Source organism: Terriglobia bacterium (assembly GCA_032252755.1).
Lineage (GTDB): Bacteria > Acidobacteriota > Terriglobia > Terriglobales > Acidobacteriaceae > JAVUPY01.
Genome location: JAVUPY010000086.1, coordinates 1 through 57,671 on the forward strand (window position 1 = coordinate 1; position 57,671 = coordinate 57,671).

Here is a 57,671-nt window from a genome sequence, read left to right on the forward strand (position 1 = left end):
AAATAGAAATCCCGGGGTTTTGTTGTCCCTTTCACCTCAGCCAGCGGCTCGCGTATGACCCTTGTCAGACCTGCGTTCCGGGTGTTTTGCTTGCGCAAATCGCTCGGCGCGATCTATCGACTCGGGCTCCGGGCTTACCACCAACCGGGCAAACTGAACCACGCCCCGGGATCCCAATTTTGCCTTCGACGTCTCTTGTTCTCCTCGACCAGCAGCTCGCTTATAGACCCTCGCTGCCCCTCCTCGCCTCACGTCTGTGGTGTCGCCGTCAGATGCTCGAGCATTTCGCCTTGCGGCTTGTGCTGAGCGCCGGGCTTAGAGACTGCCGTCTCCTGCCCAATGGCGGTTGCCGTCGCTACCGTCAGTTTCGCGGGAACTTCATTTTCGTGTCCGATACAACCGTCGCTGCATCGTTCACAAAAACCGTCATTCCCGTGACCTGTTGAACTTTCGTCCCTCAGGTTGTGCCAGGCGCCGTCGCCCCTGGCTTGTGTCGGCCTAAGTCATCGCGTGCCCGCGCTAACCTATTTTGTGGCCGACCACTGGCGGCTTCCACCTCGGTGTGGGCTGGGTGAGCTCGCTTGAGCCCCGGACTCACCAACCAACCGGGAAAACTTCAGAAACTGTCAAAGAACGAGTGTGTTTCTACGCTTCTATAAAAATTTGTCAATGATTTCGTGCGAAAGAATAAGTGCCGTGTTTTCAATCGAGTGCAGCTCGTCCACAAGGGGGTGCTTCAAGAATGGTGCAGAGGTCTGTGACGGGGGATCACACGGAAAGCCGCATGGATAGGCTTTTTGCGGGTTCGAGGGTGATTTGAAGCCGCATGAATGTTGATCGAAGCGAATATTGAAATGTGTAAATTTGGGGAGAAACCGTGCTGGGAGCGGGAATCGAGGAGGTGCAAGGTTCAAGGTACAAGGTGCAAGGTACAAGGCGCAAGAAAACACCGAACCGCTGATCAAGCGGAGTCACTTTTACAGTTCCAGCGCGAGGAAGCCGGGCAAAGGCACTCCGCTATTCCACGGTAAGTTTAGAAAGCTTTATCGTAGTTGCATTCGCCCGATGATACAGGTGACTCCGCGAAGTCCATGGCGTCGTTCTTGCACCTTGTACCTTGTGCCTTGCACCTCATCAGATTTTCATCGCCACCGCCACTCCATCCCGCAGCGGCAACAGGGTCGTGAAGAACTCCTTCGACTCGTATAACGCCTGATTGAATTCCTTGATTGCCTTAGTCGTTTCCATGTCGGCTTCTTTCGAACCTTCCGCGGCGATCACGCGGCCGTGCCAGAGGGTGTTGTCGGCGACGAAGAGGCCGCCTTTGCGGACGCGCCGGGAGGCCAGACGCAGGGCACGCGGGTAGTCATCCTTGTCGATGTCGCAGAAGATGATGTCGAACTGGCCTTTCTCTTCGGAAAGGAGTTCGAGGGCGTCGCCAGTGCGGATGTCGATGCGATCGGCGACGCCGGCGCGCTGGAAGTATCCGCGAGCCTCGTCGGCGTTCTTGCGGTCGCCATCGGTGTAGATGACGCGTCCGCCTTCGCCGACCGCGCGCGCCCACCAGATGGTCGAATAACCGACGGCGGATCCCATCTCGAAAACGGACTCGGCCTGGGTCATCTGCACGAGCTGGTAGAAAAGGCGGCCCACGGCAGGACCGACGATCGGGATATTGCGCTGGCGCGCCTGCTCCTCGATCTCGGTGAGGACTTCGTCGCGCGCGGGAAGCAGGCTGTGGATGTACTCGTCGATGCCGTCGATAAAGATTTCGCCCAAGGGAAGCTCCTTGTTAAGAGAGAAAAGCAGATTCCTCGCCGACTAAAGTCGCCTCGGAATGACAAAAACAAATCAGAAAACGAACAACTCGCAATGGCACGGCTAAAGCCGTACCCCTTCAAATCATTTCACAACAGCCGAGCCCTTATGAATCATTTCACGATCGCCGGTTCGAGTATCTTCAGTTCCCTGCTGTCGCCGGGTTTCATCTCCCAGACTTCGATGCCGAGGTCGCGCGAGACTTTTTCCAACTGCTTGGGGCGGCCGGTTAGTGGCGGGAAGGTGCCAAAGTGCATGGGGATGACGACCTTCGGGTGCAGCAGGTGGCATGCGTAGGCGGCTTCGACGGGGCCCATGGTGAAGAGGTCGCCGATGGGTAGCATGGCGTAATCGGGCGCATAGAGTTCGCGGATGATGGCCATGTCGCCAAACACATTGGTGTCGCCGGCGTGGTAGAGCGTGGGGCCGTGGGGAAACTTGATCACGTAGCCGGCGGGCTCGCCGCCATAAATGATCGAGCCATCGTCGTCCTGTATGCCGCAGGAGTGATCGGCGTGAACCATGGTTATTTTGATTCCCTCAAACTCCTGGCTGCCACCCTTGTTCATTGGGCTGATGTTCTGGGCGCCGTGCTTGCCGAGCCACTGGCAAAGCTCGAAGATGCCGATGACCTTCGGTTGATGTTCGCGAATGAGCGGGACGGCGTCGCCAATATGGTCGAAATGCCCATGGGTGCAGATCATCAGATCGAGCTTCTTGAACTTCTTTTGGGAGTCCGGGCAAGCGGGATTTCCGCTGACCCATGGGTCGATCAGGATGATTCGTCCGGCGTATTCAATCTTGAAAGTGGAATGTCCCAGCCAGGTGATTGTCGGGCGTGTTGTCGTCATAAGGTCCTCACGAATGCTAGATGCGCGAGACATGGAGAATTGTAGTTTCACTGACTTGGCTCCGCAATCGGCGGTGGAAAAGCGCTGCGACGGCGGATGATAAAATCAGGGTTGGACCTCACTCATTAGCTGTTCTTTTTAGGGTGACCCGAGCCGAGGCGGCCGGGGCTACTGAGGCAAAATCGTTTCCCGGGCGAGGTGGCCGGGGACTACCAGGACAGGCATCATTTGGGGATGAGTACGACGGCACAATCTACATCACCGGCACGTACGGATTCGCTGCTACTGGAGGTGGCCGACGTCGTCAACGCGACGCTCGACCTCGACACCCTTCTGCGCCGCGTGTCGGAACTTATCCGCCGCGTTATGAATTACGAGATCTTCGCCATCCTGCTGCTGAATGAGAAAACGCAGGAGATGAAGATTCGGTTCCAGGTGGGCCATCCGCCGGAGCTGGCGGAACGGATGCGCGTGAAGGTTGGCGAGGGAGTGACCGGGCTGGCGGCGGCGAAGCGTGAAGCGGTACTGGTGAACGATGTTCGCGAGATGCCGAACTTCATTGAAGGCGCCAAAGGCGTGCGCTCCGAGCTGGCGATCCCGCTGATCATAAAGAACCGTGTTATCGGCGTCATCGATATCGAAGCATCAGTCCCGAACTACTTCACGGAAGAACACCGCGACCTCCTGGCGCTGGTCGGATCACGAATTGCCATCGGGATCGAGAACGCGCGGCTTTACACGCGGGTTTCGAAGCAGGCCAAAACGCTGATCCTGCTGAACGAGATCAGCCGTGAAGTTACGTCGATACTCGATCTCGATCAATTGCTGAAGCGCATCGGCGAACTGCTCACCCGTCTCATCGATTACCAGATGTTCAGCATCCTGCTCGTCGACGACAGCGGAAAGAAACTGCAGCACCGCTTCTCATTGCGCTTCAACGAAAGCATCCACCTGAAGCACGATATTGCACTCGGAAACGGACTCGTAGGCGCAGCGGCCAGACTCGGACAGCCGGTGCTGGTTCCGGACGTGAGCAGGGATCCACGGTATATCGCCGTGAACCCGGAGACGCGCTCAGAGCTGTGCGTTCCGCTCATCTATAAAGAGAAGGTCATCGGCGTTCTCGACCTCGAACACACGCGGCGAGCGTACTTCACGGAAGACCACATGCGTACGATGGTGACGCTGGCGGCGCAGATTGCCATCGCCATTGAAAATGCCCGGCTTTATGAGCAGATCAAGCGTCAGGAGAAGCGGCTCGAACAGGACCTGTTGCTGGCGCGCGAGTTGCAATATCGGCTGCTGCCGCATACGACGCCCACGTTAGGCACTGCGGAAGTAGCGGCAAAATTCACTCCTGCTCGTACCATCGGCGGCGATATGTACGATTTTCTGAGCTACGCCGGGAACCAGACCGCCATCGCGATCGGCGACGTCAGCGGGAAGGGCGCTCCGGCGGCGATCTACGCTGCGCTGGTCAGCGGGATTCTGCGGTCGCACGCTGCGGAAGAACCGGGCGCCGCGCAGATGCTCGAGGCGATCAATCTCTCTCTCGCGGAGCGTCCGATCGAAGCGCAGTATGTTTCGATCATTTACGCCGTGTGGGACGATACGGAACGCGTGCTGCAAATCGCCAACAGCGGACTTCCCCGCCCGATCTATTGCCACCAGGGAAAGGTCGAGCGTATCGAAGCCACAGGTTTGCCGCTGGGTTTGTTCCCGAGCGCGGAGTACGATGAGTTCACATTCCGCTCGGCGCCGGGCGACGTTTTCGTGTTCTTCAGCGACGGCATTCTCGACGCGCGCAATGCTCACGGAAATACGTTCGGGCGCGAACGCGCGGAAGAAATCGTCGCGCGTAATTGCTACAAGTCGGCCGACGAAATCGTCTCGCTGATCTTTCACGCGGTGACTGACTTCGTGGGCGATACGGAACAGTTCGACGATCAAAGCGTGGTGGCTCTCAAAGTACGAAATCCTAATGCGAAGCCATCGCCGAAAAGAAAGTGACCCGACCACCTAAAATCACCGCTCGACCGCCAGCTTTCCTGTACCGCAACCGTGACCTCCATTGCGAATCCGTACCGATGTCGCGCCTCGCTGCGCAACACGGGACTCCCCTCTACGTATATTCCGCGACGACGATTCGCGAACGATTCGAGACATTCGACGCCGCCTTCGGTAGGTATCCGCACACTGTCTGCTATTCGGTGAAGGCTAATTCGAACCTGACAATCTTGAAGATGCTGGCGAAGATGGGCGCTGGGTTCGACGTCGTTTCCGGCGGAGAACTGGAGCGCGTCCTGCGGGCGGACAAGACAGCAGCGAAGCGAGTAGTCTTCTCCGGCGTCGGGAAGACCGCAGCAGAAATGGACATGGCGCTGCGGGCGGGAATACTGCTCTTTAACCTCGAGAGCGAAGCAGAGTTGCACGTATTGGCTGAGCGGGCGGCGCGTTTGCAGAAGACTGCGCGGATTGCATTTCGCGTGAATCCCCATGTCCATGCTACGACGCACCCGTACATCACTACCGGGCTGCGGGAACACAAGTTCGGCGTCAACATCGACGACGCTCCGCGGTTCTATGCTGAAGCCGCGCAGATGGACTGGTTGGAGCCCGTCGGGGTCAGCGTGCACATTGGATCGCAGATCACGGATGTCGAACCCTTCCGCGAAACCATGGAACGCATTACCAGGCTTGCACACCAGTTAATGCGTTTCGGGCTGAATATTTCGCTGGTGGATGCCGGCGGCGGACTTGGAATCAACTATGAGGGCGGAACTTCAGGCGATTTTGCCAAGGCCGCTCGCGCTTATGCGAAGGCACTTCTCAGTTCGCTGCGCAAAGAACAGTTCCATCTCCTGCTCGAACCCGGACGGTCGATCGCCGCGCCTGCCGGGGCGCTGCTTACGCGCGTTCTGTACGTAAAAGAGAACTCGGGCAAGCAGTTCCTCATTGTTGACGCCGGTATGAACGACCTGATCCGGCCATCGCTCTACAACGCGTATCACGAAATTGTTCCCGTCGAGTTCGAGCGCGGCGAATCGATTACGGCTGACGTGGTTGGACCAGTATGTGAGACCGGCGATTTCTTTGCGCGCGGCCGCACACTGCCGCCCCTCAAGGCCGGCGACCTCGTCGCCATCCTCGACACCGGCGCCTACGGAATGTCGATCACATCCAACTACAACTCGCGCCCAAGGCCCGCGGAAGTGCTGGTGGAAGGATCAAAGTCGCGGGTGATTCTACGGCGGGAGACATTCGAGGACCTGATAAGGACGGAGTCGTAGAACTCGGAGATGATCCGAGGGAATCCACGAACCGGCGTCTATATCCCCCGATAAGAAATTATCGGCCTACCGCTGGTGAGAGAGTCTCTGGCATTTCCGTATCTGGTGGACAATTACGTTTACGAAGGCACTGATTTCGCTGTGGTGCAATTGCACCCGTTTGAATTCCTGGGCATTCTGCCGGGAGCGGGTCCAACATCCTTTGCGTCGTGTGCCATTGAAAACCGAAACGGACGCGTAGTGGCTCTCATTTTTCAGCAAGATCACTGGATTCCGGCCGAATTGAAGGGTTCGCACAGTCCTAACTTCAAATCACTTTTCTGAATCAAGATTTTGTGCACCCTTTTGGTCATTACCCTAAGCAATTCCCTGTATAGCTTTGTGACTGCGAATCGACCTATGCTTTGGCTGTCCAATGCAGTCGTCGCGCTACGAGTCCGGTGGAAACGTTTCGATTTGCGTCTGGTGCGAGAGCAAGTTCTCGTCGGCGAATAGCCGGGCGCGCGAAAACAATATCTTCTGCTCGAAAAAATGCGAGATCGAAGCCAGGTTCTGGCTCCTCGATCGGCTGAAAGAACAGCCTGCACCGGATGCTCCTGACGCAGGGGACAGCGCGGGAATTTAGCAACCCGAGTCACCACAGAGACACACAGAGGGACAGGTCTCGAAACCTTATCGTTCAGGTCTGTAGCTACTCTGAGAGCGGAAAATCGCCCACCCGGTGGGAAAGAGGACCCAGAGGTCAAGAATCAGCCTCGCTCAAGTCTGCTTCGAGTGGACGCTGAATCCCGTCGGCAAAAAAAAAGGACCGAGTGGTTTTCACTCAGCCCCGTTAAGCTTTATGGCTCTTATTTACGTTTCCGCTGCACCAGTTGAAGCTTTGGCTCTTCGGAAAATGTGTTTATGTTTACAGCGCGCTCAGCCTCGGAAGGCTGAAAACACATGCAGTCCGGTCCACATGCATGCTCGCTCGGCGGGGGGAGTTCAACTTCAAAGACGACCCAGCGAATCACGAATGACTACCTCCGGCAAAACAACTCAAATACTACTTGGGGATGCTGTTGTATTTGGAAGCACGTCGGGGGCCATTTAGCAGTGCATGACATAACAACCACATACAGGAGAACATCTACTCTCAATTGTGCAGTTTTGGACCAAACAGCGGAAGTTTTTCGCAGAGTGAACACCTCAGAAACTCCACTAAATTCCCATTACGGGAAATTAAAGCAAGAACATTGAGGCGCTCCTCGCCCATCGCGTTTTCACGATTGGCCTGATCGGAAATCCAACGCAGATCTCTCCCTGCGGCCACCGCTCCGTTTGCGATGAAAAGCCTGGGTCAATTACTGAAGCGCGGATCGTAAGTCGACGGGCCCTGCCCGTACCAGAGAACAAGAAGATCGGAGCGTCGCTGGACTTTGAACTTGCTTAAAAGATTGGAGACATGAAATTTTACGGTTCGCTCCGAGATGTTCAGTTCGTTCGCAATCTCTTTGTTGGTCAGGTTTTTGAGAAGCGCGCTGGCAATCTGCCGTTCACGCTGGCTCATGCGCACTTCCGGCAGATGTGCCGTGTCGTGTGTGCGAGAGGCTCCAACGAGGCTGTCGACGAATTTCGAAAGCATCCTGCGCCAAACCCACAGGCCACCGGACGAAATGGTCTCCAGCGCGCGCGGCAACTGCTGATCCATGCTTTCGTGTGTCACCAGGCCTTTTACTCCGAGGTTCAACAGTTCAAATGCCACCGACTCCTCAAACTGCTCTCCCAGGACCAGCACGTTGGCATCGGGTTCCTGCTGGAGTAGTTGGGCGACTCGTGTCGCTGGGCCTTCCGGACAACTGGAGGCGTCGAGGATGTAGATGGTGGCTTTGGGTAGCTGTACACTCTCCGAGTTCACGACGGAGAGCCGCTGTTCGTCGACATAGAGGGGCGCAGCGTTCAGGATGCGCTGCAACTGCGTGAGCACCATCGGATGAGCGGCGATGACACACACAGAAACCCGTCTTCTTCTCGGCGACTGGATCATTACCCTACTAGATTACCGGACCGGCTACGCTTCCACACCGTCCAAAAGTGTTAAGCAATTCCCTTTTGGAACAGATTTTTCACTGTTCCTTCATGGGATAAACCACCTTGCCCCCCACCATGGTCATTTGCACGGTTACGTCTTTGATGGCGTCGGGCTTAATAGCAAAGATATCATCACTCAGCATCACCATATCCGCAAGTTTTCCCGGCGTGATGGAGCCTTTTTCCTTGTCTTGGAATTCCGCGTAAGCCGAACCCATGGTATACGCCTCGACGGCCTCGCTCACTTTCAACTTCTGCTCGGGATACCATCCGTCCGGATTCTTGCCGTCGAGCGTTTCGCGCGTTACGGCGGCGTAGATGGTCAGCAGCGGGTTGAGCGGCGCAACCGGCCAATCGGTGCCGAAGGCGAGCCGGACTTTGTTGTCCAGGAAAGTGCGGAAGGCATACGTTGCCTTCGCGCGCTCCGCGCCAATTCTCTTCTCCGCCCAGCGGCCGTCATCAATCGCATGGTACGGCTGCACTGAAGCGATCACATCCAACTGGCGAAAGCGATCGAAATCCTTGGGGGCCATATGCTGCGCGTGCTCGATGCGGAAGCGCCGATCCTTCGGGCCGTTCTTGTTGACAACGTCCTGGTAAAGATCGAGCACGTCGGAGATCGCCTCATCGCCGATGGCGTGAATGCACGACTGCAAACCGGCGGCATCGAGCCCGATCAAACGGTCGCGCATCTTGGACAGCGGGATCATATCCTCCGCTAGCAGACCGCGATTCTTCGGATCATCTGCATAGGGCTTGAAGAAGTACGCGGTGCTCGAGCCGAGCGAGCCGTCCGCAAAACCTTTGAGTGCGCCCATCCGGAGATACGACGTTCCGAAGGCGTGCCGTATGCCGATCTTCGCCTGGTCCTGCCAGTTCGCAATCAGCGGCGCGACGTATATCCGCGTGGTCAACTCGTTCTTCTCGGCGAGTTCCGAGAAGACCGAGACATCCTCGTACGGCACAGCCATGTCCTGCACGCTGGTGAGGCCGAGGCGCGACGCGTGCGCCATGGCGCGACGAATGATCCTGGTGAGTTCGGCGCGAGTCGGCGGCGGAATCTTCGAGTACACCAGGTCCATCGCCGCATCTTTCAGGACGCCGGTGGGCTCGCCGTTCGCATCCCTTACGATCTCGCCACCCGGAGGCGCTTTCGTCGTTTTCGTAATATCCGCGATCTTTAGCGCCACGCTGTTAGCCAGCGCCATGTGCCCGTCATAGCGACTGACGAAGACGGGCGTGTTCGGCGTGACCGAATCGATGAGTTGCCTGGTCGGCAGCTTCGCCGGAGTCCACTTCTGGTCGTCCCAGTTGCCGCCGGTCATCCACTCCTTCGGGAAATGCTGGGCGCGCTCTGCGATTCTCTTCTTGAACTCTTGTTGCGACGTCGCATCGCGCAGATCGACGCTATCTAGTTGGTGACCGCCGTCGGAGAAATGAACGTGTGCGTCGTTGAAGCCTGGCAGCACGAGTTTGCCGCCCCCGTCGATGATTTTCGTGGCGGAGCCTCGCCAGCGATCAATCTCGGCGGCGGAGCCGACGGCGACAATGCGGTCGCCGATGATCGCCACGGCTTCGGCTCTCGGACGCTCCGGATCGACCGTCCAGATTTTTGCGTTGGTCAGGATGACGTCGGCGGCAGGCCGCTGTTGGGCCACGAGGCGGAAACCGAACGTGAGAAGAATTATGAGAGCGATGCGTTGAAGATTGCGAATCATGGGGCTCCTCGCAGTTGCGAAATGAGGTCGTTATCCGTGGCCCCATCTGCCGTAATCAGCAGACGTGGGTGTTTTACCGCTGCCCCCACTTCAACTTGTTACGTAGTACATCAAAGAAAGTGCGTCTCATACGGAAAAGCGAGACGGAGTGCGTCGATTTACGGCAATGAACATGATCGCCGCTGAGGACGGGAATGCCGACCTGGCCGTCGATGGTGAGAAAGGCCTGCTCGCCGTCGGTATTGATGACGAGTTGAACGTCCACGGTGTCTCGCACGACCAGCGGCCGATGCGTGAGCGCATGCGGACACACCGGGGTAATCACGAAAGCATCCACGCTCGGCATGAGCACAGGCCCGCCCGCTGCAAGCGAATACGCGGTGGAACCCGTTGGCGTCGAGGTGATCACTCCATCCGCCTTGTACTGAACGACAAAAGCGTCGTCGATGAACAGATCGAAAGCCACGAGCCGCGCGATTGCGCTCTTGTTCACCACAACGTCGTTCAGCGCGTAATACGTTTCCAGGCAGTTTCCGTCGCGCACCAGACGACATTCAAGTACCGAGCGCGATTCGACCGGGCAGCGGCAGGCGTCAATCTGCGCCAGCGTTTCATAAAGTTCGCTGAGCGGAACTTCGGTCAGGAATCCGAGCGAGCCGAGATTGACGCCGAGGATGGGTATGCCCTGCGGAGAAACGGCGCGCGCGGCGGAAAGCAGCGTCCCGTCACCACCGAGCACCAACGCGAAATCGGGTCTCAACTCGCCGATTTTGTCGCGAGGGACGACGCGATCGTGCGCGGCGTAGGTGGCGGTCTCCAGGTCAATGGTTACCTGGTAGTCGTGGTCGGCGAACCATCGCAGAACTTCGGGGACAATCTGGTGCAACTCCTGCTTCGACGGCTTGGAAATGATAGCGGCAGTTTTCATTCTTCGCTCGAGACCCCAAATACCGCGTGCAGAAGAAACTCCCTGTTCCCTTCCGTGCCGAGAATCGGCGAATCGATGACTTCAATTTCGGCGCCGCCCAACTGCTCGACGGCGGCACGAACTTTTGCGACGGCGTCCTGCTGCGCAACTTCGTCGCGAACAATACCGCCCTTGCCGACCCGCTCGCGCCCAACCTCGAACTGCGGCTTCACGAGCACGACCAGGTCTCGACGGTGGAGCGGCTTGACACTGGGTACCCCATCCTTTGCGCCCACTGTTGGCGCAAAGGGTGGGTCGGCTCCTGCCGCGCGCAGAACCGCCGGAAGGACGAGTGTAGCAGAGATAAAAGACACGTCCATGGCAATGATGTCGGCGTCTTCGGGGAGAGACTCTGGCTCCAGATAGCGGGCGTTGGTTCGCTCCAGCAGTCGAAGACGTGGATCATTGCGCAACCGCGCGTCGATCTGGCCGTAGCCGGTGTCAATGGCAATGACTCGCGCTGCACCGTGCTGTAACAAACAATCCGTGAAACCCCCGGTCGAGGTACCGATATCGAGTGCAGTCTTCCCTTCGCAGTCGATTCGCCAGTGCTCGAGTGCGCGCTCTAGTTTCAACCCGCCGCGACTGACGTACGGCATGTCGTCGCCGAGCAATCGGATCGCCGCTGACTCCTCCACCTGCGCTCCAGCCTTCGTGACCTTCTGCTCGTTGATGAGCACGCGCCCGGCAAGAATCATGGCCTGCGCACGCTCACGCGAGGAGGCGAGGCCGCGGTCGGTCAGGAGTTTGTCGAGGCGGAGTTTCATCGCAGTTATTGTAGAGGAGAGGGCGGGCGAGGCGATCGGATCGGAATGGGTAGTCGAGGATAGATTATGGTAGGGCCCGTTCTCATCAATCCATCTTGTCTGCAGCGATGGATGTTAGATGAAGTTGGTATCGTTTAGTTCTTCACCATGGCGCAGAATCATAGCATTGCGCTCTGTCTGTGGTTGATAAGGATGAATCGGAGTCAGGAAGAAGAATCGGTATGGCGGGCCCGGAGCGATTCGAACGCCCGACCCCTTCGTTCGTAGCGAAGTGCTCTATCCAGCTGAGCTACGGGCCCGTGCTTCGAGTATAACAACGACCTTTCGGAGCGGCAAGAGAGGGGTGTCCTGTCGAGGAAGAAATGCAGGTCCCTCGACTCCGCCGTGCAAAAAGCGCGCGGCTGCACTCCGAATGACGATTCGTTATTTGTGGCAGAGCGTTTACGCTCTCGGTCGCTCTTCCGGTGGTGGGATGTTTTCGATCATCTCGAAGGAATCGAGGTGCATGAATTCGCGGACGATGTCGACCTCGGAATTCTTCATCTCAGCGGGCGGGCCGTCGAAGACCTTTTTGCCTTCGTGGAGGAAGATGACGCGGTCGGCGACCTTCTGGGCGAGCGCCATGTCGTGGGTCACGACAATCGAGGTCAGCTTCAACTGATACTTTAGCTTTTTAATGAGATCGCCCAGCAGTTGCGCCATTAGCGGGTCGACCATGGTTGTCGGCTCGTCGTACAGGATGCACTCGGGTTGCGCAGCCAGCGCGCGCGCAATCGCCACCGAACGTTTCATTCCGGTCGAAAGATCCGAGGGAAGCTGGTCGCGATACTGCTTGACGCCGACCATCTCCAGCAGGCCATCGACGATCTGGTAGATCTGCTCTTCGGTCAGGTCTCCGCGCTCGCGCAGTGGGAATGCGACGTTCTCGCCGCAGGTGATCGAGTCGAAGAGTGCACCGTTCTGAAAGACCATCGTAACTTTCTTGCGGATGCGTTCGAGTTCGCGCTCGGGGTAGTCGGTGATGTCCTCGTGGGCGACCCAGACGCGGCCGGAATCCGGCTTGAGGAATCCCATGATGTGGTGGAGCGACACGGACTTGCCCACGCCCGAGCGCCCCAGGATAGCGACGGTCTCGCCCGGGTAGACGACGAAGCTGACGTCATCGAGCACGACCTTGTCGCCGAATGCCTTGCAGACGTGCTGGAAGTCGATATAGGGCTGGCGGTCAGTCATAAGGGGTGCCGGGTACCGGGGTTCAAGGTACAAGGTTCAAGGGGCAAGATGCAAGGAAGGTGCGAGGTACGGGGTAGGAGGTGCGAGGTACCAGGAAAGCTGAGCCGATTTTGCTCGCATCTCGAAGTTCGTAGATGGCACCTCGTACCTCATTCACTTCTCTGCCGCGAGTTTTTCGAACTCCTCCGGCGTATTCACGTTCGCGAACATCTCCGGGGAGAAGCCCGCTGCTCGCACCTCTTCTTCCGTTAGGATGCGCAGGGAGGCGCGATCGAAGCTGGCGTCGACTTTATTGTGGCCGTCCTTGAGGGCCCTTTCGGCGCGCTCGCGGAAGCCCCGGCGATAGACGCCGCAGAGGGGCTGCAGGCCACCGACGACGGATGCCACGGTGACTTGCGAACCCGCCTCTCGCGCCATCTTCAGAATCCAACCGAGTAGCGCCGCAGTGACTCCGGGGAGATCGACGGCGAGAATGATGTTCCACTCCGTGGTTGTCGTCGAGAGCGCAGCGTGAATGCCGCCGAGAGGGCCTCGGTCGCGAAAGACGTCTTCCACGATCTCACCCGCCCAGGCATATCCAGCATATTTCTCGCGCGAACCCACAATTCCGACCTGTCCGGCCACGGCTCCGGCGACCGCGAGAGCGTTCTCCAGCAGCGTTCGACCGGAGGGCAGACTCAGCGACGCTTTATCCTGCCCCATGCGCTCGCTCCTGCCGCCGGTAAGAATGAAGGCGGTGACATCGCTCTGAGCTTTGTGCCCAACATTTGCGGTTTCTATGTCGGCAGACATTTCGATCTCCAAGCGTACGACCAGTCCATCGTGAAAGGTATAAAGGTCATCACTGCCGGCAAGACGCCCGTGCCCGGAATCTCAGTTGATCTGGTTCGCCGTGCCCGGCTGCCACTGGATTTCCATGCCGACGATGCGGCCGGCGCGATCAAGGTCCAGTTTGGCGGGAGCCTTGAGCACGGCATCGCCGCTGAAGCCTGGCACGGCGATCAGGACCTTCGGCTCGATGTAGTCGGCCATGGCGTCACTCCGGATGAACTGCATGGCCAGATCGTTCCGGCAAGGCTTCGGAATCTCGAACGAAAGGTCGGCGAGTTCGCCAGTTTCGGAGACCGAGATCGCCGCCTCTACCGGCATGCGAGTCTTGATTTCCTCGGCCGAGACCTGCAGGTGCGGCTTGAACGAGACGTAGTAGAGGAAGCCGTCCTCGGGATCGAATTCAGAACGTTCAACTTTGAATGGCATATCAAGAAAAGAAGCCTAGTTCTACTAACTATTAACTATAAGAGCGGTTGTTTGTATCACAAAAGAGAGCACCGGGAAAGTAAATGAAAGGGAACGGAGAAGAGCGTAGATTGTGAATCGTGAATAGTCGATCGAATGGACTTTGGAGAACTAAGGTCGACCCACCAGTCACGATTCTCAATTGCCCCTGTGAGCCTGTTTTTGCACAACAAATTGGCCCTTCCAGGGTTCTAGAACCTTGGAGACTACTCGCAATTAGAAGTGCGGTTGGGCTATTCTGGCGCGGAGAATTTCCGAATCCAGGTGGTCCGGGTGCAGCAACTCTGCATCTAACGCAACAAGCGTACCGCGACAGAGGAGAGTTCCAGTATGAAGATGAAGGCAGCGCTGTACCCTGTCATGATCGCTGTGCTGGCGATGTTGATCGGCACAGCGTGCAACAAGACCGCAGCCACGCGGAGCGACGCACAGGTCGCCGGCGATGTGCAATCCAAGATATTCTCCGACCCGAACGTTCAAAGCCGGCAGATCAGCGTGCAGTCGGCCAACGGTATCGTCACGCTCTCCGGAACCGTGAATTCGGATGCGGAACGCGCCGCCGCGGCACAGGATGCTGCCGCCATCGACGGCGTCAAGACCGTCGTCAACAACCTGACGACGCAGGCTGCCCAGGCGCAGCCACCGGCCGAGCAGCAGCCGGAAGCAACCCAGGCGGCAACCGAAACCAAGCCCGAACGGCGCGCAGCCCCGCGCCGCCCGAGTCCGCGTCGCGAGCGAAGCTACTCGGACAACTCGCAGTCGGCAAGCAATTCCTCGAATATGAACTCGATGCCTGCGACGACCTCGGCCGGTAACGCCGCTGTAGCGGACAACACGCCGCCGCCACCACCGCAGCCGAAGAAGATCACGGTGCCATCGGGAACGCAGCTCTCGATTCGCCTGATCGATACACTCGACTCGGAGAAGAACCAGGTGGGAGACCAGTTCCGTGCGACATTGAATGCCCCCGTGGTGATTGACGACGAAGTCGTCATCCCGCAGGATGCCGATGTGCAGGGCCGTGTGGTGGACGTGAAGAGTGCGGGTCGCTATGCCGGCGCAGCCGATATGGTACTGGAACTCACGACGTTGAGTTTCAATGGCAAGACCTATAACCTGAGCACGAACCAGTGGTCTCGCCAGACCAAGGGTCGTGGCAAGAGCACAGCCGGAAAAGTCGGTGGGGGCGCCGTCCTCGGAGCCATCATCGGCGGGATCGCCGGTGGCGGTAAGGGCGCGGCGATCGGAACCATAGCCGGAGCCGGTGCGGGCGGCGGAGTAGCTACTATGGGCAAGGGCCAGCAGATTCACCTCGGGTCGGAAGCTCTGCTCAGCTTCGATCTCCAGAACCCGATCGTAGTCACGACGCAGCCAGGTGGAAACCAGATGAACCGGCGCTCGATGGATCAATAGTTTCCTTGCGTAGTAAGCAGGCGGTCCGAAAGGGCCGCCTTTGTTTTTGCGACACAAAGGCCGTGGCACGCACCCCAGAAGGGCGATTTTTCGCTGGCAACTGTCCTTCGGTTCGTCGCAACTATCTTGAGATGCCGAAGTTTACGGCCCTTATCTTCGCCCGGCTGGAAGACTCTGCCTATCTGGACCGGGCTCTGGAGTCCCTGAAGGTCGCCAACGATCGACTCCTGATCGACGCTGACCGGAACCCGGAGATTAAAAAAATCGCGCGTCGGCATCATGCCCGGCACAAGAATGGCATCCCCGGCGTTACTCCTGGCGCGTACCTCATGGATGCCTTTCATCACTGGATCCTGGTGTTGCGCCCGTTTGAAGCGCTCAGCAATGACCTCATCCGCGCCCTGGAAGAATGGAAGAAGCGAAAGAAGGACGAGTCTCCCGGGTACGGGTTTCCGATACTCAGGCAGGAGGGCCACAGGTGGTGCGCCGATGACCCTGAACTGAGACTCGTAAATAGGCGGCTGATTAACTGGATGGGGGAGTTGCCGGATAACCAAAGGGCGCCAATCCTCCCGGGGCCGCTTCTGCAATACGAGACAGAAGAGCAGGAACAGAGGATGGCTTCTTAGAGTTTTTCAGCCAAGAACCTGAGCCCTATGAACGTTTACCCTCTTGGGCACCTGCGAACCAGAACCCTGCCTGCGCCGGATATAATCTCCACTCAGACCAGCAGCCACGGAAAATACTTTGGACCCCAACACTGTTTTCACGGCGGTCGCGTTCATTTTCGGCCTCGTATTCGGAAGTTTCCTGAACGTCTGCATCTACCGGATGCCACGCGGGCTTTCGGTAGTGGCGCCGCGGTCCGCATGCCCAAGTTGCAAAAAACCCATCGCTGGTTATGACAACATCCCCGTTGTGAGTTGGCTGGTTTTGCGAGGCCGCTGCCGAAACTGCGGCGCACGCATTGCCGCCAGGTATATCGGCGTCGAGTTGCTCACCGGCATTCTGTTCGCCGCCTGCTTCTGGGAATTCGGACCGAGTCTCGCGGCGGTGAAGTACACAACGTTCTCGTTCCTGCTATTAGGGCTCATCTTTACCGATTGCGAGAACCGTCTGTTGCCCGACCTGCTCACGCTGCCGGGCTTTTTCATTGGGCTGGCTTTCAGCCTGGTGGTGCCGCTCAACGGACTCTTCGAGTTTCTCTATGCCGGCGATTTCAACTGGCGCGCTCTTTCATTGGCGGATGCCCTTCTCGCAGCCTTCATCGGCGGCGGCTTTATATGGGCTGCCGGAGAACTCTACTTTCGAATGCGCGGCATGCCTGGAATGGGATTCGGCGACGTGAAATTGCTGCTGATGATTGGCGCGTTCCTCGGTGTTCGGCTGACGGTGCTGACGGTTTTCGCGGCTTCGGTTGGGGCAGCGGTGATCGGGATCGCGATGTTCCCGGCCGTTTATCGCAGGCGACAGAAAGCCGTATCGTTGAAAAGACGCTTTCCTGACGAGAAAGAACGCCGGCAGGAGGCGTACGATTCTGCCATGCGTTGCATGCGGCTGCCCTTCGGTTCGTTCCTGGGCGGCGCCGCGCTGTTCGTCACGTTCTTCGGGGAACGTGTCGCGAACTGGTACCTGGGACTTTATCGTTGAAGGACCTGCTGACCAACCCGGTCGTGATGCGCGCCATCCTGACATTTGTACTGGCGCTGGCAATGCTAGTTCTCGGCGTCATGTTCATCCGACGCATGCGGCGGTCGATGGTGGAAGAGCCAAGCCCTCGCCGTTCGACAGGAGACGATTCCGGCTTCGCACTAGAGGCCTATCACGGAGTTATTCAGCGGCTGAAAGAGCAGGAACAGGAGTTGGTTCGGCTTCGAGCCGAGGCCTCCGCCCGTGCTTCCGCCAGCGAAAACATGAGCGCCGTGGTGCTGACGAATCTCACCTCCGGCGTGCTCCTGTTCAACAACATGGGAATCGTGCAGCAGGCGAACCAGGCGGCGCGAGGAATTCTCGGATACGCTTCGCCGCTGGGCCTGCACGCGCGCGACATCTTCCGCACCGTTACCGCTCTGCGATTGGAGAACGGTGAGCACCATTCGACGGGTATCGCGCTGATGCAGGCCGTACAGATCGCCATCGGCCAGGGAACTCCTTTTCGGCGAATGGAAGCCGACTATCGAACTCCCGGCGGCGAAGATCGCGTGCTCGGCATCACTCTGTCACCGGTGAAGGGCTCCGCCGGGGAAGGGCTTGGCGCTGCCTGCCTGGTAAGCGACCTCACCCAGATTACGGCGCTGGAGCGCGAGGCCCGCACACGCCAGAAGATGGCTGCGCTGGGTGAAATGTCTGCCGGAATCGCACACGAGTTCAAGAATTCGCTCGCTACGATCAGCGGCTACGCTCAGATGCTGGCGAAATCCGAAGACGCAAGCGCACGCGACTTCGGCCAGCGCATTCGAAACGAGACCGCCAACCTCACCCGTGTCGTGTCCGACTTTCTGGCGTTTGCACGGGGCCCGCAGACAATTTCGCGGGATCCGGTGGAACTTGCCCCCCTCTTCGACGATTGCGCGCGTGAAACAGGCGTCGAGCTGCACATCAACGTGGGCGCAGATGTGGTCCTCTCCGGAGACCGGACCGCCCTTCGACAGGCGATCGCCAATCTCTTCCGCAACAGCGTCGAAGCCAAGGGCAACGACGTACGCATCGACGTCTCGGCCGTTGTGAAGGATAGCGTCGCCGAGGTGCGCATTAAAGATAACGGTCCGGGAATGCCGCCCGAGGTGCTGGAGAAAATCTTCATTCCCTTCTACACGACCAAGCCGAACGGCACCGGTTTGGGGCTTGCGCTGGTGCACCGCATCGTCAGCGATCACGGAGGTAAGGTTACCGTGGTCTCTGGCCAGGAGGGCACCACCTTTATACTTTCGCTTCCTGCCACAAACTGAGGCATCATTGTCCTGAAGGGCGGGCTAGAATACCGCCAGAATCGCATTCATCTTTGCCTGCAGCGACTTGAGGCGGGAGTGTCTATGAAGCATCTCTGGAAGTGGGTGGCGTGCTCAATTCTCGTGGTGGCTGCGACGGCACTTGCCGCTGCGCAGGAACCGCTCGGCGATGTGGCTCGCCAGGAGCGCGCAAAGCCCAAGCCGCACGGCGAAAAAGTCATCACTAATGACGACATCCGGTCCGCGGGCCCCGACGTAGTCGCACCAGAGCCGTCTCCGACAGATTCTGCCGAGAAAGCAGGAAAGGACGAAAAAGCCGACGAGAAGAGCGATCTCACCACGAAAGAAGGTCCTCTGCCTGCGAACGAGGAGATCAAGCGGACCGAGATGTGGAAGAGCAAGATTGCCGCGCAAGAAGCCAAGGTGCAGAGCCTCGACCAGCAGGTACAGCAGATCGATCGCGATTACAGATTGCGCATGTCGGCCTATTATGCCGATCTCGGACTGCGACTGCGCGACGAAGCTCACTGGGCCACAGAGGAAAAGAAGTACCACGAAGATATCGCCAAGAAACAGAAGGAACGCGACGCCGAACGGGACAAGTTGGAAGACATGAAAGACGCGGCAAGACGCGCTGGGGTTCACGGACTAGATTGAGTCAGTTTTCAGTTCCCGGTGTAGGTTCTTCGTTGTTCGGTGTTTTGAGGCAGCAGTGAGTTGTATCGGGTTAAGATTTTCCCGTTTACCGGTTTTGCCGTTGAATGGATTCCATCCTCCTCGTCGAAGACAAAGCTGAATTGCGCGAGATGCTGACGACAGCGCTCGGGCGCATGGGATATGAAGTCGTTCCCGCGCCGGACGCGCCGCCCGCCATGACGCTGCTGGCTTCGCGACGATTCTCCGCCGTGCTCACCGATTTGCGGCTCCCTAACGGCAGCGGCATGGATGTGCTCCAGGCCGCGCTCGACAACGATGCGACGCTGCCGGTGGTTTTGATGACTGCGTACGGTTCTGTGCAGCAGGCCGTGCAGGCCATGCGCGATGGCGCTTTCGACTTCATCGAAAAGCCGATCGACCTCGATCATCTCCAACAGTTGCTCGCACGCGCTATCGAGCGGCAACAACTTCTGCGAGAAAACGTAGTTCTCCGCGAAGAGACCGCGCGACGCCTGGGCCTGCCGCGCATCCTCGGCGAGCACCCGAAACTGCAGGAAGCCGCCCGCGCCATGCAGCGTATCGCGCCGAGTGAATCAACCGTATTGCTGCTGGGCGAGAGCGGTACTGGAAAAGAACTCTTCGCCCGCGCGATTCACCAGCTCAGTCCACGGGCAAAAAAACCGTTCATCGCGATTAACTGTGCTGCAATTCCCGACACACTGGTCGAGAACGAACTCTTCGGTCACGAAAGGGGGGCCTTCACCGGCGCAAACCAGCGCAAGGCCGGACGCTTCGAGATGGCCCATGGAGGAACGCTGTTCCTCGACGAAATCGGAGAGGTGCCGCTCACGGTGCAAGCAAAATTGTTGCGTGCGCTGGAAGAGAAGAAGATCGAGCGCCTTGGCGGCTCGGGCGAAGTCACTGTCGATGTTCGAATCGTCGCGGCCACGAATCGCGACCTCTCGCAGGCCGCGGCCGCCGGAGAGTTTCGACAAGACCTGTTCTATCGCTTGAACGTCTTCCCTATCGCGATCCCTCCGCTACGCGACCGCGGCGAAGATATTGTGCTGCTGGCCGAAGCGTTCCTCGACCGTTTCCGTCGCGAGTTAAAGAAGCCGCGCCTGAAGTTCGCCGTCGACGCGCTGTCAGCCCTTCGTGCGCACTCATGGCCCGGAAATGTCCGGGAGTTGCAAAATGTCATCGAGCGTGCGGCCATTCTCAACGATGCCGAACTCCACGCCGCTGACCTTGGCCTCTCGGCCAACGTTCGCGCCGCCGCCGCACCCGAAACGGAACTCTCACTCGACGGCTCCCTGGCCGACATCTCTGCACAAGCTGTCCGCGCCGTCGAAAAAGCAAAGATCGAAGCGACCCTGCGCGAATGCAAGTGGAACAAGACTGAAGCCGCGCAAAGACTGGGCGTCAGCTACAAGACGTTGCTGACGAAGATTCATGCGTATGGGTTGGATTAGCTTATCGAACAATTCGATTCTCGGTCGGCCGCCTGAGGTTTCGATCGCTGAAGATACAGACGGTCTCCTGATCAAGGTTGCGCTCCGCCGACGTTTTGCTGCGGTCGTAAGTGCTATAGCTACGACTGGCTGCGCCCTGATCGTGGCCGACGCATTTGTGCCTCACCGCCTGATGCTCATCATCGTTGCACTTGCCGCACTGCTCGGAGTTGTGATGTCCATGCGGGAGCAGACTGTAGAACTTCGGGTAAACAATCTTGATTTCGAGACGCTTGGCTATTTTGGCGGGAGTTATCGCCGTCGCAGAACTGAACCTCGAATGAGCATCCGGGGCATGGAACATCGCACCAGCGAGAACGTACCGGGGCTGTACGCTGACATGCCCTTTTACTGGGCCTGCCTTCTTCCCTTCGTCAGTGAACAACAGGCCAACGAAATCATCGAGCGTATCTATCGGAAGTTTCCCGATACCCCGGTCGCGGCGGACCCCTTCACCGAGAATTTAACGACCCTGGAATTGGACTGAGTCTCATCCTTGCTTGGGCTGAATGCTGAGTGCTGCCTGCTACACCATCATTGGCACCACTCCTGCCGACCGCAGCACCAGTGCCCGCTCGTAGATCTTGACATACTCCCTGGCCGACGCCGCCCACGAGAAATCCTTGGCCATGCCGTTCTTCATCAGTTGCGACCAGGCGGCCTTATCAGGAAAAACAGCCAGTGCGCGGTGCAGGGTTTCCAGCAGAGCTTCGCCGCTGTATTCGTGGAACTTGAAGCCAGTTCCCTTCCCGGTTGTCGGGTCGAAGTTCTCGATCGTATCGTCAAGACCGCCGGTGGCGCGTACCACCGGGACCGTGCCGTACTTCAAGCTGAATATCTGGTTCAACCCGCAGGGCTCGTAGCGCGAAGGCATCAGGAACATGTCGGCTCCGGCTTCGATTTTGTGCGCCAGCGCGTTGTCGTAGGCGATCTTGAGAGCAAACTTCTGCGGGAACTGCTTGTTTAAGCGCCGGAATAGATCCTCGTAATCCTTATCGCCCGAGCCGAGGATAACGACAATGACGTTTTCGAGCGCGATTCGATCTGCTACCTGTGAGATGAGATCAAATCCTTTCTGCGCGGCGAAGCGCGAGACGATCCCCACAACCGGCATCCTGGACTCGGGATTGACGCCGAACTCCTTCAGCAGATCACGCCGGCACGCGGCTTTGCCGGTGAGGTCGGCGGCGGAGTAGTGCGCCGCGATGAACTTATCTTTTTCGGGACTCCACTCGTTGTAATCCACTCCATTCACAATTCCGGCGACCACACCCGACCGCGCGCGCAACACGCCTTCGAGCCCAAAGCCGTATTCTGATGTTTGAATTTCCAGCGCGTATTTGCGGCTCACGGTGGTGATGTAGTCGGAATAGATGAGCGCGCCCTTGAGGAAGTTCACCTTGCCGTAGAATTCCAGCTTGGTCAGGGTGAACAGGTCCCACGGAAGCATCAGCAGGGGCAGAGTGTCCGGCGGGAACAGGCCTTGGTAGCCGATGTTGTGCACGGTGAACACGATCGGCACGTCACTGTACGCAGGATCGTCCTGGTAAAGATTGCGCAACAGTACGGGGATGAGCGCGGATTGCCAGTCGTGGCAGTGAAACACGTCGGGCACGCCGAGGATTTTGCAGGCCTCGATTACGGCGCGGCTGAAGAGCAGGAAACGCTCGGCATTGTCGTGATAGTCGCCGAGCGATGTGCCGTATAACGCCTCGCGGTCAAAGAATGGCGGATAATCTATAAAATAGAAATGGACGCCGTCCACGAGGCCGCCATCGAGCACGGAGCAGAACCGGTACTGGTCGTCAAATGGTACTGTAATGCTCTGGATGAGGACCTTGGGATTGTTCAGCTTGGTCTGGCGGTACTTGGGGATAAATACGCTGACCTGGTGTCCGAGTTCGGCTAGCGCCCTGGGGAGCGCGCCGACGACATCGGCAAGGCCGCCGGTCTTGGAATAGGGAACGCACTCCGAAGCGGCGAATGCTATATGCATGAAAACCTCCTCCGCGCGTGCGCGGCGGAATGATAAATGAAAGAATCAACTTGCGCAGTATTTTGGATGTTCGCCAAACGGCGATATTCAGCTTGATTTCAAAATCAACGACACTGTAGAGCCTAGCAGAAAGGCGGCATTCCGTTGGCAAAAGCAGCCGTGACCGCAGGTGGCGCAGGCAGCAAGAAACCCAAACTGGGACAGAATTTCCTCGTCGATCACGGCGCCATGCAGCGCATTGTCGACGCGCTCGGCGATGTCACCCAGGCCACTGTCATGGAGATCGGCCCCGGCAGGGGTGCCCTGACGGATTTCCTCGCCGTGCGCGCTGGAAGGCTTATCGCCGTCGAACTCGATCGCGTGCTCTCCGCGCAACTGCGCATGCGCTACGCCCGCCTGCCCAATGTCGACGTCATTGAAGCAGACATCCTGAAGACCGACATCGGCACGATCGTCGGGAAGCGCCCCGGGCCGTTGCGTGACCTGCGCCCTTCAGCGCCGATTAAGGCTCGCGTCGTCGGCAACCTGCCGTACTACATCACCTCGGACATCCTGCTGGCGCTGTTCGCCGCTCATTACAACATCGATCGCATCGTCATCATGGTGCAGGAAGAGGTCGCGGAGCGACTGGCGGCGAAACCCGGGGGCAGCGAATACGGACTTCTTTCTGCGACGGCACAGCTCTATGGGAAGGTTGAAAAGCTGTTCACACTCCCGCCCGACGCATTCAATCCGCCCCCTAAAGTGCACTCGGGCGTGGTCCGAATCGTGATTGAGCCGCAGTTCGAGGCGCTGCAGGTCGATGAAGAGGGATTTATCGAATTCCTGAAGTTGACCTTCGGCCAGAAACGCAAGACCCTGTTAAATAACCTGCGCGACCGATATGGCGCCGAACCCTCGAAGAAAGCCCTCGCCGCCGCAAAGATTAAGCCCGACGTCCGCGCCGAAGCGCTTTCGCTGGAGAAGATGGCATCGATCTATCAAACACTGAAGAACGGAACTTCGCAGTAGCGGGAGGTCATTATGGCTTCCGTTGTTCGTCCCCCGGCGGTTGCCGGGCAGTTCTACCCGGGTCGCGCAGATATCCTGTTGCGCGAAATTCGTGAATACACCTCAACGCAAGCAGAGAAGCAGCCGGCACTCGGCTGCGTCGCTCCTCACGCCGGATACATGTACTCTGGGAACGTCGCGGGTGCACTCTATGGCTCCTTAAAGCTCCCAAACCGCTACGTGATGCTTTGCCCGAATCACACTGGAATGGGGACACCGCTCGCCATCGTGAGCGAAGGCGCATGGGAGACGCCTCTCGGCCAGGTGCCAATCGACACGCAATTCGCACAATCCTTAAAATCCAAGTTTCCCCTGCTCGCCGAAGATCCCCTCGCGCATCAGACCGAACACGCCCTTGAAGTACAGCTTCCCTTCCTTCAGGCGCTCGTGAAGAACTTCCAGTTCATTCCAATCACGGTCGGCACGAGCCGCCTGGACGCGCTGCAAGGCCTCGGACATGCGATCGCCGAGGTCATCCGCGAACAGAACGTTCCGGCAATGGTCATCGCTTCCAGCGATATGAACCACTACGAGAGCGATTCCATTACGCGCGTGAAAGATCGCAAGGCGATCGATCGCGTCCTCGCGCTCGATCCAGAGGGACTTCATCAGACCGTCCAGCGCGAGCACATCACCATGTGCGGATATGGACCGGCAGTGGTCATGCTGACCGCCGCGAAGGCCCTTGGCGCGACCAAAGCGGAACTCGTGAAATACGCGACTTCCGGCGATGTCTCGGGAGAAAGGGATTGGGTGGTGGGATATGCGGGAATCGCGGTCAGGTAAGAAGAGGCGTAGAAATGAAGAAGACGCGTTGACGCTCAAGAAGCGGTTCCTAAGGAGAGCTATTGAGAATTACGAATATTCCTGGGCACCTGAATACACTAATTCAAGAATGACACCAGCAGCGATGAAAGAGGGGACCCTCGACTTCGACTACAACGATCCAGAATCGAACGTGGAGCTATGTCCCAGAGGCACGGGTGCGTGGGTGAACGCGCGTGTCTGGGTTCCCCAGAAATGGCTGAAAGCAAAGCGCTCGGCTCCTCGCAAATAAATGAGGGCGACCTCGCGGTCGCCCTGTTCCATATAAGTCAATGTTTTCTAGTGCGGTTTGCCTTCGCTCCGCGGCATCGACGGTGGCGGCCCTGACGGCATACGCATTGGTGGTGGCTCAGACCGCATCGACGGTTCTCTCATAGGAGGCGGACTCATGCGAGGCTGCGCCGGTGGCGGCGTTGATCGTGGCTGTGCTGCCGGTGGTGTCATGCGAGGCTGCGTGTGTTCCACCGCCCTTGGTGAAGCCTGTGCAGGCAGCTTTGCGTTCGGCACGGTGGCGGGTTTCCCAGCCTCAACGCCTTTCGCGCCCGGCCGGCCATGCATCACGGCGCCGTTTTCACCACCCGGGACCCCAATTGCCCGCACATGTCCAACTTTGCCGGCATTCAGTGCGCCCGGAGGAACTACCCTGCGCACGGGCACGATCTCACGACTGACCGTCTGGCCCGGTCGCGGAACTCTGCCTGCCGACGCCGTTCCTGTCGAAGGTCTCGCGATGATGGTCGTGCCCGGCGCGACTTCGATGTTCTTATTCGGCGGTCTCGGTATCGCAAAGCCGCTTGGCGGATTCACTACAACCGGCACTGTCTGCCACGCGTACGATGGTGGTCCTGGACGCCAGCTCCAGCCATATCCCGGAACGAACATCCACGAACCATAGCGATAAGGCGCCCAGCCCCACGGATACCCGGAGATGAACGTCCATCCGAAGCCCGGGTAGTAGGACCAATTGCCGTTGCCAAACGGATCCCACGCCATTGGATCGTAGGCATAGGAGGCGTCATAGAAATACGGACGCCACATCCAGCCATAGCCCGGCCCGTAGTACCAGTTGCCATACCGAGCAAGGTCGTAGGCGCCGTAAGCGTTGCCGTAGTAGCTGTTGCTCGCGTGGTATTGCTCGGAGCGCGCCAGGAGTTGCCGGTCCTGCTCACGATCCTTGTTCCAGCTATCGGCGCCGAGCGGGTCCACACCCTTGTTCAAAGCGTATTGAGCGTTGCCCTGGTAGGAAATGGTCTCGTTCTTCTTGACGGCGACTTCGTTTGGCTCACCCTGCAGGATCAGTTCGCCCTTGGTCACCGCGAGATCCTGCTCATCTCCGGCTACATCGACCCGGAACTGCGAGTTCTTCCTGGCGGCGAAGGTATGTCCGTCGAACTCGACCAGGAACTCATTGTCCTTTGCCCTTGGCAGGTCGAAATACGCCAGGCCGTCGTGGACGGCGATGAGACTGTTCTGTTTCCCTTCAGGATTGAGCGTCAGTTCGCGGAAGTCGACCTGTGCGGGTCCAACCAGCCGCATCGTGCTGTCGTTCTCAAATTCCACTTCGGCGTGACTCCCCTGTTCTACGGAGAGTTTCATGCCCTCGACGATGGGCATGTTCAGCAAGGCTTTGTCGGTTTGGCCGGAGTTGCGGGTGACCTGAACCTGTCCGTCCACATAGCTGAGGCGGACAATTCGCGCATGGGAGTTCTGGGCTGAGAGCGCGGGGACCAGCAACAGCAGGACAGCCGCAACGGCCAGAGCGAATCGTACTCTGCGCGCGCGCATAGATGGCTCCTTTACTTACTCTATTAGAACCCTTATTGACGGCCAGAGTTGCTAATTATGTCATGTTGCCGTGGGTCGTCGGTGTCCCAAGTCACACACCAGCGCCCATCTTCTTCCCACCTCTGCCGCACGGTGCCTACTTCTGACTCACCACTGGCCGGCTCCGCTCCAGCAGCACTCGTGCCTTCTGGCGGGCGATATTCATCACGCTCTCGTCATTGGCAATCCGCTCCAGCGTCGGCGCGATCACCTGCAGTTCCCCCAACTGACCATCCTTGTCGAGCTGTACCATGGCCTTCAGATCGCGATCCAGGCCCAGCTTGTCGAACCTCATGTCGTAATCCAGCCTCTGCGCGGTTTCAAAGGTCGTCGACATCTTCTGGAACAGCGAGATCAACTCGTTCATCTGGGCATTGTCAGAGTAGTTGAGCGTAGTCTTGGTTTCTTTATCGCCTTGCCGGAAAGTGACTGTCTTTTTGCCAGTCTGGGCTATTTTGGCTCGTGTCTCGAAGTTTCCCTGGAAATCGTGCAGAGCCTTGGCGATCTGGAAGATTCGCTCGCGCGTCGGCGCCGACATGATGAACTGCAGCGTGTAAGGTTCACCGGGCGGCTGATCATCAGCCGTGTGAGGCCGCGACTCGTAGGTCGCCTGCCCGTTCTGATCCACTGTGATCTGGTACCAGGCGGGATTCGCGACTTTCCAATCGACTTCGAAACTGATCGTCGGGACGGCTGTGCTCATGTGACCTGGGTCAAGACTGTTCTGAGCCGCCGCGGGAGATGCGAAGAATGCGAGAAGTGGAAGTAGAAATATCAGCGAACCGAAAATAGCGGTAGCCCTTTTGTCGTGCTGAGGAGTGAAATGACGAGCAATGCTTGTACCCATATTGGTCTTTCATTATCTCCTAGACGGAAACTGAGCGCTCTGTCATGCGGGTCAGTGCGCCTTCGCCGCGTACCGCTCCAGAGTCGCCGCCGTATGCAGATGGCAAATCGCGATGGCAAGCGCGTCTGCGGCATCGGCGGGCTCCGGAATGCGATCCAGTTTCAGCAGCCGAGCCACCATCATCTGGACCTGTGACTTCTCAGCCTTACCATAACCCACCACCGCCGACTTAACGGCCAGCGGCGCATAGGCCACCACTTCCAGGCCGCAGCGCGCTGCGGAGAGCATTGCGACTCCGCGCACATGCCCCAGCTTCAGCGCCGTTTTGGCGTTGGCGGCGTAGAACACGTCTTCAATGGCTACGATCTCTGGATGATTGCGCTCGATGATTTCGGTGAGCCGGCAGAAGATCTGATCGAGCCGGTGCTCCAGCCGGTCCTGCGGCGAGAGTCGTATAGCGCCAACTTCCAGGCAATGCAGGTCGCAGGAGTCGGCCTGTTCAACCACGCCAAACCCCGTGTACTCGCCCCCGCAGTCGATGCCCATGACGCGCATGAGTGGAGTGTACAACAGGTGAGTTCGATTGCAGTTGCGAGGGGAACCTCGACGGATATCGTGAACAGCGTCGCTGTGGCGAGGTCCGCATCCGGCAAACGGACATCCCCTTACGTTCAGGCGGCGTTTCGGTGCGTATCCTCTTGCTCCCTGGTGTCCGTGAGAGCCGCCTGCAATTGGCAACATTGCGCAAATAGGACGCGCCGAAGTCCTTGAACTCTCCCAGGTGACTATCATCACGAGACCGGCTTGCATGGGCGCATACAATGATTTCGCAGGTGACCCATGCCAGACGGCCGTTTCGACGTGATCATTATCGGTGGCGGAATTGTCGGACTTGCCACTGCCCGCGAACTGTTGCAGCGATTGCCGCGAACCAGTCTCCTCGTGGTCGAAAAAGAAAACGAGATTGCCGCTCATCAGACCGGACATAACTCGGGGGTCATCCACTCCGGTCTGTATTACCGGCCCGGCTCGCTGAAAGCGAAGCTGTGCGTCACCGGCGCCGCCCGAATGATTGCGTTCTGCCGTGAAAACGGTGTTCCGCATGAGGTCTGCGGCAAGGTCGTCGTGGCCACCGAGAAGAGCGAGTTGCCCGCACTGGAAGAGCTATTCTCTCGCGGTACCAACAATGGTGTTCCCAATCTGAGCAAGCTGACGCGCGAGCACATTCGCGAGATCGAGCCCCACGCCAGCGGCATCGCCGGCATTCACGTGCCGGGCACAGGAATCACCGATTTCATCGCCGTCTCCCAGAAATACGCCGAGCACATTGCGGCCGCCGGCGGCGAAATCCGCTGCAATGCAGCCGTTCACGGCTTTCGTCGCGCTGATTCCGCAACTGTCGTCGAGACCAGGGCCGGGGATTTCTTCGGCAAACTGGTCATCAACTGCGCGGGCCTTTACGGCGACCGCGTCGCACGCCTCGCCGGAGCAACGGTCGAGATCCAGAGTGTTCCTTTTCGCGGCGAGTACTACGACCTGAAGCCCGATAAAGCTCACATGGTTCGCGGCCTAATCTACCCGGTTCCCGATCCACGCTTCCCTTTCCTTGGCGTGCACTTCACCAAGCGCATCTATGGCGGCGCCGATGCCGGTCCGAATGCCGTACTGGCGTTTGCACGTGAAGGCTACGGGAAGACCTCGTTCAACCTTGACGAAGCTGTTGAGATTCTGCGGTACCCCGGCTTCTGGGTGATGGCGCGCAAGTATTGGAAGGCTGCGCTCGGCGAGTACTATCGCTCGTTCAGCAAAGCTGCTTTCGTCCTGGCACTACAGAAGTTGATGCCCGAGTTGGTCTCAGGCGACCTTACGCCCGGTCACACTGGAGTCCGCAGCCAAGCCCTGATGCGCGACGGCACGCTGATGGACGACTTCTACTTCGTCTTCACTGAAGGGATCGTCCACGTGGTGAACGTGCCGTCTCCGGCGGCAACGGCGAGTCTCGAAGTGGCGCGTGAAATCGTGGATAGGATTTTCAGCAACAGCGCGGCCGTCGTTCGCGCGTAAGGTTCGATTCGCGCAGATACAGCGCATAGCTCTCGCGAGTGTTCGTCATGTGGTGATGGGCGAGGAAGCGGCGGTATGCGTTTTCGTCGAATATCTCGCGAAGGGCGGCGACAAGGGTTTGTGCAATTCTCCGAAAAGCGGATCCCCTGGGGGCTGCCGCCTGCTCATGATGACAAAGAACTGGTTGTGCCGTTGGCCCCACGGCTGAATGATGATTCCTAATTGTTGACTGCTCCCTCATCCTTCCTCCTCGGCAAAGCGGCTCTGCACGAAGGGCGCTTCGCTCGTCACCGCCCGCTTCCGTCCGCTCAAGACTCTGATCCACTCGACCAATGATTCGGCCACAACGATCACAACCAGGACCACGAGGAAGATCGTCACCGCGGCATCGAGACGATCATTGAAAATCAGCCGAGCGGTATCGCCCCCCGCTCCGGATGCCGCAAGTTGCGCGGCATGCGACAGGAAGCCGACCCGTGGATTAGAGCTGAGCACTTTTTCGTAGCTTGCCGTGAATGTCACCGCTACCAGCCACACCATCGGGACGAGGGTCACAAAGACATAACGCGCACGCCCGCTCTTAAGCACTATGGTTGTCGCCACACAGAGCGCCACAGTTGCGAGCAACTGGTTCGATATCCCGAACAGCGGCCACATCGTATTGATCCCGCCCAGCGGATCCTTGATCCCGGCCCAGGTAAAGTAGCCCCACATCGCCACAACGATCGCGGAGGTCAGCAGGACGCTCGGGTACCAACTGGTGCGGCCGAGCGGCTTCCAAACATGTCCGAGGCCATCTTGCAACATGAAGCGCCCGACCCGGGTTCCCGCATCAAGGACGGTCAGGATGAATAGTGCCTCGAACATGATGGCGAAGTGATACCAGATCGCCATGACCGCCGTGCCCCCGAGCGATCCGGAGAAGATGTGCGCCATGCCGACAGCGAACGCAGGCGCGCCGCCGGTGCGATTGAAGAGTGTCTGCTCGCCGACGTGCCGCGCCAGCATAGCCATCTCATCAGCGCTCACGACGAATCCCCACGAGGAAATCGTGTGTGCTGCCGCTGCCGGAGTTGCTCCCACGACCCCTGCCGGAGCATTAATCGCGAAGTAGACTCCGGGGTCGAGCACGCACGCGGCAATCATCGCCATGATGCCGACGAGCGATTCCGCCAGCATTGCACCGTAGCCGACTAGCCTCGCCTGGGTCTCGCGCTCGAGGAGCTTTGGCGTCGTTCCGCTCGAGATAAGTGAATGGAAGCCGCTGATGGCGCCGCAGGCGATGGTGATAAATGCGAACGGGAAGAGGCTCCCGGCAAAGACCGGTCCGGTTCCGTCGATAAACCGAGTGAGCGCCGGCATGTGCAGCACGGGGCGCATAACAACGATGCCAATCGCAAGAATGCCGATGGTTCCGAGTTTCACGAAAGTGCTGAGATAATCGCGCGGCGCGAGCAGCAGCCACACAGGCAGCGCCGACGCAGCGAAACCATAAACGATGATGGCAATTGCCAGCACGGGCGCGGAGAATGTGAACCACCCCGCATACGGCGATTGCGAGACCCACTGTCCGCCAAAGATCGCCAGCAGCACCAGCACGAAACCGAGAGCCGATGTCTCCAGGACTTTTCCCGGACGCAGGCGACGAAGATAAACACCCATCAGGATCGCAATCGGAATCGTCGCGGCAATCGTGAACGTTCCCCAGGGACTCCCCTTCAACGCGTTCACCACCACGACCGCCACTGCTCCCAGCAGAATCACGATTATCGACATCACAGCTACGAATGCGACGATGCCGCCTATTTTGCCTATCTCCTCGCGCGCCATTTCGGTCAGCGACTTACCGTCCCGCCGGACCGAGAAGGCCAGGATTACAAAATCCTGCACGCATCCGCCCAGCACCGCGCCGACAATGATCCAAAGGGTCCCGGGAAGATATCCGAATTGCGCGGCCAGCACCGGACCGACGAGTGGGCCCGGCCCGGCGATCGCGGCGAAATGGTGTCCGAAGACGACCCACTTGTTCGTGGGAACGAAGTCGCGGCCGTTATCGAGACGTTCGGCCGGCGTCGCTCGCGACTTATCCAGCACCAGCAGCTTGGTCGCGATAAATTTTGAATAAAAACGATATCCAATGGCGTATGTACATAGCGCCGCTACCACCAGCCACATGGCATTGATGGACTCGCCGCGACGAAACGCGATGGTCGCCAGCGACAGTGCACCCAGCAAACTGACGAGAATCCAGATCACCGCACGAAGCAGCTTTCGGCTCATGTTGTTCTTTTCCCGATTACCCGACCATCCGATTTCCCGATGCCTTCAAGTAGGGTCCGAGCCTTCCCGTGGCCATCAGGAACAGCATCCGAAAATCGCTAATGAACGACCAGAACGGATGTCCGAAAGTCGCGGGCGTGTTCTTCTCCAACAGGAAATGCCCGATCCACGCGAATCCATACGCGACTGGAATCCAAAGCAGCGCGTACCAAGGATGCCCGGTCGCGAACGCAACGACAGCCGTCAGGATGCCCAGCGTCGTCCCCGCAGCGTGCATCAGGCGGTTGGAGAAAGACGAGTGCTGCCGGACATAAAAGGCAAAGAACTCTTCGTAGGACTGAAATCTCTCTGCCATGGCACCCCATTCTTTTCATGCCGGCCTGGAACTTCGCGAACGAAAGCGTCCCTTCAGGCTGGATGAGGCATGGTTCGCGTATGGTACCGCAAAATTCTTCACACCCCAACAGTGTTTGCACTTTTCCGCAGCACCTCAGCCGACCGCTGGAGTGCCATTTGCTCCGATTCGCTGAGTTGCAATCGCAGCACCCGCTCGATCCCGTTGCATCCAATCACAGTTGGGAGGCTCAGACACAGCCCATCAATGCCGTAGTAATCGGTAATAAGACTCGATACCGAGAGCACAGTATGCTGGTCGCGCAGAATCGCCTCGACGATTCGCATCAATCCAGCCGCTACCGCATAGTAAGTTGCGCCTTTGCGTTCGATGATGTGGTATGCGGCATCGCGGGTGCGCCGAAAGATATCGTCGAGCATCGCCTGGTCGTGCGTTATCCCATTCAAATCGGCGTAGTCGGCCAAGCGCAGTCCCGCAATATTCGCCAGCGACCACACTGGAACCTCGCTGTCACCGTGCTCGCCAACAATGTACGCATGTACGCTGCGAGGTTCCACGCCAAAATGCTTTCCCAGCAGATACCGGAACCGCGCCGTATCAAGGATTGTTCCCGAACCTATTACGCGATTCGGCGGCAATCCCGAGAGCTTCTGCGATACCTGCGTCAGAACATCGACAGGGTTCGTCGCGATCAGCAGAATGCCCTCTGGATTTCGACGCGACACTTCGGGAACGATCTTGCCGAAGATCTCGGCGTTCTTCTTTACCAAATCAAGTCGCGTTTCTCCCGGGCGCTGTCCGGCCCCGGCAGTGATAACCACGATGGCGGCGCCAGCACAGTCGTCGTAGTCTCCTGCCCAGACACGCGTGGGGTAGGTAAAAGGCTCGGCATGGTTCAGGTCCATGGATTCGCCCTCAGCGCGGGCGCGGTTGGCGTCGATTAGGACGATTTCCGCGGCGAGTCCACGAAACAGCAGAGCGTATGCGAAGGTGGCGCCTACATTGCCTGCGCCGATGATGACCACCCGCACCGGGTTTGAACTGGAAGGCATTGTGTTGACTCCATGAGTTTGGAACGTTCGATGAAATCCAATCGTGGCAAGATGCGAGGACGCTTCATTGACACCGCCGCAGGGGGAACGATACGCTTCCCGCATCCCCGGAGATCACTGTTCGGCGTTGTTCTCCCAAGGAGATCCTGATGCGCCTTTTATGGCTGCCTTTCTGCGCCATTCTCGTCCTATCCCCATTAATATTGACAGCACAGCAAGCCCCATTGTCGCAGCGCGTTGTCCAGTACGACATCGATGCGAAGTATGACGCGAAGACGCACTCGCTCAACGCCGTTGAAACGCTGACCTGGCACAACTTTACAGGCAAGCCCCAGGACAAATTTCCCTTCCATCTCTATCTCAACGCCTTTCAGCCGCATTCGACTTTCAACCAGGAATCACGCCGTCGCGGCGGCTTTCGCGAAGGGATGGGGGGCACCGGAAACAAGGGTGAAGGCTCCATCGTGATCCAGCAATTTGAAGTCGTAGGCATGGGCGACGGCAAGAGCAAGCTCACATTCCCTACCCCGCAGAACGTGACCGACAAAATCAAGTACGTTCAGCCCGACGACGGCAATACGGACGACAAAACGGTCGTTGAGATACCGCTGCCACAGCCAGTCCCGGCGGGCGGCGAAGTGACATTCCGGATCACCTTCCATGACCAGTTCCCCGAAGTTGTGGCGCGCACCGGCTACAAACGGGACTTCATCCTCGCCGGCCAATGGTTCCCCAAGGTCGGTGTGTGGTGGAAGGGCGCCTGGAACTGCCACCAGTTCCACGAAAACTCCGAGTTCTTCGCCGACTTCGGCGTCTACAACGTCAACATCACGATGCCGCAGAACTTCATCGATGGCGCCACGGGGATAAGGGTCGCGGATAAGAAGAACAACGACGGCACGAAGACAGTTACCTACCACGCCGAAGACGTCCACGACTTCGCCTGGACCGCGGATCCGAACTACAAGGTCGTAACCGCCACATACACCAACAGCGCCGGGAACAAGACCGACATCCGCATTCTGATGCAGCCCGACCATATGGATACCGCCGAGCGCTACCGGCAGGTCACGCTCGGATCGATGAAGAAGTTCGACGAGTGGTATGGCCCCTATCCTTACTCCACGCTCACGGTTGTCGATCCCGCGAGCGGCGCCGAGCAGGCAGGCGGCATGGAATATCCGACCTTCATCACCGGCCTCTCGATGTACCACGTTCCGAAGGGCCTGAAGATGATGCCGGAGGGCGTCGTCGAACACGAGTTCGGCCACCAGTACTGGTATGGCATGGTGGCTACCAATGAATTCGAGGATGCATGGCTCGACGAAGGGATCAACAGCTATTCGGAAGTGAAGGTGCTCGCCGCGCTCTACGGTAAAAAGACTGACGTGCTCAACGTCCTGGGCGCGACCATGGGAGATGCCGACGAGCAGCGCATCAGTTACGTGGGTTCAGCCGACCTCGACCCATTAACCGATAATGCCTGGGACTACGTTACCTCCAACTCCTACGGTGCTGTCACATACGGCAAAACGGCCACGGTGCTGCTCACGCTCGAGGGCATTATCGGCGAGCAGAAGATGCAGCAGGCGCTCCGCACCTGGTTCGAGCGCTACAAGTTCACCCATCCCACCGAAGAAGATTTTATGAACACGGTGAACGAAGTTGCCGGCCAGGATCTCTCGTGGTACTGGGACCAGGCGGTGAAAGGAACGCAGGTTCTGGACTACCGGATACTCAGTGCGAAGTCGTTGAACAATAACTGGAAATCAGCCTTCGCGAAGAAAGGTACCGTTCCTTACGACACCATCGTCACCGTGCATCGCAAGGGCGACTTCATAATGCCGGTGCATCTCCAGGTCAAGTTCGATAATGGCGACGTAGAGAACGCAACCTGGGACGGCAAGGATCGGTGGCATCGATTCGAGTGGCACAAGAACGCTAAGTTCGTCTCGGCGGAAATCGACCCAACGCACCAGGTCCTGCTCGACAAGGACCTCTTCAACAACAGTTACCTGGCCGAACCCAACGGCAAGGCCACAAGAAAACTTACGGCCTACTGGATGATCTTCACACAGTGGTTCGGACAGATGCTTTCTTGGCTCACCTGATCTGAGTCGAAGGCGAGCTTCAAAACTTCAGATCGGGAGGAAAACATGAGCAAAGGAACAGTTGGTACCGGTTGGAGCCTCGTATGGGGCCACAAGAAGATTTTGATATGGGTTTTTGTTGTGAACCTGGTGCTGGGAGCGCTGGCTACTAACACGCCACGCGTGGAATTCAGTAGTGTGCTCGACCACAGCATGCACGCATCCAGACTGGCGAATGGGTTCGATGTCGCGACTTTCGGCGAACTTCTCAGCAGGCCCGACATTAATATGACGGCCCTGACGCGGGGCTCCGTCCTGTACTCCTATCTTTTCTTCCTCTTCATGCTGTTCATCGTCGGCGGCATCCTGACTGCCTATCGCGAAGACCGTCCGCTCACGGCCGGCGAGTTCTTCGGCTCCAGCGGCGATTATTTCTGGCGGATGGCTCGGCTCTTCCTGATGTCGCTGATCCCGTACGCAGTGGTCGTGGGGCTTACAGGAATCATTTTCGCGATAGCTTCGCAGGCAGCCAGTGAAAAGACGGCGTTCCAGATCCGGTTGGTCGGCATCGGCATCAGCGTCGTCCTCGTCCTGCTGGTGCGCCTCTGGTTCGACGTCGCGCAGGTGCGCGCCGTAGCGCAGAACGAGCACGGGATGTTCCGCGACCTGATGCGAGCTTTCGTGATCTCGTTCAGGGCACTGGGCACGCTGCTCTGGATGTACCTCCGCATCAGCATCGTCGCCTGGGTTTTGCTCGGAGTTGGCTTGTGGGCGTGGAGCCATCTGCCAGGAAACCAGGTTTGGGCGACATGGTGGCTTCTCGAAGTCGTAATGCTCACCCAGATTTTCGCCCGCCTTTGGCAGCGCGCAGCGTCTGTCCGCTGGTATGGTTTGTATGCGGAAGAACACCCGGCCGTTGTCGTCGAATACACGACGACGCATCCGGCGGAAATCCCAGGGCCTGAGGTCCTTGCGGCACCTGCCGCGCAGCCCGCGACTCCGCAGGCGGAATCCGCCGCCGCACCCGAACCGCCCCCAACACAGTCGTAATTCTTCCCGCCAAAACTAAAGGCGCAGCTTTTGGCTGCGCCTAAGTCTTGCCGCTTCCCTTTGCCGTTCTGCCGTTGTTTCTATTCGTCGCTTTCCTTGAGCCGCGCGATCACGTTGAAATCTTCCAGCGTGGTCGTGTCGCCTTTTACTTCGCCGCTCGTGGCGAGTTCACGCAGCAGGCGCCGCATGATCTTGCCGGAACGGGTCTTCGGCAACTGGTCGGTGAAGCGAATGTCGTCTGGTTTCGCCATCGCGCCGATTTCCTTCGCCACCCACGCCCGCAGTTCTTCTTTCATATCCTTCGATGGAGTAATGCCACCCTCGAGAGTTACGAAAGCGCAAACCGCCTGCCCTTTCAGATCGTCTGGACGACCGACGACCGCGGCTTCGGCAACCTTCTCGTGCGCCACCAGCGCTGATTCAATCTCCATCGTCGACAGCCGGTGTCCGCTGACATTGAGCACGTCGTCTACGCGGCCCATGATCCAGAAGTAGCCGTCTTTGTCCTCGCGCGCGCCGTCGCCCGTGAAGTAAACGCCCGGAATATCCGACCAGTACTGCTTCACGTAACGGTCAGGATCGCCATAGATGGTGCGGAGCATTGCGGGCCACGGCTTCTTGATCACAAGGTATCCGCCGGAACCCAGCGGTACTTTTTCCCCGGATCGCGTAACTACTTCCGCCACGATCCCCGGGAATGGACGTGTCCCGGAACCAGGCTTTGCTGGAATCGCGCCCGGCAACGGCGTGATCATGATCATGCCTGTCTCGGTCTGCCACCATGTATCGACAATCGGGCAGCGGTTCTTGCCAATCACGTCGCGATACCACATCCAGGCTTCCGGATTGATCGGTTCGCCAACTGTGCCAAGCAGTCGCAGGCTGTCCATCTTGTGACGGTTCGGCCAGTCGTCGCCCCACTTAATGAAGGTACGAATCGCGGTCGGCGCCGTGTAGAAAACGTTCACCTTGTGCTTGTCGATGATGGCCCAGAAACGGTCGTACTCCGGGAAGTTCGGCGCGCCCTCGTACATCATGCTGGTGGCGCCGTTCTGCAGCGGCCCGTAGACGATGTAGCTGTGGCCAGTTACCCAGCCGATGTCAGCCGTGCACCAGAACACGTCCTCGTCCTTGAGATCGAACACCCACTTCGACGTGATATAGGTTCCGACCGAGTATCCGCCGGTCGTGTGCACAATGCCCTTCGGCTTGCCGGTGGTTCCCGAGGTGTAGAGGATGTACAGCGGGTGCTCTGCGTCGAGATGCTCGGCCGGGCAGTCATCGCTGGCGGTCGCCATCAGGTCGTGATACCAGTGGTCGCGGCCTTCTTCCATTTTCACCGGCGAACCGGTGCGCTTGAGCACCACGACGTGCTTCACGCTCGGACAACGGTGCAGCGCCTCATCAACCGTGTTCTTCAGCTTGACCTCGGTGCCGCGCCGATGACCGCCATCTTGCGTGATGACCGCAACCGCATGCTGATCGACCACGCGATCGACAATGGCATTCGCTGAGAATCCACCGAAGATCACCGAGTGCACCGCGCCGATGCGCGCACACGCCAGCATAGCCACCGGAAGCTCCGGCACCATGCCCATGTAAATGGCAACGCGATCGCCCTTCTGGATCCCAAGACTCTTCAGTACGTTCGCGAACTTCTGCACTTCGACGAGAAGTTGCTGATACGTCAGCGTGCGAGTGTCGCCGGGTTCGCCTTCCCAGATCAGGGCGGCCTTGTTCCGGCGCCAGGTCTTCACGTGCCGGTCCAGGCAGTTGTAGGAGAGGTTGATCTCGCCGCCGACGAACCATTTCGCCCACGGCGAATTCCACTCCAGGACCTTGTCCCATTTCTTGAACCAGTGCAGTTCTTCGGCAATGCCACCCCAGAACTTCTCCGGATTGTCCTTCGCCTCTTGGTAAATACGCTCGTACTCTTCCAGGCTCTTCACATGAGCCTTCGCTGCGAATTCCGGGCTGGGCGGGAAAACACGAGTTTCCTGCAAGATTGAATCGATGTTTGCTTGTGATATGGCTGGTGTATTCGCCATCCTTGAATATTCCTCCGTACCTTCTGGACTGCGGAGCGACCGTTACTTTAATGCTTTCGCAAAAAGATTGCGAGTGGGGCTAAAAACCGTGCCTCTCAGTTGGTTCTTCGATCAAAGTTGTTTGCACCCCACATCTGCCGAAGCTGCCAGATGTGGGGTTGTAACCGCGATATCCGTGCCCCACGTCCGCCGTAGTCGGCAGACGTGGGGATGTTCTTAGTGTGCCGAGGCTTTCTCGGCTCCCAGGCCCGTGTTGGCACGAACCTCGAGTTCCGTGAACTTTGCTTCGGCCATAGGTTCACGTCCGCCGATCAAAGCTCCCAAGTATGCACCGAGGAACCCAATCGGAACGCTGAGAATCCCGGGATTCTCGAGCGGGAAGATGGCTGCATGGTTGATGAAGTGCTTTCCGTCCGTACCCATCAGGCTCGGGCTGAGGAAGATCAGCACGATCGATGCAACCAGTCCTGCTGCCAGTCCCCAGACCGCTCCCGCCGTGTTGAAGCGCTTCCAGAAGATCGAAAGCAGGATGACGGGAACGTTGGCCGAGGCCGCTACTGCGAATGCCAGCGCGACCAGGAAAGCCACATTGGCAGCCGGTCCGAGCATGAGGGCAATTGCGATGGCAACCGCTCCCACGACGAACGCCGCAATACGTGCGACGCGCCGCTCTTCGCCCGGCGAACGCTCGGTTCCGTTGTGAACGATGTTCGTCCAAACGTCATGAGCGAACGAGGTAGAAGCCGAGATCGTAAGGCCGGCGACCACCGCAAGGATCGTCGCAAACGCGATGGCGCAAATGAACGCGAAGAACACCGAACCCGCCAGTGCATTGGCCAGCAGCGGCGCGCTCATGTTGATGCCACCGTTCTTGCCGATGAAGTCGCGACCGACAATCGTCGCAGCTCCGAACCCAAGGAATGTGGTCATGATGTAGAAGCTGCCGATCAGAACCATCGCCCACACTACGGAGTGACGGGCCGTCTTAGCATCCGGCACCGTATAGAACCGTACGAGAATGTGCGGAAGCCCCGCGGTTCCGAAGATCAGCGCGATGCCAAGCGAGATCAGGTCGAGCGCCCCGTAAGGTGGCTTGAAGCGCAAGCCCGGCTGCAGGAAGTCCTGCACGACAGGCTTTCCACCCGCACCGGTGTAGTGCACCTGCGTTACGGCGCTGAAGAACTCGCCAAAGCTGAAGTGGAAGTGCGCCATCACGAGGACGCTCAGCAGCACGGTGCCGGCCATGAGCAGGATTGCCTTCACGATCTGCACCCAGGTCGTCGCGATCATGCCGCCGAAGACCACGTAAATGATCATCAGGACGCCCACGCCGATGACGGCCGTGTGATAGCTGATGTGACTGTCCTTCAGTAGCAGTGCCACCAGCGCTCCGGCACCGACCATCTGCGCGATCATGTAAAACGTGCTCACGACAAGCGTGCTCAGGGAAGCCATCGCGCGAACCGGCTTTGGTCTCAACCGGTACGCAAGCACGTCGGCCATGGTGTACTTGCCCGCATTGCGCAACGGTTCGGCGACGATCAGCAGCACCGTCAGATATGCCACCAGCCATCCGACCGAGTACATGAAGCCGTCATAGCCGAAGAATGCGATCAATCCGGCGATGCCGAGGAAGGATGCAGCGCTCATGTAATCACCGGCGACGGCTACTCCGTTCTGCCACGCGGTGATTCTCCGGTTCGCCGCAAAATACGACGCGGTTGAACTGGAGCGCTTCGCCGCCCACGCAGTGATGCCCAGGGTGACTACGATGAAGGCGAGGAAAAGCAATAGTGTAGTGTTCATTGTCCGGTCACCTTCACTTTCCCTTCCTCCTCCAGTCGTTGCATAATGCGCGCCCCGTACGCGTCAAATTTCTTGGCGGCGCGCACATAGAGGAAAGCGATGATCCATGAAACGAAGAACTGTGAAAGCGCGAACAGGTAGGCTATGTTCACCTGTCCCCAAACTTTACGATCCATGAAGGCCGGGAAATACCCGACCAGGATGGGCAACGCAAAGTAGTAGGCGATGAAGAAAATGGTTGCCGGAACGACGAATCCCACCTTAGCCAGAAGCAGAAGGCGAAATTCGTCCATTTCCGCGACGCGGTCCCATTGGCTTTTGCCGTCGGGGTTTGCGGCCTGCGACACCGTATCAGCCATGGTCTCTCCTAATTAGAAACTGAAAATCGTTGAAAATTCACTGCGCACGTCATGCCACGAACTCGCGACACCGCCATTCCAGATCGGCGTTACGTAAGTTGGGCCAGCGCCGGGACCTGAAAGTTTCGTGTCATAGTACGACTGTTCGTATCCGAAAGTGACCAGGGAGTTGAGCTTCCAAAACAAGGTCCCCGCGAACAAACTGCTGCGATCGCGGTTGCCCATGGAATTGTCCGCCACTGCCGGCGCCCTCCGGACATCCCGCGCGTACGGATCGTCAACGCTGTAGTGCAGGTACATCTGCCATCCCGCGTTGCGACCAGCAGGGTCGGCGTGGAAGATCCGGCTCAGCGGGAATCCCAGGTTCACAAACCCGCCCGCCGTACGAATCGGTCTTTGCGGTGCTACGACGTACGCCGTGCCGTTGTTGCCGAACGTAACGGTATTACCATCCACGCCTGTCGCCGTCAGCAACCCGGTCAGGCCGGTGGTATCCGTGAAATTCGAGTACAGGCCGTTGACGAAGAAGAACCGCAGGTCCTCGCCGTTGTAATACTTGGCAAGCAGCGTAACGTACCGCGTCGGCAACTGCATTTCCAGCGAAACGCCGTTTTGGCTGCTGCTGACGCTGGTTCCATTCGGAAACGCGCTCTGCGCCGCCGCGGGAACATTCGCCTTGGCCACGTAAATGCGCCGTTCGCCGTTCATCGCGCTGATGATGAACTGTGCCGGCACCACTCCAGGCGCTTTATCCAGTTGCCATTGAAACACCAGCCGTCCCTGTATTTCCGGGCGCGCCGAATCCGGTCCCTGGCGCTCACCGTAACCCAGTTGACTGGCGAGGTCGGTGGGTGGCAATCCTGACGACGGCGTCACAATCGCAAACTCGGGTCCTATACCGAATTTCCGGTCACCGCCGAAGGTGTGGAACAAGCCGACTCGGAGCTGGGGATCCCGTTCATAGAGCGTTCCGAAGCCCAGGCCCAGGCCGGTCGTCTCCAGCAGGTTTGGCAGCGTCGATGAACCGAAGGGCGTCCAATCCTGCCCAAACAATCCAAAAACACTGGTCCGATCCGTCGTCTTGTAGTCGATTCGACCATAAGCCAACCGAATCGAAGGCATGCTCGATCTCATACTGGAGATGTTGCGGTTGTTGACGCGCGAGAAGTTTCCTTCGAAATCAAACTCGACTTTGCCGGTTATGGAGAGATTCGGGCTGAGGTCCGGCCATTCAAACATTGCTCCCAGCCGTGTCGACCGCGCCTTGACATGAAATTCACCGCCGGGGTTCGGGCCTGTATCGATGGAGCCTATGAACCCGGGCAATGGGAAATCGTTGCCATACGGAGACGATGTGTCGTCGATGACGCTCATCTTCACGAATCCGTAGAATTTCAGCAACGCACCCGAACCGAGTTTAACGTCGGGGATCAATCCCTTCTTCGAAGGCTCGAGTTGGAGAACGCGCAGCGGCGCGACTGCCGGTATGAAGGTGGGAGCCGGCGGCTTGGATTCTGTCGGTTTCGCCGCCTGCGGTGTGGAAGCCGTCGTAGTCAAGACGGCAGGTTTATATGTGGCAGCCGGTTGCGAGCCGGTTGATACCGGGGTCACAGTCAACTGGTCGAGATCAGCGTTTGAAAGCACGCCCTTCTGCTTCAGCAGGTAAAGCAGCTTTTCACGCTGATTGTTGCCCGTTCCGATAAAGCGGGCTTCGTCAGAGGTGATTACGCCTTTCTCTACAAGAACACGAACCAGGGGGTCCTGTGTGACGGGACCGCCCGTGGTAGCAGTCTGAGCTGCCTGTTGCGCCCAGAGAAAAGTTGTGGGGATCAAAAGCAGCGCCAATATGGCGCTGAAGAACGTCAAGTGTCGCTTCATTTCGGCGAGACCTCCTGTATCTCAGCCGCGGGCCGTTTGATAATGCCTGGGGGATAAGGCCTTTTCTTATGAACAGCTTTCTGCAGCAGGAGGACTGCAAGTAAATAAGCAGGTATAAAACGATCGAGGACGATGGCAGGTCCGGCCGGTTAAAGAGGGTCGAAATCATGTATTAGACCGCGCTCCCTGGCCGGGATACACTCCGGCCTCCGTCAGGCACAACCGAACAGCGAAGGGGATGTTTCACCATCCCGGCTGCGCCCAACTGCGTCACGCGACGATGTGACCGGCAGCCCTCGCCCTTGGTCGAGTTTGCGCATTCTCGCGGAGCCATCGACCCAAAGTCTGTGAGCCGTCTACCCCATCTCTGTAATGGGCGTCACAACCCTTTTGTGATATAAGTCAGCAGCATAGGGGCCCGTGGAGCGGTTTTCCGGGGCAAAGTCGAGAATTTGAGTCCGGCGGCGGATGATAAAATCTAAGTAACGGGAGGCACTGTGGGAGCGCCATACGGCCTGGAACTCGTTGAGAACTGCCTGATCTGCAAGCTGCGGACGGATGCGTTTTTCTGCGGCCTGCCCAAGACTTCTCTTGAAGCTTTCGAAAAAATCAAATTCACCGCCGCATATCCGGCTGGCGCCGTCCTCTTCGTGGAGGGTCAGTCGCCGCGCGGAATCTACATGCTCTGTAAAGGGCGGGTGAAACTCTCGACGACATCCAGCGATGGCAAGACCTTGATCCTGAAAATCGCGCAGCCCGGCGAGGTCCTCGGTCTCCATGCCACGGTTTCGAGCACGCCGTACGAAATCACCGCCGAAACCGGACAGCCTTGCCAACTTAATTTCATCAAGCGCGACGATTTCCTGCGCTTCCTCCAGGTGCATGGCGATGCCTGCCTCAAGGCCGCCCAGCACCTCAGTCGCGATTGCCAGTCCGCCTACCAGCAGATCCGTTCGCTCGGCCTTTCTCATTCCGCCCCCGAACGCCTCGCCCGCCTGCTTCTGGAATGGGCACACGGCGACGGCGCCGATGCGGAGGGGATGCGCATCAAGGTTGCCCTTACACACGAAGAGATCGCACAGATCATCGGCACGTCGCGAGAGACCGTAACGCGGACTCTTGCGGACTTCCGCAAAAAGCAGATCGCGGTTCTCAAGGGCTCCACACTTTTGATCAAGAACAAGCCCGCACTTGAACGCCTGATAGGCTCATGATTTCATGACTCGTCCTTGACCCGGCCATTGCGGCCGGGTTTCTCTTTGTCGGGACTCTCGTCATCCTGCTGACCGTTGTCGTCGCATTCATGAACGGAGCCGAGAGGCTGGGGCTTATCGCAGTTTTTGTCACAACTCGCAGTAGCTTTTCGCAACATCCCGCAACCTCTCGGTATCCCCGCATTGCATTTCTCAGCACGATCTAACCATCATCCCGTTTTTTCTCGCTGAGATTTTCAACACACGCGCACGAATCAAGGCTCACGACTCAGGGTGACACGGGTCACTGCGACGTCACTTGTACGATCTCACACTCCTAAGTGCTGCAATCTCGCGAATTTGGAGTTGCAGTGATGCAGTTTTCAACGCAATAAATCGGGCGGTCTGCAAAGCTCTTAAGCCTTTGCGACCGCTGTGGCATTTAAGGGCATTTTTTATCAGGAGGCGCGATGCGGGATTTTCATAACGAATGTTCTCATCATCCTTTTTCTCGCTTCACCCGCTTCGTTTGCTCCTGGCGCCCACAGTCGCACTTCGTTGTTCGAAGTGCATTCCGGTCAAAACGAAGCAGTGATCGTCAATGCGGAGGAATTGGTCCGTAACGACAACGAGAAAAGGTGAGCAATGCAGCCCAGCTTTCGCCTGATTCATGACGATAACCGGCAGGCGGTAAACCCGCTGGCGGTGCGCCGCGGAACTGAGCCCGACGCGTATGTCTTCCCCGCTCCGGCCCGAGTATCCTTGAGCACCACCGACAATCCGCAATGCCTTCCGAGCCCCACCCTGAATCTCATTCGGTACCCAGCAGCACATTTATTCCAATCTCATTCCAGCTCACTCGATGAGCCGACGTTTAGTCCCGATCGGCCATCCCAGGCGGAGAGTCTATGAGTAAAGCACTCCTATACGACGCAACCATGTGCATCGGTTGCAAACAGTGCGAGGCCGGCTGCGCGCAGCAGAACAAGCTGCCGTACGACGACAAGATCGCAGCGGAAGAATACACATCGGACCATAAGTTCACAGCCATCATGACCAAGGGCGACAAGTTCTTTCGTCGTCTCTGCATGCATTGCCAAGACCCCGCCTGCGCCTCTGTATGCCCGGTCGGAGCGCTCAAGAAGACCGCGCTCGGCCCGGTGGTTTACGACGCTAACAAGTGCATGGGTTGCCGCTATTGCATGGTCGCCTGCCCATTCAGTGTTCCGAAGTACGAGTGGGGAAAGGTCATACCCAAGATTGAAAAGTGCATCATGTGCCCCGATCGGGTTGACAATGGCCGGCCCACCGCATGTGCCGAAGCCTGCCCCACCGGCGCAACCAAGTTTGGAGATCGTGCCGAACTCATCAAGGAAGCCCAGCAGCGCCTCCACGACAACCCGTCGAACTACGTTCCGCACATTTTCGGAATTGAGGAAGTCGGTGGCACCAGCGTCATCATGCTTTCCAGCGTGCAATTCGCCGAGTTCGGCCTCAACCCGGCAAAGCTCCCGACCGATCCCCTGCCGATGTACACCTACCGCGTGCTCTCGCGCATCCCCGATTTCGTTCCCCTGGGCGGCGCAATGCTCGGTGGTGTCTGGTGGATCACCCACCGTCGCGAAGAAGTTGCCGCCGCGGAAGCCGAAGAAGAAGCAAAGAAGAGCGAAAAGCGGGAGGGAGGTAAGCGATGAAATTCAAATTCACGTTCTGGAAATTCATCTTCGCTGTGATCATGGTTCTCGGCCTCTACGCGACAGTCATTCGTTTCACGCGTGGCCTCGGCGCCGCCACTAACCTCTCCGACCAATTCCCCTGGGGCATTTGGGTGGGCTTTGACGTGCTTTGCGGCGTGATGCTCGCCGCGGGCGGTTTCACCCTCACGGCCGCTGTCCACATCCTCAACATCAAGCGCTGGCACTCCATCGTGCGGCCAACGGTCCTTACCGCGTTCCTCGGATACGTACTGGTGTCGTTCGCGCTGATCTTTGACCTCGGCAAGCCCTACAACATCTGGCATCCATTGATCATGCGCAATCCCCACTCGGTAATGTTCGAGGTAGCGTATTGCGTCATGCTCTATACGACGGTTCTCTCGCTGGAGTTCTCGCCGATCGTTCTTGAGCGCTTCAAACTTGAGAGACCGCTGAAGATCGTCAAGGCGGTTCTCATTCCACTCGTAATCCTCGGCGTGATCCTCTCAACGCTGCACCAGTCTTCGCTTGGCACGCTCTACCTCATCATGCCGACGAAGCTCCATGCTTTCTGGTATAGCTCACTGCTGCCGGCCTTCTTCTTCATCTCGGCCATCGCGGTAGGCCTGGCGATGACGATCTTCGAGTCCTCGATGAGTTCGAAGTACTTCCATCGTCAACTTGAACTTCCCATCCTGCGAGAGCTTGGACGCGTGCTCTGGGTCGTGCTCTGGGTTTACACGATCCTTCGCTTTGAAGATCTCCTGCATCGCGGCCTGTTGAAGCAGATCCTGCTACCCGGCTACGAGATGTACCTGTTCTGGATTGAAGCGATCATGGCCATGATTGCTCCTATTGTTCTTCTGTCCATCAAGAAAGTGCGCAATTCGCCCGGCGGTCTTTACTTCACCGCCGTACTGGTTGTGCTGGGCTTCATCACCAATCGCCTCAACGTCAGCATTACCGGGATGGAAGGCACAGCGGGCGGGCATTATCTGCCCAAATGGACCGAGTTTGCCATCACCGCGATGATCGTTGCCGGCGGTTTTGCCCTGTTCGGACTTGCGGCAAAGTACCTGCCCATCTTCCCGGACGAAAAGGAGCACGAGGCCGCGGCCGAAGAGGTTGTGGCGGTACCGGTCGCATCCGCCGTGATGACCAATGTCGGAGACTGAATCCGATTCGAAGAACACAAAGCACGGGGCCGAGGAGACCGTTCCGACGCCCCGTAAATGGCAGCCGCAGGGTCACGAGCTCTCCGAGCTGGAGTCCCAGTTCCAACTCCACTGGAGCGACATCACCAACAGCATTAGCGCGAAGCTCCTGCTGCTGTTGGCTGTCACCCTCATCGTGACCTTCGGAGCCCTCGGATATCTCAACATTCGCCTGCATCGCAAGGACCTCGAAGCGCAAACGCTTGCCTCGGCCGAGGGCATGGGTGAAGTCATCAAGCGCAGCACCAGTTCTTACATGATGCACAACGACCGCAGCGGCCTCTACGAGATGATGGGCACGATGGCTAATCAGCCAGGCGTCGTCCACCTGCGCATCATCAACAAGGAAGGCCGGATCAGCTTTTCTACCGACCCGGACGAAGTGAACCAGATGGTGGACAAGAGCGCCGAAGCCTGTTACGGATGCCACGCGCAGGCTCAGCCGCTCACCCGGCTCAATCGGCCCGACCGTTTCCGCATCTTTCGCGCGTCGAACAAGGACCGTGTTCTCGGCATCATCACGCCTATCGAGAACAATGCGACCTGTTCATCCGCCGAATGCCACGCCCATCCGCCCAACCAGCAAATACTGGGTGTGCTCGATACCAGTCTCTCCCTCGCCAAGGCCGACGCCGACAATGCCCACGGCAGCAGGATACTCGCCGCCTACACGGTAGCCGGTTCCATCGTCATCGCCGTCCTGAGCTTCCTGTTTATCTGGGAAATCGTTCACCGGCCCCTCAAAAAGCTCAAGCACGGCACCGACCGCTTACGCGACGGAGACCTTGGCTACCAGATTGACGTCACATCAAACGACGAAATCGGCGAACTCTCGTCCTCGTTCAACTCCATGAGCTACGAACTGTTCGTCGCACGGCAGGAAATCACTTCCTGGGCGCTAACACTCGAAGAGCGCGTGGAAGAGAAAACGCGCGAGTTACGTCGCGCGCACGAGCAGATGCTCCAGGCTGAGCGCATGGTCGCCATCGGCAAGCTCGCCGCTGTTGTCGCGCACGAAATCAACAACCCGCTCGCCGGAATTCTCACCTACGCCAAGCTCATCCGGCGTTGGTTCGAAAAAGGCATCGACTCGGAAGCCAGGAAGAAAGAAGCCCTCGATTCGCTCGACTTGATCGCCGGGGAAAGCCGTCGCTGCGGCGAGTTGGTGAAGAACCTGCTCACCTTCTCGCGAACCTCACCCATCAGTCTCGAGAAAGCCGACGTCAACACCATCGTTGAGCGCTGCTTAAGGCTCATCGAGCACAAGTCGGAACTAGCTGCCATCCAGTTGCAAACCGAACTCGCAACCGATCTCCCGACCGTTTATTGCGACGCCGCGCAGATCGAACAGGTCCTGCTTGCGCTCTGCATGAACGCCATCGACGCCATGCCGCATGGCGGAAATCTATGGCTGAAGAGCGCGCGCCTCAACGAAACCGAAATCCAGCTCACCGTTCGCGATGATGGCACCGGGATTCCGGAGAGCGTTTTGCGCAATCTATTCGAGCCCTTCCTGACCACCAAGGAAGTGGGCAAGGGCGTTGGCCTTGGCCTCGCCATCAGCAAAGGCATTGTCGACCGCCATGGCGGCAAGATCGAAGTCGAATCGAAGCCGGGACACGGCACAACTTTTCGTATCACATTACCCGTCGATGCACGGGTCAGCGAGGCTGCGGCCGTCGCCGCCGCCGGAAACGCGCTGGTTCGTTAAAGACCCACGTCTGCTAACTGCGGCAGGCGTGGGCACGGAATAGCGCAGGAGCCAGGAACGTGAGTGACATTAAGGGAAATCTGCTGATCGTAGATGACGAATTGAGCGTACGCGATTCCCTCAGCAAGTGGTTTCGCGAAGAGGGATTCGACGTCGGTACCGCCGAAAACGCCAATGAGGCCCTGCTTCGCCTCGCTGAACGCAGGTGGGATGTCGCACTGCTCGACATTAAGATGCGCGGCACAGACGGCATCGAATTGCAGCGCCGCATTCACGAGGTCGAATCCGATGTCATCTGCATCATGATGACCGGCTACGCCTCGGTCGAAACCGCCATAGCCGCGTTGAAAAATGGCGCCTATGACTACGTGACCAAACCGCTCGATCCAGACGAGATCGCGCACCTCGTGAACCGGGCGCTCGAGCATCGCAATGCGCAGCGCGAGAACGTTCGCTTGAAAGAACAGGTCGCGGAGTCCACCCGCCCATCCGAAATCGTCGGCCAGGGTCCGGCCATGCAGCGCGTCTTCGAAGCCATCGAAACCGTCGGACCCACCGACGCCACGGTGCTCATCACCGGCGAAAGTGGCACCGGGAAAGAGTTGGTCGCACGCGCCATCCACTATGCCAGCCCGCGGCGCTTTCACCCGCTCGTTGTAATTCACTGCGGCGCGCTCACCGAGACTCTGCTGGAAAGCGAACTCTTCGGCCACGAAAAAGGTGCCTTCACCGGAGCGCAGTACCGCAAGAAGGGTAAGTTTGAAATCGCTGAAGGCGGAACCGTATTCCTGGACGAGATCGGCGACATCAGTCTCAAAACGCAGACCGACCTGCTGCGCGTTTTGCAGGAGCGCGAAATCGTTCGCGTCGGTGGCAATCAATCGATCAAGGTCGACTTCCGCATCGTTTCGGCGACCAATAAGAGCCTTGAGCAGCTAATCGAAGAAGGCAAGTTCCGCCCCGACCTCTTTTACCGCCTCAACGTCTTCCGCATTGAACTGCCGCCGCTGCGCGACCGTAGGGAAGACATCCCGTTACTCGTCAATCACTTCGTTGGCAAGTTCTCGAAGGAGATGAACAAGCGCATCACTCGTGTGTCACCGCGGGCGATGGATATTCTGCAGGCTCACGCCTGGCCGGGCAACATCCGTGAACTGGAAAACGCCGTCGAGCGCGCCATGGTCGTGGCGCAGGAACCCGAACTTCGCGAACAGGACTTCACGCTCGCCAAGGTCAATGGTTCATCCGTTAGTTCAGCTTTTCAGGGCAAGACATTGGATGAAATGGAACGTACACACATCCTGCGAGTGCTCGAGGAATGTGGCGGAAACCAAACGCGCGCCGCTGAAATGCTCGACATCGACCGCGTCACACTGCATCACAAGCTGAAGAAGTACGGCTGGAAAAAAGACATCGTAGAGACTCGATGAAAGCCCTGAACCTGCTGCCGATCGGAAATGTCGATCCAGGGCTGCTGGAATGGCTACGCCAGGAGCTCATCGAAGGCTTTCGCATTCCCTGCGAAATCGTCGACCCGCATTTGGACCCAGGCTTCGCGTTTCACCCGGAGCGCGACCAGTTCCACTCCAGCGAGATACTGGAGCGCCTGCATGACTTCGTGCAACCCAGTACCTGGCGAATGCTCGGCGTCACGCCCGTCGACCTCTATATCCCCATTTTGACGTTCGTTTTCGGCGAAGCCGAACTCGGCGGCGCCTGTTCGGTCGTTTCCTACCACCGCCTTCGCCAGGAGTTCTATGGACTGCCGCCCGACTTACCCCTTCTCGGGCGACGTCTTCTCACCGAATGCATCCACGAACTTGGCCACACTCTCGAACTCACTCATTGCCAGGACTACCGCTGCGTCATGGCTTCATCCCACGCGGTGGAATGGATCGACCTCAAGGATTGGACCTTCTGTCCCGATTGCGCCGCCAAAGCCGAAGCCCAGGCCCAGTTCTGAACGGCATTGACGATTGACTCATTGGGCGATTGAACTGCACTGTCGGTATTTTTTCGGGTTTCAATCGTCAATGCAGTTCATTCGTCATTCTGAGATTCGTCATTTCGACATTCCCTGTCTTACTCTTTCTTCGACTGGCTCTTTTCCCGAAACATCTTGAGCCCTAGCTTCCTCAGCAAATCACTGACGTTCTTATTCATCGAAAGATGCTTCAAGTCCATCACGAGCAGGTGCGGCATAAGCGGCAGTGCCAAATCGAGCGGCGTTCTTGGGTTATTGATCAGGGCGCGGATGACCGCATAGTTCTTCATGTACTTCCTTTTTGCCGCAATGCCGCGCAACACCGCTTCCTGCACATTCTTCATGGAGGCGAACATCTCCGCCTCGGTATCGGTCACCTTCGGCGACTCCAACACCGCGAGCGCCACAACCTTCGCACCATCGCGGATCAGGATGAATCGTTCGTCCTTGTTCCCCTTCATTGCCGCCTGAACGCGCTCGCCAACGGTCATGCGCGCCAGTTTCTGCAGCGTCGAAAGCTTTTTTTCGTCTTCCGGATTCGCGTGCTTGTCTGCGGCCTTGTGCGTCGCCTTCTCGTCTTTCCAGTCGATCTTCGCCAGCCCAAGCAAGTCGTCGAGGTCGTCCGGATCCAAGCCTTCCGGCCGATAGAGCTGGAATATGTCGTTCTCCGCCGACTCGATCTCCGCCCTGTGCTTCTCGAGGAATTCCCGCATCTCCGGCGTTTCTTCGAAATCTTCCAGCGGTTCCGTTTCGCTCGGCGCCGCCGAACCTCCCAGCGCGGCTTTGATGTCCTCATGCTCTGCGACGGTCAGGTGCGGATTCTTTTGCAGGGCACGTAACACTCTCTCCGCGCCACGAACCCGCGGCGTCGTCAGCATCACCTTTGCCATGTCGCGCGAAGCGCTTTCCGCAACCTCCTGTATCCGCTCTTCCGGCAGCGAAGGATTTCCCAGCAGCGCCAGGAACAACTGCGGCCTCAGATTTTTTGGATCAAAGAAATATTCGAGAACTTCCACCGGCGTCGCCCGATCCGCTGCGATTGCCTCGGCCTGCTTCAGATCCCACCCGGCGAGCGTTATCCGCGCCTGCTCGCCCACAATCGGGTGATGCCTGAGGTGAACCAATATCTCGATCATCTCCGGCGCGGGAAGTGATAATGCCCCTTTGGAGGCCGAGCGCAGCAGGTTCGCCGGCACGGCAGACTGTTTAATCAGGTCCAGCATGTGGCCCATGGGTTAGGTCTCCGGAAATGCCAGTTCTTTCGGGCGCTTTTCGTTGGCCGCCGCGTACAATTCGTTCACAATACGGTCCAGTTCCCGGGCCATCTCGTCCCGCTTTTGCTCCAGGAACGCCCGCGCCAGCGCATCGTAGTACCAGAGCGTCCCGTTACGTTTTCCGCTGAAGCGTTCAAACGTTTTCGTGCCGTGATGTCGCACATCCCGCAAAATCGTTCCAGCGTTGTGAATCTTGTCCGCAAGCGACACGCGGCGACTACTCTCGGAAACCCCTGGAAGATGCTCGATGTACTTTTGTTTTCGCTCTCGCCACGCGGGCTTCGGATCGCCCTCGCAGTCGCTGCAGTCCGCGACGATCTTCGCGACCCTGGGACCGAAGCGCTCCTCGATTAGCTTCAGCGTCCTTTGCCCACCCTGGTCCTCAACCGCGTCGTGCAGCAGCGCCGCCGTCGCTTCTTCTTCTGAGCCGCCAAACTCCAGTACCAACGCCGCCACTGCCATCAGGTGCGACACGTAGGGCGTGTCCTTGCCTTTCCTTCCCTGCTTCCCTTTCGTCTGGTGCAGTTCGAAGGCTAGTTGAAATGCCTGCTCGAATTTTTGACTCAGATGCCGCGCTTCCATGTTTGAAGGGGCACGGCTTCAGCCGTGCCGTTCCTGCTTACATCCACACCCGGGTGCCCCATTCTTCGCGTCCGCTTCTGACGCGAAGGGTGGGACAGTTCCCAAAACTTCGATGGACGCATTGCACGCACACGGATCGCCCTTCAGCGCCTCGATCCCTTCGCGGATAATAATTGGAACCATGATAAGTCCCGCGACGGGATCGGCCCACCACCATCCCAGCAGGAAATTCAAAAGTAAACCGCCCAGCAGAATCGCCGAAAGATAGGCACAAAGGTCGGTCTGCCGCGAATCGGCGTGGAGAGCATTGCTGTTCAGCGTGCGCGCGACCTTGCGTTTTGCGCGCGCCAGCAGCGGCATAGCGATCAGAGAAAGCGCAGCAATAATGATTCCGGGAATACTGTGCTCGGGCACTTCCCGCGTCCAAAGGTCCTTCGCTGCCTGGTAGCCGACGTATGCTGCGAGCGCGAGAAAGCTCGCCCCTACAATTCTTAGCGCAACCCGCTCGGCCCGTTCGCGAGTGTCAGCATTCCGCTCATTCGCATGACTCAATCGCCACAGCAACGCCGCACCGGAAGACGTCTCGATCACCGAATCCAATCCAAAGCCAACCAGAGCAATGCTCCCGGCAAGAAGTCCAGCGACAATCGATGCAATCGCCTCGAGCGAATTCCACCCAACGGTCAGATATTCCAGCCGTCGTCCGCGGACCAGGGCGGCCTGTCGGGTCGAGCCGAAATTATCAGAATGGACACTAGCATTCATCTCTGCTCCGCACGATTTGCTCTTCCGATCTTCCGATTACCACCGCGTTCACTGTCCTCTCTGCTCCCGCCTCATCAGCAGATACGCCCGTATGAACCCGTCGAGATCGCCATCCAGCACACGATCCACGTCGCCGACCTCATAACGCGTCCTCAAATCTTTTATCAGCCGGTATGGCTGCAACACGTACGACCGAATCTGCGACCCGAATGCGATGTCCAGCTTCGCGTCCTCAATCTGCTTGCTCGCTTCCTTCTTCTTCTCCAGTTCGTACTCGTACAGCTTCGACCGCAGGATTTTGAACGCCCGCTCCCGGTTCTTGTGCTGTGAGCGCTCGTTCTGGCAGCTCACGACAATCCCCGTCGGAAAATGCGTAATCCGCACTGCCGAGTCCGTCGTGTTGACGTGCTGTCCGCCCTTGCCACCGGAGCGGAAGGTATCGATACGAATCTCTTCCGGCTTGACGACAATGTCGATGCTGTCGTCGATTTCCGGCGAGACGAACACGCTCGCGAACGAGGTATGCCTTCGCGCCGCCTGGTCGAAGGGCGAGATGCGGACCAACCGGTGCACGCCGATTTCGCTCACCATCAGCCCGTACGCGTATTCGCCGGTAATCGAAAACGTCGCTGACTTGATGCCAGCTTCTTCGCCCGCCTGGTAGTCGTTCAACACGGTTTCGAAGCCCTTGCGCTCGCACCATCGCAGGTACATGCGCATCAACATTTCGGCCCAGTCCTGCGACTCGGTTCCGCCCGCCCCTGGATGGATCGTAACGATTGCGTTTGCCGCATCCTGTGAACCGGAGAGAAGCGTCTGTGTTTCGAGTTTCTCGACCAACCCGCGCAGAGCGTCCAGTTCCTTCTTCAGCTCTTCGGAGACGTCCTCGCCCTCGTGGGCCAATTCGAAGAACGCACCGATGTCCTCGCTGCGCTGCACCAGTTCCTTGTCGGTCGACAAAGCGTCTTCCAGGCGCTTGCGCTCGCGCATCACTTTTTGGGAATTTTCAGGATCGGACCAGAAGTTCGGATCGTTTACTTTCTTCTCGACCTCGTCGAGTTGCGCGCGCACCTTGGGCGCGTCAAAGATACTCCCGGAGCTCGCGCACCTTGTCTTTCAGCGCGGCATACTGCTGTTCTAGCTCTTCCGTCGTGTACTTGGATTCCATTCCTTAAGTTCTCCAACCAACTTTCGCCATCCCGAGCGAAGGTCGCGAGGTTTTGTTTGCGCGCGTTGTTGGCGCGCTCGCGACCGAAGTCGAGGGACCTGCATCTCTACACCGGTTGTGGCTGCGTCACATCCGCTCGTTCCCTGAAGCGGAAGAACAGCCCGACTATGCTGATTATCGCACACAGTATCGGGAACCAATCGCCGTAGCGCGTGTAGAAAGTGGTGCCTGTTTCGCGCCCGTAGCCGGCCTTTAGGACGCCGCGCCTGTTGCGCGGCAACGACTGCACAACGCGCCCCAGTGGATCGACGACAGCCGTAATCCCCGTATTCGTATCGCGCAGCAGCCAGCGATCGTTCTCGATCGCCCTCATCCGCGCCATGTTCAGGTGCTGCCAGGGCGCACCGGTGTTGCCGAACCAGCCATCGTTCGAAATGTTGACGAACACATCGGCCCCGCGTTCCGCGAACTGCCGCACTTCACCCGGAAAGACCGATTCGTAGCAGATGAACACGCCGACGCGCTGCCCATCCACCGTGAGAGGCGCCCGGTACGTCCCAGGCACAAAGTTTCCCACTTCCGCGGTCAGCGACTTGGCGAACCTAAGCACGCTGGCAAACGGAACGTACTCTCCGAACGGCACCAGGTGCACCTTGTCATAGCGTGCCACCACTGCGCCCTGTGGGCTGACCAGCGCCGCCGAGTTGTAGATATTCTCGGAAGAGTTGCTCCGTCGAGGATGTACCCCGATGCTTCCAGCAATGACGTACGCATCTGACTTCCTGGCCACATCGGCGATCGTGTTCACGAATTGCGGATCGTTGAGGAAGAACGGTGCTGGAGATTCCGGCCAGACAATCAGGCCTGCGTCTTTTTGGGCCTCCTTCGGCAGAATACTAATGTCCGACAAATTGGCCAGCAACCTGTCGTACTCCGCCGCGGTCCATTCCTCGCGAATCGGCACATTCTGCTGCACCAGCAGCGCATTGGCTTCGGTCGGCGCGGGATCGAACTTGACGAACTGCTCCGTCTGCAATGCGACGGATGATACCAGTGCCGCCGCGATCATCGCCTTCCGTTTGGTCTTATGTACCAGGAAGGTCGCCGCGAAAACCGTGTTCACCAGCGCGATCTCGAACGAGAGCCCGTAAACCCCCGTCACTGTTGCCAGCCGGCTAAGCGGAATATTGTTCACCTGTGCCGTCCCGAGCAGGTCCCACGGGAATCCGACAACGTACGTCCGAATCAACTCCACCGTGACCCACAGAAACGGCGCCAGGACCAGGGCTCTCCGGCTGAAGCCTGCTCTGGCCTGCCCTGCCCACGCCAATAGCGCACCGAAAATGCCGTGATTCAATCCCAGGTACAACGAGAACAGGATCAGCAGCAGGAAGGATACGAACGGGTTCAGGCCGCCATATAGGTGCATTACATGGAACACCCAGTAGCACGTTCCCAGGTACCAGACCACCCCGCACGTCCAGCCGAGTACGAATCCTTGCTTGGGAGTTGCGGGAATGAGAAAGGAGGGACTCTGCGATTCCAGCAGAACCGTCGCATCGACTTCGCGCGCCCGCAGGATTGCGTAGATCAGCGGGGCCAGTGCCACCCAGCACAAGAATGTGAGATCCGGTGTCGGGAAGACGAGGATCTGCAGGATGCCAGAACTGATGGCCAGCAACCATGCGCTGGGATGGACGCGTCGCATCAGCGCAAGTGTAACAAACGCCTGCAAATCTTTGCGTTACACGAACGGCACCATCGTGTGATTTACCTTCGTGTGATTTACTTTCTCGTCCGCACGCTCTCTAATTGGTCATATGCACGTTGCCGCAATATTCGTTACAGGTTTTCTCGACGTCATCGAAGGACTCTTTGTAGTCGGCCTTATAGGCTCGACCGCGGTTCTGATTCTCTCCTTCATTGAAGACGTGAAGACCATCCTGTCCTGATCCGCATCGTTGACTGCCGACCACTCAGGCTTTAAACTCGCAGACTTGGACCCCTTCCGCTGAGTGGCGGATTTTCAACAGTCTAAATGCCCGATTCTTCCCAGCCATCCTCTCCCGGAAAGCAGAGAGTTCGCATCGTCGTAGCGACGTCGGTGATGCTGACCTTTATCTCCTTCTGGAGAGCAGCGGCCATCGTCCTGAACGACCTCGGCTCCTCCGCTTTTTACGCCGGCCCCATCGCCGAACAGGCGGTCGGGAAGGCGGCCCCCTGGTTCATCATCGGCGTCATGCTCTTCGCGTTTACCGTGCGCGCGGTTTACGTGGAGAGCTGTTCCATGTTCGTTCGCGGGGGCGTATACCGTGTCGTCAAAGAGGCCCTCGGCGGCGGCCTGGCAAAAGTCAGCGTCTCCGCCCTGATGTTCGATTACATCCTCACCGGACCGATCTCGGGTGTCTCCGCCGGCCACTACATCGGCGGTCTAATCAACTCCCTGTTCCACACCGCCCACGTCCACGGCTTCTTCCCGTTCAATTTCCAGATCAACGAGAACGCCTCTGCCCTCGTGTTCGCCATCATCATGACCCTCTACTACTGGTGGCAGAACACCATGGGCATTGAAGAGAGCAGCGAAAAGGCTCTCAACGTGATGAAGATCGTCACCGTGATGGTGGTGGTCGCGCTCGGTTGGTCAGTCGTAACCATCTGGATACGCGGCTCGCAACTTCCGCCGCTGCCGATCCCCTCGAATCTTCATTTCAGCACCGAGGCCCTCGGATTCATCAAGCACACGAACTGGGCACAGACCTTCGGTCTTTTCGGGGTTCTGATAGCCTTTGGTCACTCCGTGCTCGCCATGAGCGGCGAAGAGACGCTCGCGCAGGTGAACCGTGAGCTGGCGCATCCCAAGCTCACGAACCTGAAGAAAGCCGCCATCATCATTGGCATCTACAGCTTCCTCTTCACCGGCTTGATCTCACTGTTCGGCGTCATGATCGTTCCCGACGCTCTTCGGACCACGGTCTACAAGGACAATCTCATCAGCGGTTTGGCGATGAGCTTCGTGGGCCCGCACTCTATCAGGCTCGCATTCCAGGTCTTCGTCGTTCTCGTCGGATTCCTGATGCTCTCGGGAGCCATCAACACCTCGATCATCGGCGCCAATGGAGTCCTGAACCGAATCTCCGAAGACGGTGTACTCACTGACTGGTTCCGCAAGCCGCACAAGAAATACGGGACCAGCTATCGCATCATCAATCTCATCGTCATCCTTCAGATTCTCACGATTGTCGGCAGCCGCGGCGACGTCTACACCCTGGGCGAAGCGTACGCCTTTGGCGTCATCTGGAGCTTCACCTTCAACAGCTTCTCCATGCTGGTGTTGCGCTTCAAGTTCAAAGGTATACGCGGCTGGAAGATGCCGCCGAACATCACCATCGCCGGCGTGGAGCTACCGATTGGTCTCGGTTCGGTTTTCCTCGTGCTCTTCTGCACAGCGGTCACGAACCTGATGACGAAGTCGATCGCGACGGTGGCCGGCCTGACCTTCACCGTGATGTTTCTCATCATCTTCACCGTCTCCGAGCGTATCAACATGCGGAAATTCGCTAACGCTCAAGCATCGATGAAGGAACATTTCCAGTTGCTCCACCGTGACACGGTCGACAACCAGACAGTCGGCATAAAGCCAGGCAACGTGCTCGTTGCGGTTCGCGACTACAACACTTTGAATCATCTCAAGTGGGTGCTTTCGCACACCGCCCTTGACATCGACATCGTCGTCATGGCCGCGCGCCTCACCGGCCCAGGCAGTGCCGAGTACGACCTCTCGATGGACCAGATATTCTCCGATTACGAGCAAACACTATTTACTCGTGCTGTTGGCGTGGCCGAAGGATTTGGCCGCCACGTCGATCTGCTCGTCGTTCCAGCGCGTGATGTCTGGTCCGCCATCGTTCAGACCGCCAGCGCTCTCGGTTCGTCCGCCATCGTCGCCGGCCTTTCCAGCAAGATGACCGCCCAGGAACAGGCCTTCTACCTCGGTCGCGCCTGGGAGGCCATGCCCGAGCCCAA

At 58.2% G+C, this 57,671-nt stretch carries 48 protein-coding genes and 1 tRNA gene (1 of these 49 running past the window's edge); 23 read left to right on the forward strand and 26 right to left on the reverse strand.

Annotated features, from left to right (window positions below; all coding sequences use genetic code 11):
- Positions 1-1,134: 1,134 nt before the first annotated feature.
- Positions 1,135-1,779 (reverse strand): O-methyltransferase, encoded by a 645-nt coding sequence (locus tag ROO76_21090; GenBank protein MDT8070665.1) that lies wholly within the window; start codon positions 1,777-1,779, stop codon positions 1,135-1,137.
- A gap of 152 nt (positions 1,780-1,931) precedes the next feature.
- Complete coding sequence (locus tag ROO76_21095; GenBank protein ID MDT8070666.1) at positions 1,932-2,669, reverse strand: metal-dependent hydrolase; 738 nt, start codon at positions 2,667-2,669, stop codon at positions 1,932-1,934.
- A 234-nt stretch (positions 2,670-2,903) separates the two neighbouring features.
- On the opposite strand from ROO76_21095, the gene ROO76_21100 reads away from it, so the two are divergent.
- The 3 genes from ROO76_21100 (at position 2,904) to ROO76_21110 (ending at position 6,584) form a co-directional block, all read left to right on the forward strand.
- Positions 2,904-4,679: a GAF domain-containing protein gene (locus ROO76_21100; protein ID MDT8070667.1), complete on the forward strand. Its 1,776-nt coding sequence runs from the start codon at positions 2,904-2,906 to the stop codon at positions 4,677-4,679.
- Positions 4,676-5,959 carry a diaminopimelate decarboxylase gene (gene lysA / locus ROO76_21105; protein MDT8070668.1) on the forward strand — a complete coding sequence of 428 codons (1,284 nt, stop codon included), beginning with the start codon at positions 4,676-4,678 and terminating at the stop codon, positions 5,957-5,959. The genes ROO76_21100 and lysA overlap by 4 nt, the downstream gene beginning before the upstream one ends.
- Before the next feature lie 415 nt (positions 5,960-6,374).
- Positions 6,375-6,584 carry a hypothetical protein gene (locus tag ROO76_21110; GenBank protein MDT8070669.1) on the forward strand — a complete coding sequence of 70 codons (210 nt, stop codon included), beginning with the start codon at positions 6,375-6,377 and terminating at the stop codon, positions 6,582-6,584.
- A gap of 714 nt (positions 6,585-7,298) precedes the next feature.
- On the opposite strand, the gene ROO76_21115 is transcribed toward ROO76_21110, so the two are convergent.
- The 8 genes from ROO76_21115 to ROO76_21150 all read right to left on the reverse strand — a co-directional run bounded on the left by ROO76_21115 (position 7,299) and on the right by ROO76_21150 (position 13,971).
- Complete coding sequence (locus ROO76_21115; GenBank protein ID MDT8070670.1) at positions 7,299-7,952, reverse strand: response regulator transcription factor; 654 nt, start codon at positions 7,950-7,952, stop codon at positions 7,299-7,301.
- Between the two features lie 112 nt (positions 7,953-8,064).
- Complete coding sequence (locus ROO76_21120) at positions 8,065-9,747, reverse strand: amidohydrolase (protein ID MDT8070671.1); 1,683 nt, start codon at positions 9,745-9,747, stop codon at positions 8,065-8,067.
- A 73-nt stretch (positions 9,748-9,820) separates the two neighbouring features.
- Positions 9,821-10,675 (reverse strand): NAD(+)/NADH kinase, encoded by an 855-nt coding sequence (locus ROO76_21125; GenBank protein MDT8070672.1) that lies wholly within the window; start codon positions 10,673-10,675, stop codon positions 9,821-9,823.
- On the reverse strand, positions 10,672-11,481 hold the full coding sequence (locus ROO76_21130; protein ID MDT8070673.1) for a TlyA family RNA methyltransferase: 810 nt from the start codon (positions 11,479-11,481) through the stop codon (positions 10,672-10,674). The genes ROO76_21125 and ROO76_21130 overlap by 4 nt, the downstream gene beginning before the upstream one ends.
- A 222-nt stretch (positions 11,482-11,703) precedes the next feature.
- A tRNA-Arg gene (locus ROO76_21135) sits at positions 11,704-11,780 on the reverse strand.
- Between the two features lie 142 nt (positions 11,781-11,922).
- The gene (locus ROO76_21140) at positions 11,923-12,714 is read right to left on the reverse strand and encodes an ATP-binding cassette domain-containing protein (GenBank protein MDT8070674.1); all 792 of its coding nucleotides are present in this window, start codon (positions 12,712-12,714) and stop codon (positions 11,923-11,925) included.
- Positions 12,715-12,867: 153 nt separating this feature from the next.
- The gene (locus ROO76_21145; protein MDT8070675.1) at positions 12,868-13,506 is read right to left on the reverse strand and encodes a molybdenum cofactor guanylyltransferase; all 639 of its coding nucleotides are present in this window, start codon (positions 13,504-13,506) and stop codon (positions 12,868-12,870) included.
- Positions 13,507-13,587: 81 nt separating this feature from the next.
- Complete coding sequence (locus ROO76_21150) at positions 13,588-13,971, reverse strand: hypothetical protein (GenBank protein MDT8070676.1); 384 nt, start codon at positions 13,969-13,971, stop codon at positions 13,588-13,590.
- Positions 13,972-14,340: 369 nt separating this feature from the next.
- Here ROO76_21150 and ROO76_21155 point away from each other — a divergent pair, with 369 nt between their 5' ends.
- The 7 genes from ROO76_21155 to ROO76_21185 all read left to right on the forward strand — a co-directional run bounded on the left by ROO76_21155 (position 14,341) and on the right by ROO76_21185 (position 21,026).
- Positions 14,341-15,423: a BON domain-containing protein gene (locus tag ROO76_21155; protein MDT8070677.1), complete on the forward strand. Its 1,083-nt coding sequence runs from the start codon at positions 14,341-14,343 to the stop codon at positions 15,421-15,423.
- A gap of 62 nt (positions 15,424-15,485) precedes the next feature.
- Complete coding sequence (locus ROO76_21160) at positions 15,486-16,052, forward strand: hypothetical protein (GenBank protein ID MDT8070678.1); 567 nt, start codon at positions 15,486-15,488, stop codon at positions 16,050-16,052.
- A gap of 118 nt (positions 16,053-16,170) precedes the next feature.
- Positions 16,171-17,073 (forward strand): prepilin peptidase, encoded by a 903-nt coding sequence (locus tag ROO76_21165; protein ID MDT8070679.1) that lies wholly within the window; start codon positions 16,171-16,173, stop codon positions 17,071-17,073.
- A complete protein-coding gene (locus ROO76_21170) occupies positions 17,070-18,371 on the forward strand; it encodes an ATP-binding protein (GenBank protein MDT8070680.1) in 1,302 nt (433 codons plus the stop codon). Before ROO76_21165 ends, ROO76_21170 begins: the two co-directional genes overlap by 4 nt.
- An 84-nt stretch (positions 18,372-18,455) precedes the next feature.
- The gene (locus ROO76_21175; protein MDT8070681.1) at positions 18,456-19,028 is read left to right on the forward strand and encodes a hypothetical protein; all 573 of its coding nucleotides are present in this window, start codon (positions 18,456-18,458) and stop codon (positions 19,026-19,028) included.
- 104 nt (positions 19,029-19,132) lie between these two features.
- On the forward strand, positions 19,133-20,500 hold the full coding sequence (locus ROO76_21180; GenBank protein ID MDT8070682.1) for a sigma-54 dependent transcriptional regulator: 1,368 nt from the start codon (positions 19,133-19,135) through the stop codon (positions 20,498-20,500).
- The gene (locus tag ROO76_21185; GenBank protein MDT8070683.1) at positions 20,487-21,026 is read left to right on the forward strand and encodes a hypothetical protein; all 540 of its coding nucleotides are present in this window, start codon (positions 20,487-20,489) and stop codon (positions 21,024-21,026) included. Before ROO76_21180 ends, ROO76_21185 begins: the two co-directional genes overlap by 14 nt.
- 39 nt (positions 21,027-21,065) lie before the next feature.
- Here the strand turns inward: ROO76_21185 and glgA are convergent, their stop codons facing one another.
- The gene (gene glgA, locus ROO76_21190) at positions 21,066-22,535 is read right to left on the reverse strand and encodes a glycogen synthase GlgA (GenBank protein ID MDT8070684.1); all 1,470 of its coding nucleotides are present in this window, start codon (positions 22,533-22,535) and stop codon (positions 21,066-21,068) included.
- A gap of 144 nt (positions 22,536-22,679) precedes the next feature.
- Between glgA and rsmA the strand changes: the two genes are divergently transcribed.
- On the forward strand, positions 22,680-23,546 hold the full coding sequence (gene rsmA, locus ROO76_21195) for a 16S rRNA (adenine(1518)-N(6)/adenine(1519)-N(6))-dimethyltransferase RsmA (GenBank protein ID MDT8070685.1): 867 nt from the start codon (positions 22,680-22,682) through the stop codon (positions 23,544-23,546).
- Between the two features lie 12 nt (positions 23,547-23,558).
- The gene (gene amrB / locus ROO76_21200) at positions 23,559-24,371 is read left to right on the forward strand and encodes an AmmeMemoRadiSam system protein B (GenBank protein ID MDT8070686.1); all 813 of its coding nucleotides are present in this window, start codon (positions 23,559-23,561) and stop codon (positions 24,369-24,371) included.
- A 318-nt stretch (positions 24,372-24,689) separates the two neighbouring features.
- On the opposite strand, the gene ROO76_21205 is transcribed toward amrB, so the two are convergent.
- From ROO76_21205 to ruvC, 3 genes are all read right to left on the reverse strand, one after another.
- The gene (locus tag ROO76_21205) at positions 24,690-26,195 is read right to left on the reverse strand and encodes a FecR domain-containing protein (protein ID MDT8070687.1); all 1,506 of its coding nucleotides are present in this window, start codon (positions 26,193-26,195) and stop codon (positions 24,690-24,692) included.
- 136 nt (positions 26,196-26,331) lie between these two features.
- Positions 26,332-26,937 (reverse strand): hypothetical protein, encoded by a 606-nt coding sequence (locus ROO76_21210; protein ID MDT8070688.1) that lies wholly within the window; start codon positions 26,935-26,937, stop codon positions 26,332-26,334.
- A 195-nt stretch (positions 26,938-27,132) separates the two neighbouring features.
- A complete protein-coding gene (ruvC, locus tag ROO76_21215) occupies positions 27,133-27,636 on the reverse strand; it encodes a crossover junction endodeoxyribonuclease RuvC (GenBank protein MDT8070689.1) in 504 nt (167 codons plus the stop codon).
- 285 nt (positions 27,637-27,921) lie between these two features.
- Between ruvC and lhgO the strand changes: the two genes are divergently transcribed.
- Positions 27,922-29,145 (forward strand): L-2-hydroxyglutarate oxidase, encoded by a 1,224-nt coding sequence (gene lhgO / locus ROO76_21220; GenBank protein ID MDT8070690.1) that lies wholly within the window; start codon positions 27,922-27,924, stop codon positions 29,143-29,145.
- 237 nt (positions 29,146-29,382) lie between these two features.
- Here the strand turns inward: lhgO and ROO76_21225 are convergent, their stop codons facing one another.
- The 3 genes from ROO76_21225 to ROO76_21235 form a co-directional block, all read right to left on the reverse strand.
- On the reverse strand, positions 29,383-31,425 hold the full coding sequence (locus ROO76_21225) for a carbon starvation CstA family protein (protein MDT8070691.1): 2,043 nt from the start codon (positions 31,423-31,425) through the stop codon (positions 29,383-29,385).
- A gap of 16 nt (positions 31,426-31,441) precedes the next feature.
- Complete coding sequence (locus ROO76_21230) at positions 31,442-31,780, reverse strand: DUF962 domain-containing protein (protein MDT8070692.1); 339 nt, start codon at positions 31,778-31,780, stop codon at positions 31,442-31,444.
- 98 nt (positions 31,781-31,878) lie between these two features.
- Positions 31,879-32,832, reverse strand: coding sequence for an L-lactate dehydrogenase (locus ROO76_21235; GenBank protein ID MDT8070693.1), 954 nt, complete (start codon positions 32,830-32,832; stop codon positions 31,879-31,881).
- A 149-nt stretch (positions 32,833-32,981) separates the two neighbouring features.
- Here ROO76_21235 and ROO76_21240 point away from each other — a divergent pair, with 149 nt between their 5' ends.
- Positions 32,982-34,943, forward strand: coding sequence for a M1 family metallopeptidase (locus ROO76_21240; GenBank protein MDT8070694.1), 1,962 nt, complete (start codon positions 32,982-32,984; stop codon positions 34,941-34,943).
- A 45-nt stretch (positions 34,944-34,988) separates the two neighbouring features.
- On the forward strand, positions 34,989-35,972 hold the full coding sequence (locus ROO76_21245) for a hypothetical protein (protein ID MDT8070695.1): 984 nt from the start codon (positions 34,989-34,991) through the stop codon (positions 35,970-35,972).
- A gap of 80 nt (positions 35,973-36,052) precedes the next feature.
- On the opposite strand, the gene acs is transcribed toward ROO76_21245, so the two are convergent.
- From acs to ROO76_21265, 4 genes are all read right to left on the reverse strand, one after another.
- On the reverse strand, positions 36,053-38,020 hold the full coding sequence (gene acs / locus ROO76_21250; protein MDT8070696.1) for an acetate--CoA ligase: 1,968 nt from the start codon (positions 38,018-38,020) through the stop codon (positions 36,053-36,055).
- Between the two features lie 216 nt (positions 38,021-38,236).
- Positions 38,237-39,826 carry a cation acetate symporter gene (locus ROO76_21255; protein ID MDT8070697.1) on the reverse strand — a complete coding sequence of 530 codons (1,590 nt, stop codon included), beginning with the start codon at positions 39,824-39,826 and terminating at the stop codon, positions 38,237-38,239.
- A complete protein-coding gene (locus ROO76_21260; protein ID MDT8070698.1) occupies positions 39,823-40,185 on the reverse strand; it encodes a DUF485 domain-containing protein in 363 nt (120 codons plus the stop codon). Before ROO76_21260 ends, ROO76_21255 begins: the two co-directional genes overlap by 4 nt.
- A 12-nt stretch (positions 40,186-40,197) precedes the next feature.
- Positions 40,198-42,063 carry a hypothetical protein gene (locus tag ROO76_21265; protein MDT8070699.1) on the reverse strand — a complete coding sequence of 622 codons (1,866 nt, stop codon included), beginning with the start codon at positions 42,061-42,063 and terminating at the stop codon, positions 40,198-40,200.
- 497 nt (positions 42,064-42,560) lie between these two features.
- Here ROO76_21265 and ROO76_21270 point away from each other — a divergent pair, with 497 nt between their 5' ends.
- From ROO76_21270 to ROO76_21295, 6 genes are all read left to right on the forward strand, one after another.
- Entirely contained in the window at positions 42,561-43,277 is a 717-nt protein-coding gene (locus ROO76_21270; protein MDT8070700.1) for a Crp/Fnr family transcriptional regulator, read from the forward strand.
- A gap of 887 nt (positions 43,278-44,164) precedes the next feature.
- Entirely contained in the window at positions 44,165-44,950 is a 786-nt protein-coding gene (locus tag ROO76_21275) for a 4Fe-4S dicluster domain-containing protein (protein MDT8070701.1), read from the forward strand.
- On the forward strand, positions 44,947-46,125 hold the full coding sequence (gene hybB / locus ROO76_21280; protein MDT8070702.1) for a Ni/Fe-hydrogenase cytochrome b subunit: 1,179 nt from the start codon (positions 44,947-44,949) through the stop codon (positions 46,123-46,125). The genes ROO76_21275 and hybB overlap by 4 nt, the downstream gene beginning before the upstream one ends.
- Complete coding sequence (locus ROO76_21285; protein MDT8070703.1) at positions 46,112-47,875, forward strand: ATP-binding protein; 1,764 nt, start codon at positions 46,112-46,114, stop codon at positions 47,873-47,875. Before hybB ends, ROO76_21285 begins: the two co-directional genes overlap by 14 nt.
- 59 nt (positions 47,876-47,934) lie before the next feature.
- A complete protein-coding gene (locus tag ROO76_21290) occupies positions 47,935-49,305 on the forward strand; it encodes a sigma-54 dependent transcriptional regulator (GenBank protein MDT8070704.1) in 1,371 nt (456 codons plus the stop codon).
- A complete protein-coding gene (locus tag ROO76_21295) occupies positions 49,302-49,838 on the forward strand; it encodes an archaemetzincin family Zn-dependent metalloprotease (GenBank protein ID MDT8070705.1) in 537 nt (178 codons plus the stop codon). Before ROO76_21290 ends, ROO76_21295 begins: the two co-directional genes overlap by 4 nt.
- Before the next feature lie 119 nt (positions 49,839-49,957).
- Here the strand turns inward: ROO76_21295 and ROO76_21300 are convergent, their stop codons facing one another.
- The 5 genes from ROO76_21300 to lnt all read right to left on the reverse strand — a co-directional run bounded on the left by ROO76_21300 (position 49,958) and on the right by lnt (position 55,356).
- Complete coding sequence (locus ROO76_21300; GenBank protein ID MDT8070706.1) at positions 49,958-51,091, reverse strand: hypothetical protein; 1,134 nt, start codon at positions 51,089-51,091, stop codon at positions 49,958-49,960.
- A gap of 3 nt (positions 51,092-51,094) precedes the next feature.
- Positions 51,095-51,715, reverse strand: a complete 621-nt coding sequence (locus tag ROO76_21305; GenBank protein MDT8070707.1) for an HD domain-containing protein — start codon at positions 51,713-51,715, stop codon at positions 51,095-51,097.
- Positions 51,716-51,733: 18 nt separating this feature from the next.
- On the reverse strand, positions 51,734-52,480 hold the full coding sequence (locus ROO76_21310; GenBank protein MDT8070708.1) for a cation transporter: 747 nt from the start codon (positions 52,478-52,480) through the stop codon (positions 51,734-51,736).
- A gap of 48 nt (positions 52,481-52,528) precedes the next feature.
- Positions 52,529-53,648, reverse strand: a protein-coding gene (prfB, locus tag ROO76_21315; protein MDT8070709.1) for a peptide chain release factor 2 whose coding sequence is annotated in 2 segments (ribosomal slippage) — positions 52,529-53,563 and positions 53,565-53,648 — 1,119 coding nt in all. Because the reading frame shifts where the segments join, the coding sequence is not laid out codon by codon here.
- A gap of 106 nt (positions 53,649-53,754) precedes the next feature.
- Entirely contained in the window at positions 53,755-55,356 is a 1,602-nt protein-coding gene (lnt, locus tag ROO76_21320; GenBank protein MDT8070710.1) for an apolipoprotein N-acyltransferase, read from the reverse strand.
- 112 nt (positions 55,357-55,468) lie between these two features.
- Here lnt and ROO76_21325 point away from each other — a divergent pair, with 112 nt between their 5' ends.
- Both ROO76_21325 and ROO76_21330 read left to right on the forward strand, forming a co-directional pair.
- A complete protein-coding gene (locus ROO76_21325) occupies positions 55,469-55,600 on the forward strand; it encodes a hypothetical protein (protein MDT8070711.1) in 132 nt (43 codons plus the stop codon).
- Positions 55,601-55,686: 86 nt separating this feature from the next.
- Positions 55,687-57,671 carry the 5' portion of an APC family permease gene (locus ROO76_21330; protein MDT8070712.1) on the forward strand. It continues 331 nt past the right edge of the window, so the window shows 1,985 of its 2,316 coding nt (coding positions 1-1,985); the start codon lies at positions 55,687-55,689; its stop codon lies beyond the right edge, outside the window.

Coding starts and splice junctions, on each gene's coding strand:
- ROO76_21295 (MDT8070705.1), top strand. CDS start 49,302: ATGAAAGCCCTGAACCTGCTGCCGATCGGAAATGTCGATCCAGGGCTG.
- ROO76_21235 (MDT8070693.1), bottom strand. CDS start 32,832: ATGCCTTCCAGTTCAAACCCGGTGCGGGTGGTCATCATCGGCGCAGGC.
- hybB (MDT8070702.1), top strand. CDS start 44,947: ATGAAATTCAAATTCACGTTCTGGAAATTCATCTTCGCTGTGATCATG.
- ROO76_21325 (MDT8070711.1), top strand. CDS start 55,469: ATGCACGTTGCCGCAATATTCGTTACAGGTTTTCTCGACGTCATCGAA.
- amrB (MDT8070686.1), top strand. CDS start 23,559: ATGGCTTCCGTTGTTCGTCCCCCGGCGGTTGCCGGGCAGTTCTACCCG.
- ROO76_21180 (MDT8070682.1), top strand. CDS start 19,133: ATGGATTCCATCCTCCTCGTCGAAGACAAAGCTGAATTGCGCGAGATG.
- ROO76_21260 (MDT8070698.1), bottom strand. CDS start 40,185: ATGGCTGATACGGTGTCGCAGGCCGCAAACCCCGACGGCAAAAGCCAA.
- ROO76_21210 (MDT8070688.1), bottom strand. CDS start 26,937: ATGAGCACAGCCGTCCCGACGATCAGTTTCGAAGTCGATTGGAAAGTC.
- ruvC (MDT8070689.1), bottom strand. CDS start 27,636: ATGCGCGTCATGGGCATCGACTGCGGGGGCGAGTACACGGGGTTTGGC.
- ROO76_21100 (MDT8070667.1), top strand. CDS start 2,904: ATGAGTACGACGGCACAATCTACATCACCGGCACGTACGGATTCGCTG.
- ROO76_21205 (MDT8070687.1), bottom strand. CDS start 26,195: ATGCGCGCGCGCAGAGTACGATTCGCTCTGGCCGTTGCGGCTGTCCTG.
- ROO76_21300 (MDT8070706.1), bottom strand. CDS start 51,091: ATGGGCCACATGCTGGACCTGATTAAACAGTCTGCCGTGCCGGCGAAC.
- ROO76_21275 (MDT8070701.1), top strand. CDS start 44,165: ATGAGTAAAGCACTCCTATACGACGCAACCATGTGCATCGGTTGCAAA.
- ROO76_21285 (MDT8070703.1), top strand. CDS start 46,112: ATGTCGGAGACTGAATCCGATTCGAAGAACACAAAGCACGGGGCCGAG.
- ROO76_21175 (MDT8070681.1), top strand. CDS start 18,456: ATGAAGCATCTCTGGAAGTGGGTGGCGTGCTCAATTCTCGTGGTGGCT.
- lhgO (MDT8070690.1), top strand. CDS start 27,922: ATGCCAGACGGCCGTTTCGACGTGATCATTATCGGTGGCGGAATTGTC.
- ROO76_21225 (MDT8070691.1), bottom strand. CDS start 31,425: ATGAGCCGAAAGCTGCTTCGTGCGGTGATCTGGATTCTCGTCAGTTTG.
- ROO76_21120 (MDT8070671.1), bottom strand. CDS start 9,747: ATGATTCGCAATCTTCAACGCATCGCTCTCATAATTCTTCTCACGTTC.
- ROO76_21130 (MDT8070673.1), bottom strand. CDS start 11,481: ATGAAACTCCGCCTCGACAAACTCCTGACCGACCGCGGCCTCGCCTCC.
- ROO76_21140 (MDT8070674.1), bottom strand. CDS start 12,714: ATGACTGACCGCCAGCCCTATATCGACTTCCAGCACGTCTGCAAGGCA.
- ROO76_21150 (MDT8070676.1), bottom strand. CDS start 13,971: ATGCCATTCAAAGTTGAACGTTCTGAATTCGATCCCGAGGACGGCTTC.
- acs (MDT8070696.1), bottom strand. CDS start 38,020: ATGGCGAATACACCAGCCATATCACAAGCAAACATCGATTCAATCTTG.
- ROO76_21185 (MDT8070683.1), top strand. CDS start 20,487: ATGGGTTGGATTAGCTTATCGAACAATTCGATTCTCGGTCGGCCGCCT.
- ROO76_21245 (MDT8070695.1), top strand. CDS start 34,989: ATGAGCAAAGGAACAGTTGGTACCGGTTGGAGCCTCGTATGGGGCCAC.
- lnt (MDT8070710.1), bottom strand. CDS start 55,356: ATGCGACGCGTCCATCCCAGCGCATGGTTGCTGGCCATCAGTTCTGGC.
- ROO76_21110 (MDT8070669.1), top strand. CDS start 6,375: ATGCAGTCGTCGCGCTACGAGTCCGGTGGAAACGTTTCGATTTGCGTC.
- ROO76_21305 (MDT8070707.1), bottom strand. CDS start 51,715: ATGGAAGCGCGGCATCTGAGTCAAAAATTCGAGCAGGCATTTCAACTA.
- ROO76_21145 (MDT8070675.1), bottom strand. CDS start 13,506: ATGTCTGCCGACATAGAAACCGCAAATGTTGGGCACAAAGCTCAGAGC.
- ROO76_21310 (MDT8070708.1), bottom strand. CDS start 52,480: ATGAATGCTAGTGTCCATTCTGATAATTTCGGCTCGACCCGACAGGCC.
- ROO76_21265 (MDT8070699.1), bottom strand. CDS start 42,063: ATGAAGCGACACTTGACGTTCTTCAGCGCCATATTGGCGCTGCTTTTG.
- ROO76_21255 (MDT8070697.1), bottom strand. CDS start 39,826: ATGAACACTACACTATTGCTTTTCCTCGCCTTCATCGTAGTCACCCTG.
- ROO76_21240 (MDT8070694.1), top strand. CDS start 32,982: ATGCGCCTTTTATGGCTGCCTTTCTGCGCCATTCTCGTCCTATCCCCA.
- ROO76_21155 (MDT8070677.1), top strand. CDS start 14,341: ATGAAGATGAAGGCAGCGCTGTACCCTGTCATGATCGCTGTGCTGGCG.
- glgA (MDT8070684.1), bottom strand. CDS start 22,535: ATGCATATAGCATTCGCCGCTTCGGAGTGCGTTCCCTATTCCAAGACC.
- ROO76_21125 (MDT8070672.1), bottom strand. CDS start 10,675: ATGAAAACTGCCGCTATCATTTCCAAGCCGTCGAAGCAGGAGTTGCAC.
- ROO76_21095 (MDT8070666.1), bottom strand. CDS start 2,669: ATGACGACAACACGCCCGACAATCACCTGGCTGGGACATTCCACTTTC.
- ROO76_21230 (MDT8070692.1), bottom strand. CDS start 31,780: ATGGCAGAGAGATTTCAGTCCTACGAAGAGTTCTTTGCCTTTTATGTC.